Origin of the sequence: Roseomonas elaeocarpi (assembly GCF_042433915.1) — a bacterium.
Lineage (GTDB): Bacteria > Pseudomonadota > Alphaproteobacteria > Acetobacterales > Acetobacteraceae > Roseomonas > Roseomonas elaeocarpi.
Map to the genome: position 1 here is coordinate 225219 of NZ_JBHLUN010000007.1, position 49528 is coordinate 274746.

Annotated in this window: 55 protein-coding genes (1 of these 55 running past the window's edge); 29 read left to right on the forward strand and 26 right to left on the reverse strand. The window is 70.3% G+C overall.

From position 1 onward, the window contains the following. A protein-coding gene (locus tag ACFFGY_RS11135; protein ID WP_377044558.1) for an ABC transporter substrate-binding protein crosses the window boundary here: on the forward strand, nt 1-207 show its 3' end. It extends 810 nt beyond the left edge of the window; only the last 207 of its 1017 coding nucleotides appear in the window; its start codon lies off the left edge, out of view; its stop codon occupies nt 205-207. 84 nt (nt 208-291) lie between these two features. Here ACFFGY_RS11135 and secA read toward each other — a convergent pair whose 3' ends face one another. Next, complete coding sequence (gene secA, locus ACFFGY_RS11140; RefSeq protein WP_377044559.1) at nt 292-3042, reverse strand: preprotein translocase subunit SecA; 2751 nt, start codon at nt 3040-3042, stop codon at nt 292-294. Nucleotides 3043-3307: 265 nt separating this feature from the next. Here secA and ACFFGY_RS11145 point away from each other — a divergent pair, with 265 nt between their 5' ends. The 4 genes from ACFFGY_RS11145 (at nt 3308) to argJ (ending at nt 7481) form a co-directional block, all read left to right on the forward strand. Then, nucleotides 3308-3490 carry a DUF3311 domain-containing protein gene (locus ACFFGY_RS11145; RefSeq protein ID WP_377044560.1) on the forward strand — a complete coding sequence of 61 codons (183 nt, stop codon included), beginning with the start codon at nt 3308-3310 and terminating at the stop codon, nt 3488-3490. A gap of 5 nt (nt 3491-3495) precedes the next feature. Continuing rightward, nucleotides 3496-4977 (forward strand): monocarboxylate uptake permease MctP, encoded by a 1482-nt coding sequence (gene mctP / locus ACFFGY_RS11150; protein ID WP_377044621.1) that lies wholly within the window; start codon nt 3496-3498, stop codon nt 4975-4977. Nucleotides 4978-5290: 313 nt separating this feature from the next. Further along, entirely contained in the window at nt 5291-6238 is a 948-nt protein-coding gene (locus ACFFGY_RS11155) for a peptidylprolyl isomerase (protein ID WP_377044561.1), read from the forward strand. A 7-nt stretch (nt 6239-6245) separates the two neighbouring features. After that, the gene (argJ, locus tag ACFFGY_RS11160; RefSeq protein WP_377044562.1) at nt 6246-7481 is read left to right on the forward strand and encodes a bifunctional glutamate N-acetyltransferase/amino-acid acetyltransferase ArgJ; all 1236 of its coding nucleotides are present in this window, start codon (nt 6246-6248) and stop codon (nt 7479-7481) included. A gap of 183 nt (nt 7482-7664) precedes the next feature. Here argJ and ACFFGY_RS11165 read toward each other — a convergent pair whose 3' ends face one another. Then, nucleotides 7665-8177, reverse strand: coding sequence for a flavin reductase family protein (locus ACFFGY_RS11165; RefSeq protein ID WP_377044563.1), 513 nt, complete (start codon nt 8175-8177; stop codon nt 7665-7667). 576 nt (nt 8178-8753) lie between these two features. Between ACFFGY_RS11165 and ACFFGY_RS11170 the strand changes: the two genes are divergently transcribed. Beyond that, on the forward strand, nt 8754-9635 hold the full coding sequence (locus ACFFGY_RS11170; RefSeq protein ID WP_377044564.1) for a BKACE family enzyme: 882 nt from the start codon (nt 8754-8756) through the stop codon (nt 9633-9635). Nucleotides 9636-9645: 10 nt separating this feature from the next. Continuing rightward, on the forward strand, nt 9646-10494 hold the full coding sequence (locus ACFFGY_RS11175; protein WP_377044565.1) for a carbon-nitrogen hydrolase family protein: 849 nt from the start codon (nt 9646-9648) through the stop codon (nt 10492-10494). Between the two features lie 178 nt (nt 10495-10672). Here ACFFGY_RS11175 and ACFFGY_RS11180 read toward each other — a convergent pair whose 3' ends face one another. The 4 genes from ACFFGY_RS11180 to ACFFGY_RS11195 all read right to left on the reverse strand — a co-directional run bounded on the left by ACFFGY_RS11180 (nt 10673) and on the right by ACFFGY_RS11195 (nt 14750). After that, nucleotides 10673-11551: an MBL fold metallo-hydrolase gene (locus tag ACFFGY_RS11180; protein ID WP_377044566.1), complete on the reverse strand. Its 879-nt coding sequence runs from the start codon at nt 11549-11551 to the stop codon at nt 10673-10675. A 77-nt stretch (nt 11552-11628) separates the two neighbouring features. Beyond that, nucleotides 11629-12663 carry an ABC transporter substrate-binding protein gene (locus ACFFGY_RS11185; RefSeq protein ID WP_377044567.1) on the reverse strand — a complete coding sequence of 345 codons (1035 nt, stop codon included), beginning with the start codon at nt 12661-12663 and terminating at the stop codon, nt 11629-11631. 29 nt (nt 12664-12692) lie between these two features. Then, a complete protein-coding gene (locus ACFFGY_RS11190) occupies nt 12693-13826 on the reverse strand; it encodes an LLM class flavin-dependent oxidoreductase (RefSeq protein WP_377044568.1) in 1134 nt (377 codons plus the stop codon). A gap of 129 nt (nt 13827-13955) precedes the next feature. Next, nucleotides 13956-14750, reverse strand: coding sequence for an alpha/beta fold hydrolase (locus ACFFGY_RS11195; RefSeq protein WP_377044569.1), 795 nt, complete (start codon nt 14748-14750; stop codon nt 13956-13958). Between the two features lie 87 nt (nt 14751-14837). Between ACFFGY_RS11195 and ACFFGY_RS11200 the strand changes: the two genes are divergently transcribed. Beyond that, nucleotides 14838-15761 carry a LysR family transcriptional regulator gene (locus tag ACFFGY_RS11200; protein ID WP_377044570.1) on the forward strand — a complete coding sequence of 308 codons (924 nt, stop codon included), beginning with the start codon at nt 14838-14840 and terminating at the stop codon, nt 15759-15761. 128 nt (nt 15762-15889) lie between these two features. On the opposite strand, the gene ACFFGY_RS11205 is transcribed toward ACFFGY_RS11200, so the two are convergent. Continuing rightward, nucleotides 15890-16192: a hypothetical protein gene (locus ACFFGY_RS11205; protein WP_377044571.1), complete on the reverse strand. Its 303-nt coding sequence runs from the start codon at nt 16190-16192 to the stop codon at nt 15890-15892. Between the two features lie 429 nt (nt 16193-16621). On the opposite strand from ACFFGY_RS11205, the gene ACFFGY_RS11210 reads away from it, so the two are divergent. The 4 genes from ACFFGY_RS11210 to ACFFGY_RS11225 all read left to right on the forward strand — a co-directional run bounded on the left by ACFFGY_RS11210 (nt 16622) and on the right by ACFFGY_RS11225 (nt 19568). Continuing rightward, nucleotides 16622-17323, forward strand: a complete 702-nt coding sequence (locus ACFFGY_RS11210; RefSeq protein ID WP_377044572.1) for a Crp/Fnr family transcriptional regulator — start codon at nt 16622-16624, stop codon at nt 17321-17323. Further along, nucleotides 17320-18315, forward strand: a complete 996-nt coding sequence (locus tag ACFFGY_RS11215; protein WP_377044573.1) for an HWE histidine kinase domain-containing protein — start codon at nt 17320-17322, stop codon at nt 18313-18315. Before ACFFGY_RS11210 ends, ACFFGY_RS11215 begins: the two co-directional genes overlap by 4 nt. A 214-nt stretch (nt 18316-18529) precedes the next feature. Then, complete coding sequence (locus tag ACFFGY_RS11220; protein WP_377044574.1) at nt 18530-18916, forward strand: response regulator; 387 nt, start codon at nt 18530-18532, stop codon at nt 18914-18916. Between the two features lie 151 nt (nt 18917-19067). After that, the gene (locus ACFFGY_RS11225; RefSeq protein WP_377044575.1) at nt 19068-19568 is read left to right on the forward strand and encodes a DUF892 family protein; all 501 of its coding nucleotides are present in this window, start codon (nt 19068-19070) and stop codon (nt 19566-19568) included. A 40-nt stretch (nt 19569-19608) separates the two neighbouring features. On the opposite strand, the gene ACFFGY_RS11230 is transcribed toward ACFFGY_RS11225, so the two are convergent. After that, nucleotides 19609-19941 (reverse strand): DUF6894 family protein, encoded by a 333-nt coding sequence (locus ACFFGY_RS11230; RefSeq protein WP_377044576.1) that lies wholly within the window; start codon nt 19939-19941, stop codon nt 19609-19611. A 308-nt stretch (nt 19942-20249) separates the two neighbouring features. Further along, nucleotides 20250-20867: a DUF4260 domain-containing protein gene (locus ACFFGY_RS11235; protein ID WP_377044577.1), complete on the reverse strand. Its 618-nt coding sequence runs from the start codon at nt 20865-20867 to the stop codon at nt 20250-20252. A 182-nt stretch (nt 20868-21049) separates the two neighbouring features. On the opposite strand from ACFFGY_RS11235, the gene ACFFGY_RS11240 reads away from it, so the two are divergent. Further along, a complete protein-coding gene (locus tag ACFFGY_RS11240; RefSeq protein ID WP_377044578.1) occupies nt 21050-22468 on the forward strand; it encodes a bifunctional phosphopantothenoylcysteine decarboxylase/phosphopantothenate synthase in 1419 nt (472 codons plus the stop codon). Between the two features lie 5 nt (nt 22469-22473). Further along, nucleotides 22474-22917 carry a dUTP diphosphatase gene (gene dut, locus ACFFGY_RS11245; protein WP_377044622.1) on the forward strand — a complete coding sequence of 148 codons (444 nt, stop codon included), beginning with the start codon at nt 22474-22476 and terminating at the stop codon, nt 22915-22917. 28 nt (nt 22918-22945) lie between these two features. On the opposite strand, the gene ACFFGY_RS11250 is transcribed toward dut, so the two are convergent. Next, nucleotides 22946-24151, reverse strand: coding sequence for an MFS transporter (locus tag ACFFGY_RS11250; protein WP_377044579.1), 1206 nt, complete (start codon nt 24149-24151; stop codon nt 22946-22948). A gap of 248 nt (nt 24152-24399) precedes the next feature. On the opposite strand from ACFFGY_RS11250, the gene ACFFGY_RS11255 reads away from it, so the two are divergent. The 6 genes from ACFFGY_RS11255 (at nt 24400) to ACFFGY_RS11280 (ending at nt 27894) form a co-directional block, all read left to right on the forward strand. Further along, nucleotides 24400-25227: a HesA/MoeB/ThiF family protein gene (locus ACFFGY_RS11255; RefSeq protein ID WP_377044580.1), complete on the forward strand. Its 828-nt coding sequence runs from the start codon at nt 24400-24402 to the stop codon at nt 25225-25227. Further along, nucleotides 25224-25634, forward strand: coding sequence for a hypothetical protein (locus tag ACFFGY_RS11260; RefSeq protein WP_377044581.1), 411 nt, complete (start codon nt 25224-25226; stop codon nt 25632-25634). The genes ACFFGY_RS11255 and ACFFGY_RS11260 overlap by 4 nt, the downstream gene beginning before the upstream one ends. An 82-nt stretch (nt 25635-25716) precedes the next feature. Next, the gene (locus ACFFGY_RS11265; RefSeq protein ID WP_377044582.1) at nt 25717-26580 is read left to right on the forward strand and encodes an SH3 domain-containing protein; all 864 of its coding nucleotides are present in this window, start codon (nt 25717-25719) and stop codon (nt 26578-26580) included. A 113-nt stretch (nt 26581-26693) separates the two neighbouring features. After that, on the forward strand, nt 26694-26990 hold the full coding sequence (locus tag ACFFGY_RS11270; protein WP_377044583.1) for a nitrile hydratase: 297 nt from the start codon (nt 26694-26696) through the stop codon (nt 26988-26990). After that, nucleotides 26987-27301 (forward strand): SH3-like domain-containing protein, encoded by a 315-nt coding sequence (locus tag ACFFGY_RS11275; protein WP_377044584.1) that lies wholly within the window; start codon nt 26987-26989, stop codon nt 27299-27301. The genes ACFFGY_RS11270 and ACFFGY_RS11275 overlap by 4 nt, the downstream gene beginning before the upstream one ends. After that, nucleotides 27301-27894 carry a nitrile hydratase subunit alpha gene (locus ACFFGY_RS11280; RefSeq protein WP_377044585.1) on the forward strand — a complete coding sequence of 198 codons (594 nt, stop codon included), beginning with the start codon at nt 27301-27303 and terminating at the stop codon, nt 27892-27894. Before ACFFGY_RS11275 ends, ACFFGY_RS11280 begins: the two co-directional genes overlap by 1 nt. Nucleotides 27895-27926: 32 nt before the next feature. Here ACFFGY_RS11280 and ACFFGY_RS11285 read toward each other — a convergent pair whose 3' ends face one another. Beyond that, complete coding sequence (locus ACFFGY_RS11285; protein WP_377044586.1) at nt 27927-28889, reverse strand: cation diffusion facilitator family transporter; 963 nt, start codon at nt 28887-28889, stop codon at nt 27927-27929. 303 nt (nt 28890-29192) lie between these two features. On the opposite strand from ACFFGY_RS11285, the gene ACFFGY_RS11290 reads away from it, so the two are divergent. From ACFFGY_RS11290 to ACFFGY_RS11325, 8 genes are all read left to right on the forward strand, one after another. Continuing rightward, a complete protein-coding gene (locus ACFFGY_RS11290; RefSeq protein WP_377044587.1) occupies nt 29193-31184 on the forward strand; it encodes a hypothetical protein in 1992 nt (663 codons plus the stop codon). Between the two features lie 115 nt (nt 31185-31299). Further along, on the forward strand, nt 31300-32274 hold the full coding sequence (locus ACFFGY_RS11295) for a DUF2272 domain-containing protein (RefSeq protein WP_377044588.1): 975 nt from the start codon (nt 31300-31302) through the stop codon (nt 32272-32274). After that, the gene (locus ACFFGY_RS11300) at nt 32271-33389 is read left to right on the forward strand and encodes an NADH:flavin oxidoreductase/NADH oxidase (RefSeq protein WP_377044589.1); all 1119 of its coding nucleotides are present in this window, start codon (nt 32271-32273) and stop codon (nt 33387-33389) included. The genes ACFFGY_RS11295 and ACFFGY_RS11300 overlap by 4 nt, the downstream gene beginning before the upstream one ends. Before the next feature lie 104 nt (nt 33390-33493). Then, nucleotides 33494-34663 carry a BaiN/RdsA family NAD(P)/FAD-dependent oxidoreductase gene (locus ACFFGY_RS11305; RefSeq protein ID WP_377044590.1) on the forward strand — a complete coding sequence of 390 codons (1170 nt, stop codon included), beginning with the start codon at nt 33494-33496 and terminating at the stop codon, nt 34661-34663. A 76-nt stretch (nt 34664-34739) separates the two neighbouring features. Then, nucleotides 34740-35207 (forward strand): MarR family winged helix-turn-helix transcriptional regulator, encoded by a 468-nt coding sequence (locus ACFFGY_RS11310; RefSeq protein ID WP_377044591.1) that lies wholly within the window; start codon nt 34740-34742, stop codon nt 35205-35207. Beyond that, a complete protein-coding gene (locus ACFFGY_RS11315; protein WP_377044592.1) occupies nt 35204-37300 on the forward strand; it encodes an FUSC family protein in 2097 nt (698 codons plus the stop codon). Before ACFFGY_RS11310 ends, ACFFGY_RS11315 begins: the two co-directional genes overlap by 4 nt. Next, a complete protein-coding gene (locus ACFFGY_RS11320) occupies nt 37300-37494 on the forward strand; it encodes a DUF1656 domain-containing protein (RefSeq protein ID WP_377044593.1) in 195 nt (64 codons plus the stop codon). Before ACFFGY_RS11315 ends, ACFFGY_RS11320 begins: the two co-directional genes overlap by 1 nt. A 7-nt stretch (nt 37495-37501) precedes the next feature. Beyond that, on the forward strand, nt 37502-38422 hold the full coding sequence (locus ACFFGY_RS11325; protein ID WP_377044594.1) for an efflux RND transporter periplasmic adaptor subunit: 921 nt from the start codon (nt 37502-37504) through the stop codon (nt 38420-38422). 202 nt (nt 38423-38624) lie between these two features. Here the strand turns inward: ACFFGY_RS11325 and ACFFGY_RS11330 are convergent, their stop codons facing one another. The 5 genes from ACFFGY_RS11330 to ACFFGY_RS11350 all read right to left on the reverse strand — a co-directional run bounded on the left by ACFFGY_RS11330 (nt 38625) and on the right by ACFFGY_RS11350 (nt 44410). Beyond that, a complete protein-coding gene (locus ACFFGY_RS11330) occupies nt 38625-40025 on the reverse strand; it encodes an NAD(P)H-dependent flavin oxidoreductase (RefSeq protein WP_377044595.1) in 1401 nt (466 codons plus the stop codon). 99 nt (nt 40026-40124) lie between these two features. Further along, the gene (pnp, locus tag ACFFGY_RS11335) at nt 40125-42353 is read right to left on the reverse strand and encodes a polyribonucleotide nucleotidyltransferase (protein ID WP_377044596.1); all 2229 of its coding nucleotides are present in this window, start codon (nt 42351-42353) and stop codon (nt 40125-40127) included. A 419-nt stretch (nt 42354-42772) separates the two neighbouring features. After that, complete coding sequence (locus ACFFGY_RS11340) at nt 42773-42925, reverse strand: entericidin EcnA/B family protein (RefSeq protein ID WP_377044597.1); 153 nt, start codon at nt 42923-42925, stop codon at nt 42773-42775. A 179-nt stretch (nt 42926-43104) separates the two neighbouring features. Next, the gene (locus tag ACFFGY_RS11345) at nt 43105-43695 is read right to left on the reverse strand and encodes a YbhB/YbcL family Raf kinase inhibitor-like protein (RefSeq protein WP_377044598.1); all 591 of its coding nucleotides are present in this window, start codon (nt 43693-43695) and stop codon (nt 43105-43107) included. Between the two features lie 178 nt (nt 43696-43873). Further along, on the reverse strand, nt 43874-44410 hold the full coding sequence (locus ACFFGY_RS11350; RefSeq protein WP_377044599.1) for a SixA phosphatase family protein: 537 nt from the start codon (nt 44408-44410) through the stop codon (nt 43874-43876). Between the two features lie 148 nt (nt 44411-44558). Between ACFFGY_RS11350 and ACFFGY_RS11355 the strand changes: the two genes are divergently transcribed. Further along, nucleotides 44559-45788 (forward strand): tyrosine-type recombinase/integrase, encoded by a 1230-nt coding sequence (locus ACFFGY_RS11355; RefSeq protein WP_377044600.1) that lies wholly within the window; start codon nt 44559-44561, stop codon nt 45786-45788. Here the strand turns inward: ACFFGY_RS11355 and ACFFGY_RS11360 are convergent. From ACFFGY_RS11360 to ACFFGY_RS11405, 10 genes are read right to left on the reverse strand one after another with little or no spacing between them, the layout of a single operon-like run. Then, nucleotides 45769-46038 (reverse strand): helix-turn-helix transcriptional regulator, encoded by a 270-nt coding sequence (locus ACFFGY_RS11360; protein WP_377044601.1) that lies wholly within the window; start codon nt 46036-46038, stop codon nt 45769-45771. The genes ACFFGY_RS11355 and ACFFGY_RS11360 overlap by 20 nt on opposite strands. Further along, nucleotides 46031-46408: a DUF4326 domain-containing protein gene (locus ACFFGY_RS11365; protein WP_377044602.1), complete on the reverse strand. Its 378-nt coding sequence runs from the start codon at nt 46406-46408 to the stop codon at nt 46031-46033. Before ACFFGY_RS11365 ends, ACFFGY_RS11360 begins: the two co-directional genes overlap by 8 nt. Continuing rightward, the gene (locus tag ACFFGY_RS11370) at nt 46405-46569 is read right to left on the reverse strand and encodes a hypothetical protein (RefSeq protein WP_377044603.1); all 165 of its coding nucleotides are present in this window, start codon (nt 46567-46569) and stop codon (nt 46405-46407) included. The genes ACFFGY_RS11365 and ACFFGY_RS11370 overlap by 4 nt, the downstream gene beginning before the upstream one ends. Further along, nucleotides 46562-47113: a DNA N-6-adenine-methyltransferase gene (locus ACFFGY_RS11375; protein WP_377044604.1), complete on the reverse strand. Its 552-nt coding sequence runs from the start codon at nt 47111-47113 to the stop codon at nt 46562-46564. The genes ACFFGY_RS11370 and ACFFGY_RS11375 overlap by 8 nt, the downstream gene beginning before the upstream one ends. A 31-nt stretch (nt 47114-47144) precedes the next feature. Next, nucleotides 47145-47930, reverse strand: a complete 786-nt coding sequence (locus ACFFGY_RS11380) for a hypothetical protein (RefSeq protein WP_377044605.1) — start codon at nt 47928-47930, stop codon at nt 47145-47147. Next, nucleotides 47920-48333 carry a hypothetical protein gene (locus tag ACFFGY_RS11385; protein WP_377044606.1) on the reverse strand — a complete coding sequence of 138 codons (414 nt, stop codon included), beginning with the start codon at nt 48331-48333 and terminating at the stop codon, nt 47920-47922. Before ACFFGY_RS11385 ends, ACFFGY_RS11380 begins: the two co-directional genes overlap by 11 nt. Further along, on the reverse strand, nt 48330-48524 hold the full coding sequence (locus ACFFGY_RS11390) for a hypothetical protein (protein ID WP_377044607.1): 195 nt from the start codon (nt 48522-48524) through the stop codon (nt 48330-48332). The genes ACFFGY_RS11385 and ACFFGY_RS11390 overlap by 4 nt, the downstream gene beginning before the upstream one ends. Then, nucleotides 48521-48874 carry a hypothetical protein gene (locus ACFFGY_RS11395; protein WP_377044608.1) on the reverse strand — a complete coding sequence of 118 codons (354 nt, stop codon included), beginning with the start codon at nt 48872-48874 and terminating at the stop codon, nt 48521-48523. Before ACFFGY_RS11395 ends, ACFFGY_RS11390 begins: the two co-directional genes overlap by 4 nt. Then, on the reverse strand, nt 48871-49146 hold the full coding sequence (locus tag ACFFGY_RS11400) for a hypothetical protein (protein ID WP_377044609.1): 276 nt from the start codon (nt 49144-49146) through the stop codon (nt 48871-48873). Before ACFFGY_RS11400 ends, ACFFGY_RS11395 begins: the two co-directional genes overlap by 4 nt. Further along, entirely contained in the window at nt 49139-49423 is a 285-nt protein-coding gene (locus tag ACFFGY_RS11405) for a hypothetical protein (RefSeq protein ID WP_377044610.1), read from the reverse strand. The genes ACFFGY_RS11400 and ACFFGY_RS11405 overlap by 8 nt, the downstream gene beginning before the upstream one ends. Nucleotides 49424-49528: the final 105 nt, after the last annotated feature.

Consider the following 49528-nt stretch of genomic DNA (forward strand, 5'->3'; position numbering starts at 1 on the left):
CCCTCGGCGGGCGATGCCGGTGGCCTGGCGATCTGGGGTTTCGTGCAGCGCTACCGCCCCTTCACGCCCGAGCTGGTGCTGAGCGAGGAGCGGCTGGACTACATGCAGCGGCTGAACATGACGCTGAAGACCCAGACCAGGCTACTGCCTTTCGCAGCGGTGGCCGACATGTCGCTGGCGCGGGAGGCGGTGGCAATGCTGGGGTGAGGCGGTGCCTTCCGGACGGAAGGCGCCGTCGGGCCGCCCCTTACCGACCGGCTCCGGCCTAGGCCGGAGCCGCTCAGGCTGCGCTCAGCCCTCGCGGCCGTGGCAGTGCTTGTACTTCTTGCCCGAGCCGCAGGGGCAGGGGGCGTTGCGCGGGGTGCGGCCCCAGGTGGAGGGATCCTCCGCCGAAACGCCCGGCGACAGCGGCGCGGCCGCCACGGCGGAAGCAGCGCTGCCGTAGGCCGCCACCGCGAAGGGGTCCTGCGGCACGCCGCCGTCGGTGGCCAGGGCTTCCGGCGCCTGCGGGTGGCGCATGTCGGTGACCTGGATCGGCTCGGGGCTCGGCAGCGGCTGTTCCGGCGTCAGGCTGACATGCATCAGCCAGCGGGTGGTGTCCTCGCGCAGGTCGAAGAGCATCCCGTTGAACAGGTTGAAGGCTTCCGACTTGTACTCGTTCAGCGGGTCACGCTGGCCATAGGCGCGCAGGCCGATGCCCTGGCGCAGGTGGTCGAGCGACAGCAGGTGGTCCTTCCACACCTTGTCGAAGACCATCAGGAGGATCGACTTCTCGATCTCGCGCATCCGCTCGGGGCCGATATTGGCGACCCGCGCGGCATAGGCGTGGTCGGCCGCTTCCTGCATCCGCTCGCGGATCTGGGTTTCGTCGATACCTTCCTCGGCACCCCATTCCGCGACCGGCAGATCCAGGCCCAGCACCAGCGTCGCGCGCTCCTGCAGCCCGGCCAGGTCCCACTGCTCGCTGTAGGAGTTCTCGGGGATGGCACGGGCGACCATGTCGTCGATCACCTCGCGGCGCATCTCCGCCACCGCCTCGGCCACGTCGGCGGCCTGCATGAAGAACCGGCGCTGTCCGTAGACCTCCTTGCGCTGGTCGTTCATCACGTCGTCGTACTTGAGCAGGTTCTTGCGGGTGTCGAAGTTGCGCGCCTCGACCTTCCGCTGGGCCTTTTCCAGCGCCTTGTTGATCCACGGATGGACGATGGCCTCGCCCTCCTTGAGGCCGAGCTTGCCCAGCATCCCGCCCATGCGGTCCGAGCCGAAGATGCGCATCAGATCGTCTTCGAGGCTCAGGAAGAAGCGCGAGGCACCCGGGTCGCCCTGGCGGCCGGCGCGGCCGCGCAACTGGTTGTCGATGCGCCGCGACTCGTGGCGCTCGGTGCCGATGACCGCGAGGCCCCCGGCTTCCTTCACCCGCGCCGCGGCGGCCTCGACCTCACGACGCATCTCGGCCATGCGGGCCTCGAACTCCGGCCCCTCGGGCTCGCCGGCGAAGGAGGCGCGGGCCAGGGCCTCGGCATTGCCGCCCAGTTTGATGTCGGTGCCGCGGCCGGCCATGTTGGTGGCGATCGTCACCGCACCCGGGCGGCCAGCCTGCGAGATGATCGCCGCCTCCTGCTCGTGGTAGCGGGCGTTGAGCACCTGGTGCGGCACGTTCTTCCGGTTGAGCAGCTCGCTCAGCAGCTCCGACTTCTCGATCGAGGTCGTGCCCACGAGGCAGGGCTGGCCGCGCTCGCGGCACTCGGCGATCAGGTTGGCCACCGCCTCGTACTTCTCGGCGGCCGAGCGGTACACCTCGTCGTCGGCGTCCTTGCGGGCGACGGGCAGGTTGGTGGGGATCTCCACCACCTCGAGCTTGTAGATCTCGGCGAACTCGTCCGCCTCGGTGGAGGCGGTGCCGGTCATGCCGGACAGCTTGGGGAAGATGCGGAAGTAGTTCTGGAAGGTGATCGAGGCCAGCGTCTGGTTCTCGGGCTGGACCTCGACGTGCTCCTTGGCTTCCAGCGCCTGATGGAGACCGTCCGAGTAGCGGCGGCCCTCCATGGCGCGGCCGGTGAACTCGTCGATGATCACGATCTTGCCCTGGCGGACCATGTAGTCGACGTCGCGGGCGAACAGGACATGGGCGCGCAGCGACTGGTTGACGTGGTGCACCAGCGTCACGTTGGAGCTGTCGTAGAGATCACCCTCCACCAGCAACCCAGCCGCGGCCAGCATCTCGGCCACGCGCTCGGTGCCGAGCTCGGTCAGCACCGCCGAGCGCTGCTTCTCGTCCTTGTCGAAGGTGTCCTTATCGCGCACCAGCTCCCGCACCACGGTGTCCACCTGGCCGTAAAGCTCCGAGCTCTCGTCCGAGGGGCCGGAGATGATCAAGGGTGTGCGCGCCTCGTCGATCAGGATGCTGTCGACCTCGTCCACGATGGCGAAGTTGAAGTCGCGCTGGACCATGTCCTCCAGCCGGTACTTCATGTTGTCGCGGAGGTAGTCGAAGCCGAACTCGTTGTTGGTGCCGTAGGTGATGTCGCAGTGATAGGCGTCGCGGCGCTCGTTGTCGTTCAGCCCGTAGACGATCACGCCGGTGGTCAGGCCCAGGAAGCCGTAAAGGTGCGACATCTCGGCGGAGTCGCGGCTGGCCAGGTAGTCGTTCACGGTCACCACGTGCACGCCCTTGCCGCCCAGCGCGTTGAGGTACACCGCCAGCGTCGCCACCAGCGTCTTGCCCTCGCCGGTCTTCATCTCGGCGATGCGCCCGTCATGGAGCACCATGCCGCCGATCAGCTGCACGTCGAAGTGGCGCATGCCCAGGACGCGCTTGGAGGCCTCGCGGCACACCGCGAAGGCTTCGGGCAGGAGGTCGTCCAGGGTTTCGCCCTTGGCGAGGCGTTCCCGGAACTCGGCCGTCTTGCCGCGCAGCGCCTTGTCCGACAGCGCCGCCATCTGCGGCTCCAGCGCCGCGATGGCCGGGACGCGCGCCTGGTAGCGCTTCACGGCGCGGTCGTTGGAAGTTCCGATCAGGGCGCGGGCAAGGCGTGCGAACATAGGTTTTCCGGGTCTCTCCGAGGCGGCCGGGGCGGGCAACGGGTCCCTGGCAGCGGCGCCGGGCCGGGGGCAAGGGCATCCCGGAGCGCCGGCGGACAGATAGGGGGCGGGAGGGGCGTGGTCAACGAAATGACCCGCCGGTCCCGCGGCTCACTCGCCGACGCCGCGGGGGCCGGGTGCCTCCGTGTTACCGGAGATTGCCAAAGCCGCGGGTGAGGCGTCAGCATCCAGGCCCTGCGGGCTCAACAGAATCGGGGCGAACGCCATGTGGCTGCTGTTGCTGCTACCCTTTATCGGGTTGCTCTGGGTGCCGTTCTACAATGTCCAGGCTCCTTCCTTTCTCGGCTTCCCCTTCTTCTACTGGTACCAGCTGCTCTGGGTGCCGATCACCTCGATCCTGCTCTGGATTGCCTACCGCATGGTAAAGGCGCGGGAGGACCGGCGGTGAGCGGGATGAACCTCGACTGGACGGCGCTGGGCGTCTTCGCCGCCTTCTTCGTGCTGGTGACGGTGATGGGCTTCGTGGCCGCCCGCTGGCGGCGCCCCGAGACCCTGGCTCACCTGGACGAGTGGGGGCTGGGTGGCCGCAAGTTCGGCACCTGGATCACCTGGTTCCTGGTGGGTGGCGACTTCTACACCGCCTATACCGTGATCGCGGTGCCGGCCGTGGTCTATGCGGTGGGCGCCTACGGCTTCTTCGCGCTGCCCTACACCATCATCGTCTACCCGATCGTTTTCGCGATCATGCCCCGGCTCTGGAGCGTGGCGGCGGCCGGCGGCCACGTCACCGCGGCGGATGTTGTGCATGCCCGCTACAACTCCCGCTCGCTGGAACTGGCGGTGGCGATCACCGGCGTGCTGGCGACCATGCCCTACATCGCGCTGCAGCTGGTGGGCATGGAGGTTGTGCTGGCGGCGCTGGGCCTGACCGGCCATGTCCCGCTGGCGATCGCCTTCGTGATCCTGGCGCTCTACACCTATTCGTCGGGGCTGCGGGCGCCGGCGCTGATCGCCTTCGTCAAGGACATCATGATCTACATCGTGGTGCTCGTGGCGGTGGCCATCATCCCGCTCAAGCTCGGCGGCTACGCCAACGTCTTCGCCTCGGCCGAGCGGGTCTTCGCGGCCAAGGGCAGCGGCGGGCTGACCCTGGCGCCCGCGCAGTACCTGCCCTACGCCACGCTGGCGTTGGGCTCGGCGCTGGCCGCCTTCATGTACCCGCACACGCTGACCGGCATCTTCGCGAGCTCCTCCGGCAACACCATCCGCAAGAACGCGATCCTCTTGCCGGCCTATACCATCCTGCTCGGGCTGATCGCGCTGATGGGCTACATGGCGCATGCGGCGGGCATCACGGTGTCCAGCCCCACAGCGGTGGTGCCGGCGCTGTTCCAGGCGCTGTTCTCCTCCTGGTTCGCGGGCTTCGCCTTTGCCGCCATCGCGATCGGCGCGCTGGTGCCGGCGGCGGTGATGAGCATCGGCGCCGCCAACCTCTTCACCCGCAATTTCTGGAAGGCCTACGTCAATCCGGCCGTGACGCCTGCGGGCGAGGCGCAGGTGGCCAAGGTGACCTCGCTGCTGGTGAAGTTCGGCGCCCTGGCCTGCATCCTGTTCCTGCCGACGCAGTTCGCGCTGGACCTGCAGCTGCTGGGCGGGTTGTGGATCCTGCAGACCTTCCCGGCGGTGGTGTTCGGCCTGTTCACCAGCTGGTTCCGTGGCACCCCGCTGTTCCTGGGCTGGATCGTGGGCTTCTTCGGCGGTTCCTACCTGGCCTGGAGCAACGGTTTGAAGCCGCTGCACACGCTGGTGATCGGCGGCGATAGCTACACCGTTTATGTCGGGCTGCTGGCGGTGGTGGTGAACGTCGTGGTGGCCGTGGTGGCCAACCTGATCGTCCGGGCTGTGTCGCCGGCCACCTCGCCGCGCACCGCCTGAACGGAGAAGGGGAGGGCCGGTGCCCTCCCTGCCGGCCCCTTCCGCAGCGCCGGACGGTCTTCTTCCCGCCCCAGGTTTCTCCCCACCCCGTGGCAGAGGTCCCCGGGGCTGCGGCAGGCCTGACAAGATTCCGGACGTCCTCGCATGGCTGTCCGGAACCGGGTGCGGCGCCACCGCGCGGCGCCCCGCCGTCCGGGACGCGTAACCCCGCGTAAGGCCCGGTGTTGTTCCGTCGCTCCGGGCCACCTGCTCTTGTGGCCGCCCGGCGGGCGCGGCATTTTCAGCGACCTCTCGCCTTAGGCCCCGAAGCACCATGCGACTGCACCATCTTGCCCTGCCGCTCTGTCTGCTGGGCCTTCCCGTCGCGGCCCAGACCCCGCCGGCCCCGGCACCCGCGACGACCGCTGCCCCGGCGGCCGCACCGGCACCCGCCGCGCCCCAGGACGCGAACCCCGTTGTGGCGCGCGTCAACGGCGAGGAAATCCGCCTGAACGACGTGCGCGAGGCCGCGCAGGACCTGCCGGCCGAGGTCCGCAACGCGCCGCCGGCCATGCTCTACCCGCTGATCGTGGACCAGCTGGTGGCGCAGAAGGCGGTGGTGATCGCCGCCCGCGCCCAGGGCCTCGACAAGGACCCCGAGGTCCGGCACCGGATGCAGAACGCCGAGGACGGGGAGCTGCAGCAGGCGCTGCTGCGCCGCGACGTGGCCGCCGCCACCACCGACGAGGCGCTGCGCAAGCGCTTCGAGGCGGAGCAGAAGAACGCGACCGCCGAGGAGGAGGTGCACGCCCGCCACATCCTAGTCGCCACCGAGGAAGAGGCCAAGCAGGTGCTGGCCGAGGTGCGCAAGCCCGGCGCCGACTTCGCCGCCATCGCCAAGGCGCGCTCGACCGACCCCAGCGGCAAGACCAACGGCGGCGACCTGGGCTTCTTCAAGAAGGGCGACATGGTGCCCGAATTCGCCGAGGCCGCCTTCAAGCTGAAGCCCGGCGAGATCAGCCCGGAGCCGGTGCATTCCGCCTTCGGCTGGCATATCATCAAGCTCGAGGAGCGCCGCACCGCCCAGCCGGCCACCTTCGAGGAGCGCAAGCCCGCCCTGCGTCAGGCTGCTTTCGAGGAGGCGGTGAACGCCGCGGTGGAGAAGTACCGCGCCGCCGCCAAGGTCGAACGTTTCAACATGGACGGCACGCCGGTCCGCGCGGCCTCGCCCCTCGACACCGCCACGCCGCCGCCCGCCGCGGCGCCGGCCGGCCGGCGGTAAGCGCGCCATGGCCAAGACCATCCCCACCTCTCCCCTCGCGGTCGAGATGCCGGCGCTTCCGGCCGTGGCCGGCGTGAAGCTCGGCACCGCCGCCGCCGGCATCCGCTACCAGGGTCGCGACGACCTGATGATGATGGAGTTCGTCGCGGGAACCACCGTGGCGGGCGTCTTCACGCAGTCCAAGTGCCCCGGCGCGCCGGTGGACTGGTGCCGCCGGGCGCTGCGCGGCGGCACCGCCCGCGCGGTCGTGGTGAATGCCGGCAACGCCAACGTCTTCACCGGCAAGGCCGGCGAGGAAGCGGCGCGCCTGTCGGCCGAGGCCGCGGCGCAGCTGAGTGGCTGCGACGCGGGCGAGGTCTTCCTCGCCTCCACCGGCGTGATCGGTGAGGTTCTGCCGCACGCGAAGCTGACCGCGGCCCTGCCGGCGCTACATGGCACGCTGGCGCCCGACAACTGGGCGGCGGCCGCGCGCGGCATCATGACCACCGACACCTTTCCCAAGGCCGCCACCCGCACCGCCCGCATCGGCGAGGGCACGGTGACGATCGTGGGCATCGCCAAGGGCTCGGGCATGGTGGCGCCGGACATGGCGACGATGCTGAGCTTCGTGGCCACCGACGCCAAGCTGCCGCAGGCGGTGCTGCAGTCCTGCCTGAAGCGCGCGGTGGATGGGTCCTTCAACTGCACCACGGTGGATAGCGACACCTCGACCTCGGACACGGTGCTGCTCTTCGCCACGGGCCAGGCGGAGCACGCGCGCGTGTCGCGCCTGTCGGGCGGCGTGCTGACGGAGTTCCAGGCGGCGCTGGACGAGCTGCTGCACGACCTGGCGCTGCAGGTGGTGCGTGACGGCGAGGGCGCGCAGAAGCTGATCAAGGTGGAGGTCACCGGCGCGGTGACGGATGCCTCGGCCAAGCGCGTGGCCATGGCGGTCGCCAACTCGCCACTGGTGAAGACCGCGATCGCGGGCGAGGACGCCAACTGGGGCCGCATCGTCATGGCGGTCGGCAAGGCCGGCGAGCCCGCGGACCGCGACCGGCTGTCGGTGGCCGTCGGCGGCACCTGGATGGCGCGCGACGGCGGGCTGGTGCCGGGCTACGACGAGGCGCCGGTGGTGGCGCATATGAAGGGCCGCGAGATCGACATCGCGGTGGACCTGGACCTCGGCCGCGGCTCCGCCACGGTGTGGACCTGCGACCTGACGCACGGCTACATCGACATCAACGGGTCGTACCGGAGCTAGACCGGCAACGGGCGGCGGCTCGCCGCCCCGGAAGGGTTCGTTGAGCGCCATTCCGCCCGGTCTCCGGCCGGGCGGAATGGCGGCGCGGGTGCGGGCGGGACACTCCTGTGCCGACACGACGTGGCTGCGGGCGCATCGTGTTCCGCGCCCCAGCCCTCCGCGTCCCGTGCCTTGGTCGCCCCGTCAGGCCGGGACGGCGCGCGGCTGGTAGGTGCCGAAGCGGCCCGCCCGGAACACCAGCGGCTCGATCGCCTTGTCGTGGACCGAGCTCACGACCTGCCCCAGGAAGATCTCGTGGTCGCCCGCGTCGTGCACGGCATGGAGGTCGCACACGATATGCGCGGCGCTGCCATGGATCAGCGGCACGCCGCGCGCGTCCCAGTCCACCTCCACGCCGCCGAAGCGGTTGTCGGAAGGGCGCGCGAAGCGCATCGCCAGATCCTCCTGCGCTTCGGCCAGGAGGTTGATCGCGAAGCTGCGGTGGGCGCGGATCGCCTCGCCGGTCAGGCCGCCCTTCTTCAGGCATACCAGCAACAGGCTAGGATCGAGCGAGACCGAGGTCAGCGAGTTGGCCGTCATGCCGACTGGCCCGGCCGTGGAGCACGACGTGACGATGGTCACGCCGGTGGTGAAGCAGCCCATCGCGGCGCGGAAGCTCTGCGACAGCGACGGTGCGGTCTCGGACGCTTGCGACATGGAACGGTTCCTCGGCTCCTTCTGCCGGGGAGTTAGAGTTTCGCCGCGCCGGGCAACAGTCTTCGCGGCAGAAAGTGATTGTTGCGCTGTTGTCCGAGATGACCGGGCCGGCTGCCCCGTCATCGGCCAGGCTGTTCCGGGATCGCGGCGGCTGGTCCGCCCCATCGCGCCGGGTCTGCCGGAGCACCGGCGACGCCGTGAGGGCTGTGCCACCGGGCCAGGGTCGGGACGCCATTATTGCCTGACGGGAAAAAAGCTCTTCCCCGCGTCCTCGGTAATGCCGCGCACCGCCGCTGCTAAGTTTCCCACCGCTCAAGCACGCCCCAGGCAGGCCCCATGCAGGACCGCTCCGCATCCGCCCCGCAAGGCCGGGGCCGTTTTCACCGCCGCGGCATCGCAGTGCCGCACAGCACCGGCCGTCCGCTTCGCGCCCGCACGCCGACGGTGGCGCGGGCCGGCGTTTCGCCCGGCCGCTGAGAAGGGCTGCCCCGGCGGCGAAGGCCGAGGATGGCCCAGGCAAACCGGTGTTCCGACCGATCTCCGGCCCCGGGGCACCTCAGAACAGGAGGAAACACCATGGCCCGCAAGATCATCCTCACCTGCGCCGTCACGGGCGGCGACGACGTCGCCGACCGCTTCAAGGCCATTCCCGTTACCCCGGCGCAGATCGCCCAGGCCGCAATCGACAGCTGCAAGGCCGGCGCCGCGATCGCCCATATCCACGTCCGCGACCCCGAGACCGGCAAGCCCAGCATGGGGCTGCACCTGTACCGGGAGGTCGTGGAGCGGATCCGCGACAGCGGCTCGCCGGTGATCGTCAACCTCACCACCGGTCCCGGTGCCCGCTACATTCCGGCGGATGAGGGCGTGAACCAGCCGGCACCGGGTTCCAACCTTCGCGGACCGGCCGAGCGCGTGCGCCACATCACGGAGCTGCGGCCCGAGCTCTGCTCGCTCGACATGGGCTCGCTCAACTTCGGCAAGGGTGCGCTGATCAACATCCCCGCCCACGTCCAGGCCATCGGCGCCGCCATCCGCGAGGCCGGCGTGAAGCCGGAGCTCGAGGTCTTCGACACCGGCCACGTGGCGCTGGCCCTGCGCATGATCGAGAAGGGACTGCTCGACCCGCAGCCGCTGTTCCAGGCCGTGCTCGGCGTTCCCTGGGGTGCCCCGGCCACCACCGAAACCATGGCGCTGTTCAAGGCGCTGATCCCGCACGGCTCCGCCTGGGCCAGCTTCGGCATCGGCCGCCACGAGTTCCCCATGGTGGCGCAGGCCGTGCTGCTCGGCGCCCACGCCCGCGTCGGGCTGGAAGACAACCTTTACCTGGAGCGCGGCGTGCCGGCCGAGAACAACACCGTGCTGGTGGAGCGCGCCGTCCACATCATCCGCACCCTGGGCGAGGAGGTGGCCACGCCCGACGAGGCGCGCGCCATCCTGGGCCTGCCGCCGCGCTGAGCGTCCCTGCATGACCGAGAGCCGCATTCTCCGCACCGCCTGCGTCCAGCTCAACAGCCGCGACGACATGGCGGCCAACCTCGCGCAGGCCGCCCGCTGGGTGCGCGAGGCCGCGGAACGGGGCGCGGAGCTGATCTCGCTGCCCGAATACTGCGCCCTGATGGACGGGCGCGGCCGCGTCATGCGCGCCGGCGCCTTTCGCGAGGAGGCGCACCCCGCGCTGGCCGCCTTTCGGGACCTGGCGCGCGAGGTCGGGCGCACGCTGCATGTCGGCTCCCTCACCGTGACCGCCGAGGACGGGAGGCCCGCGAACCGCGGCTTCATCCTGCTGCCCGACGGCACGGTGGCGGCGCGCTACGACAAGATCAACATGTTCGACCTGGTCCTGCCGGATGGGCGGGAGGCCTTCGAGTCCCGCAGCTTCGCCGCCGGGCGGCACCCCGTGGTGGCCGAAACGCCGCTCGCCCGCTTCGGCATGACCATCTGCTACGACCTGCGCTTCCCGCAGCTCTTCGCCACGCTGGCGGGCATGGGGGCGGAGGTGATGCTGATCCCGGCCGCCATCCTGCCCGCCACGGGCGGCGAGCACTGGCACACCATCCTGCGCACGCGCGCGATCGACACCGGCAGCTTCGTGGTGGGCGCTGCGCTGTGCGGGCAGCACGGCGGCGACCGGCGCAGCCTCGGCCATTCCCTGATCGTCGATCCCTGGGGGCGGATCCTGGCCGAGGGCGGCGAGGAGCCGGGGCTGGTGATGGCGGATCTCGACCTGGGGATGGTGGCGCGGATGCGGGCCGCGAATCCCTGGCTGCGGGGAAATGCGACGTCCGGGAGCGTGTCCGCAGCGGCGGCGGGTTAGCGCAACATCGTTGGCGCATACATCTCCTGGCCCGCTCCCCGGATGCGTTGCTGATCCCGCTGCCTTGCAGGGAGGGAAGCGACCACCGTGGTTGCAAGGCGATGGGGTGATGGCTTGCCCCCAGGCTCAGGATCGGGGCTCAGGATCGGGGCTCAGGATCGGACCGGGCGCCTGCCGCTCAGACCCCTTCGATCGGAACCCGGCGGAAGCCGTCCCCTTCCGCCTCCAGGTAGGAGAGGCCGGGGAAGGGGTGATGGAAGGCCTGCACCGCCACGCGCTCCGCCGCAAGGCGACGGTACCACTCCAGCCGGCTCCGCACCGCCTGCGGTCCGTCCTGGTCGAAGCCCGCGAACCAGTCCGGATGCGGCAGGAACAACGCGGCGTGGTTGGTCAGGTCGCCCTGGACGAAGACCCGTTGCCCGCCGGACACCAGATCAAAGGAGGTATGGCCGATCGAGTGCCCGGGCGTGCCGACGGCGCGCAGACCTGGGATCACCTCATCCCCCCAGCGGAAGGGGTGCGGGGCAGGGAGAGCGGCGAAGATCGCGCGGTTGCTGTCGAACAGGTTCCGCATGCGGCCCGACGGCGCCGCGGTGCGCTCCTCGTCGCTCATCCAGAAGTGCCATTCCGGTTCGGGCACGTGGACGGACGCGCGGGGAAACACCGGCGCGCCGTGCGACACCAGCCCGCCCACATGGTCGCCGTGGAAGTGCGAGATGACCACCGTGTCCACGTCCTCGTGGCTGACGCCCAGCGCAGCCAGGTTGGCGAGCAGCCGCCCCCGCGTCGAGCCCGGCGCCGACCCGGCATCGGGGCCGACGCCGGTGTCGATCAGCGCCAGCCGCCCGTCGCCTTCGATCAGGATCGGGGCGTAGCTGGTGGTCAGCGTATCGGTCGGCCAGCCTGCCCGGGCCAGCGCGGCTTGAACCGCCTCGGTCGGAGCATTGCGGACGAAGTCGGGTGCCAGCGGCGCGGTGTTGTGGCCGTCGGACACCACGGTGACGCGGTAACGGCCCACGGTATAGGCGTGGGCGCCGTTGCTGGGGTCCGGGGTCACGCGATCCTCCTGGGGCGAAGTGATGTTTGCCGATGCGGCGCGACGCGTCCGCCGGCAGCCTGCCGGCGGGGTCCGCTTCAGGCCAGCAGGGCCACCGCCTCGCGCGCCAGACTACGGTCGGTGATCTCGTCCAGCGGCATGGTGCGCCGCTGCACACCGAGCGAAACATTCAGCTCCTGCATGTAGCGCAGCTTGGGCTCGGCCAAGGCGAGGTCGGTGGCGAAGACGCCGTTCTCACGAAAGAAGCGCCACTGCCAGCGGGCGTTGCGCTCGTCGGCATTGTTGCCGGTGACCACGCGCTGCGCGTCCACGAAGTCCTGCTCGGAATCCGGCCCCGCGACAAAGCGGAACAGCTTCGCGTAGGCGGCCAGCGTCCGCTTCAGAACCTCGCGCTTGGTCTGCAGCGCGGTCTCCGACGCGTAGGCGCCCTGGAAGATGAAGTCCGGCAGCTCCTTCCACAGGTCGCCCTCCGCCAGGACATGGACCCCGTACTTGTCCTGCTGGTCGTAGACGTCGATCTCGGCGATGCCGGCATCGACGACGCCCGCCGCCACGGCGCGGAACACGTCCGGCGCGCCGCCGATGTTGACGAAGCGGACCTTGCGCTCGTCGACGCCGTATTTCCGCAGGATGGCCGCCCACATGACGTGCAGCAGCGCCCCGGTGGAGCCCGATCCAAGCGTCTTGCCTTCCAGGTCGCGCACCGAGCGGATCGCGGGGTTGCGCGCGTAGATCGCGTGTTCCAGCCCCATCATGGAGCCGCTGAGCAGGCGGATCTTCGCGCCCTTGTCGATGGCGGTGAGCACGGTGGCGACGCCGGAAAAGATGCAGATGTCGCTTTCGCCGCTGATCAGCGAGCCGATCAGCTTCGACGCGTCGGCCACGTAAACGGCGTTGGGCTTCAGGCCCATTTCCCCCAGGTGGCCGCGCCGGCGCATCAACTCCTCCATCGTCGAGGTCGCCGTGCCGCGGGTGTTGACGATGTTGACCACGGCGCCCGCCGACGGGGCCTGCGCCCCGGCGCGTCCGCCGCGCCCCAGGATCGCCGCGGCGGTGCCGAGGCCCGCGGCGCGGAGCAGGGGCCTGCGCCCGATCGCCATTTGATGCGACATTCTTGTTTCCTCCCGAACACGCAGCGCCTTCAGTTGGCCGCGACCTCCCTCGGCCGCGACGACTGGCCTTGCGCGATGGCGGCGTTGACCCTGGGCATCACCTCGGTTGCCATCAGCTCCATCGACCGCTTGGCCAGCGCGGGTTCCACCCAGTCCATGCCGGCATAAACGATCTCGCCGAAATCGCCGGTGATCTCGCGCAGCGCCAGGATCTGATCGACCACGCTGTTCACCGTGCCGCAGATCACCAGGCTGCGCAGCACGTATTCGAGGGTGATCTCGCTGTCCGGCTGGTCCCGGTCCTGCTTGAACACGCCCAGCCGGTTGATGCGCGCGAACTTTGTCATGATCTGGCGGTAGTAGAAGCGATAGGGGCTGTTCGCGTCCTCGATGCCGTAGCGCTGCGCCGTCGCCTCGTCATCCGCGACGAAGACGGTGCGCGCCAGCCGCCAGTCGGCGACCTCCGCCACCTCGCCCACGGATTGCTTGCCCTCGGCGTAGTTCGCCCAGTGCGTCCTGGCCCACTTGCCCTGCAGGAAGTTGGCCGAGAGCGGGTGGAAGTCGCGCTGCCCCATCAGCACCACGCCCTTGGAGTAGGGGGCGACGACGGTGCCGACGACCTCGGGCCGTGGCCGCTGGTACGGCTTGCCGAGGTAGCCCAGCCCGATCTCCAGCGCCTCCGTCTTCTCGGTGGACACCTTGAAGCGGTTGCCCGGCAGATCAATGCGATAGGGCGGGTTCTGCTTCCAGATCTCCAGGATCACGTCGATCGCTTCGGCAAACAGCTTGCCGCGGTCCTCGTCCAGCGTGCCCAGAACCTCGGCGTCGCAGCGCAGGCTGCCGGGGCTGATGCCGAAGATGAAGCGCCCCTTGGCCAACTGGTCGAACATCGCGGCGTGCGAGGCGATCAGCGTCGGGTGCATCTGCGACAGGTTCGACGTGCCCGTCGCCAGGCGGATCTGCTTCGTGGCGTGGATCAGCGTGGCCAGGAACAGCAGGCTGTTGTTGATGTTTTCCAGCTTGTCGGTGAGGTGCTCCCCGATAAAGGCATCGTGGAAGCCGAGCTTGTCGCACAGGATGATCGCCTCGCGATCCTCGTCCAGGGTTTCGGCCCAGGGCCGGTGCATCGGGTGCATCGGCATGGCGAAGTAGCCGAGTCTCATCTGCTTGTTCCCTTTCACTGACCTGTGCGCCGGTCTTTTTCCCCGCCGGTCTGTCCCGGGGCGCCTCGTTCCAGGCTGCTGTGTTCGAACCAGATCTCGCCGCCCGCCGCGTGGCGGGCCGCCCGCGCCTCAGCCGTTGTCCATTTCCCGCGTCACGATGGCGGTGAAGGCGTCCGGGTCGTCGATCATCGGGAAGTGCCCGCAATCCGTGATGACGTGCGTGCTGGCGGTGGTGAGCACGTCCCGGAACCGGTCGAGCTTGCCAACCGTCGGGCTGCGATCGCCGAAGATCAGCACCGGGTTCGGAGCGAGGCGCGGCAGGTCCGCGGCGAGGTCGTACTCACGCAGCGCCCACATCACGCTGAGGCAGGTCTTGGTGCCGGCCTTGGAGCGGTCGATGTTCCAGCGCGTGAGCAGTTCCGGCGTCAGCGCGCGCAGGCGCGGACGGACGCGTTCCTCCGACTGCGTGATCGGGGCGTAGCCGGCCTCGGTGCGTGGCCAGATCTGCTGCCATTCCTCGGGTGAGCGGAACGGGCATTCCGCGATGAACAGCCGCTGCACCCGCGCCGCGTGACGCGCGCCGAGCGAGGCGCAGATCGCGCCGCCGATCGAGGCGCCCAGGATGCTGGCCCGGTCGATCCCCAGTGCGTCCATGAACTCCACCACCGCGTCGGCGTAGTCCGCGACGCCGATGTGACGCACCAGCGGATCGGAATCGCCCTGGCCCGGCATATCCCAGGCGATGACGCGGAAGCGCTCGGCGAGTGGCTCGATGACGTGCTCGTACTCGTAGGCCGAGCCGCCGTTGCTGTGCAGCAGGATCAACACCGGCCCCTCGCCGGCGGCGAGGGCGTGGATCCGCCCGAAGCTGGTCGGCACGAAGATGTCCTGCATCGCGGCCTGCATCCCTCCCTTGGCTTGCATCGGAGGTTAGCGCCGTGCTTGCCCGGCAAAACCGCAATAATTAGAAGGTCATCTGTGAGCGGAGTTCCGCAATAGGAGGCAGTGTTCATGGCCGTGTCGAACCGGTTCGGCGCCTTCCACACCTTTGTCACCGTGTGCGAGCAGGGCAGCTTCACCGCCGCGGCGCACAAGCTCGGTGCCTCCGCCTCCACCGTCACCAAGACCATCGCGCGGCTGGAGGACGAGCTGGGCGTCCGCCTGTTCAACCGGACCACCCGCCGTGTGGCGCTGACCGAGCAGGGGCAGGCACTGTTCGAGCGTGCCCAGGGAATCCTGCGCGACGTGGCCGACGTGGAGAACCTCATGGCCCGCGCGACGGAAGCGGCGCAGGGCACCGTGCGGATCGTGGTGCCCAACCTGTTCGGCCGGCAGACCCTGGTGCCTGCCTTGCCGGACTTCCTGGAACGCTATCCGCAGCTGCACCTGCAGGTGCATTTCAGCGACCGTCCGGTGGACCTGATCGAGGCCGGCTTCGACCTGGCCGTGCGCACCGGGGAGCTGGAGGACTCCGGAGCGATGCGCCGGCAGCTGACGCGAGGGCCGATGATCACCGCGGCCGCACCGTCTTACCTGGCGCGGCGCGGCACGCCGCGCGTGCCGGAGGACCTGCTGTCGCACAACTGCATCCACGGCCGCTTCGGCCCGGACTGGAGCTTCCGCACCCCGCAGGGTGGGCGGCAGCGGTTGCGGGTCAGCGGCAACCTCGCGCTCTACAACGGCGACTGCCTGCGCGAGGCGGCGGTGCAGGGTATCGGGATCGTGCATTCCTCCTGGTGGGCGGTGCACCACGAGCTGGAGCGTGGCACGCTGGTGCCCATCCTGCAGGCCTTCGAGGTGGAAGGGCCGCCCGTCGCGGTGATCCACCCCGCCGGGCGGCACCTGCCGGTGCGGGTGCGGGCCGTGATCGACTGGCTGGTGGAGATTACGGCCCCGGCTTCGCCGCCCGCGGCCACGACGCGGCAGGGGGCGTAGAACGACGCCGGGCGATCATCGCGTGCCGCATCGTGACGAATGGGGGCGGCGCGGAGCGTGCCGGGCCTGCACGGGATCCTGTCCGGAGCGGGGATGATCGGCGGGCGCCCCGTCGCCGCGCGGTGCCTTTAGTTCCTGCTGAGCAGCCGCAGGGCGTGGGGTCTTCGGATGTTGTGGAACACCACTTCCTCCGCCACGAACTTCTGGACGTACTCGAGCGAGATTTCGGGGGGTACGCGTTCTTCCAGGAACATCTCCAGCAGGTCGCTGACTTCCGGGCTGGAATCCGTGTTGGCCGCGTCCTGGAACGCACCGGAGCGGTAGACGGCACTCAGCCTGTCCCGTGACGCATCGTCGAGCCGTTGAAAGCGCAGTGCCCTGATCTGCGCGCGATAATATTCAATGCGGGCTCGTGGCACGCTGACCTCCATTGCTGCGCCTTCGCCCAGATTGGGAGCCCCGGAGGATCGTTTCTGCAACCTAGGTTAAGGTTGCGCCACTCCGATGAATCAGCATCGTTGTCGCGCCGCGCAGGGTCCTTATCCGCGGCCGGAGGCTCAGAACGTTCAGTTCTCACTTTGCGAAAAGCCGGGCCGCAGCGGTTTCGCCGCAGCACGGGCATCCCTCCACGGCGCGGCCCGCCATCCCGGCACCGGGGCGGAGCGGGCGCGGGAGCCAGCTCGTTTTCCGCGCGGGCCGACAACCTAGATCGGCCGGGCCGTGCCCTCAGGGGAGGCGAGTCTAGCGCAGGTTATCCCGGTGTTCATTATCCGGCGTTACACGTGCCATATGCCGAGATTTCGACCTCAGAGAAGCCTGTGTCCAATCCCTTAACACGGAAGTTGGAGCAGTTCGTTCACATGTCGGCGGAGGACCGGCTAGCGCTGGATCAGCTGACGACGCTGCGCCTGCGTCGCTGCGGTGCGCGCGAGGACGTCATCTCCGAAGGTGAGGTGCCGCGCGACGTCAACCTGATCCTGTCAGGCTGGGCATGCCGGTACAAGCAGCTGGAGGACGGGCGGCGGCAGATCCTCGCCTTCTTCCTGCCCGGGGACATCTGCGACCTGAACGTCTACATCCTGCGCGAGATGGACCACTCCGTCGCCGCCCTCACGCCCTTGGTGGTCGGCGAGCTGCCGCGCGACGCCCTGGAGGAGGTGATGCAGCGGCATCCGCGCATCGCCAAGGCCCTGTGGTGGGAAACGCTGGTCAACGCCGCCACCCAGCGCGAATGGACCGTCAGCCTCGGTAAGCGCAGCGCCTTCGAGCGGATGTCCCACCTGTTCTGCGAGCTGTTCTTCCGTCTCCGCGCCATCGGCTTCACGTCGGAAAGCCAGTGCGAGCTCCCCCTGACCCAGGCGGAACTCGCGGACGCGACCGGCCTGTCGGCCGTGCACGTCAACCGGACGTTGCAGGAGCTCCGGGGAGCGGGTCTCATTCAGCTGAAGGATCGCGTCCTGAGGATCCCGGACCTACGAGCGCTCAAGGAGGCGGCATTGTTCAACCCGAACTACCTGCACCTCGACCATGAGGGACGTGGGCTGGACGCCAACCGGTCGTGACCACATCCCCTGCACCGACCTCGCACGTCGTTCTTCCGCCGGTCGCCTGGGCCGCCGCGGAAGGTGGTGCCTTGCTCCGGGTGGAAGCGGCCTGGTCCACCCTGACCGGTCAGTCCGCCGAGGAAAGCCGCGGCTTCGGCTGGCTGGAGGCCGTGCATCCCGAGGACCGCCGGAAAACCACGGAGGCCTGGACTTCCGGGGGCACAAACATCGTCAGCGTGGATCACCGCATCCTGTCCGAGGCCGATGGCCGCTACCACCATTACCGGAGCTGCGCGGTCAGGAAGGCGGGTGCGACGGGCGAATGGTCCGGCGCCTCCATCCCGGTAGAGGATCTGCTGAACCGCCTGGAACAGCAGCGTGGTGCGCTGGAAGCGCTGCGGCACCGGGCGCGCAACACGCTGGGCATCATCCGCTCCATCATCCGCCGCACGATCCGCGCGGGTGGCAGCGCGGAAGACTACGCCGCGGAAATCGATGCGCGCCTCGGCGCCCTCACGCGCGTCCACGCGGCCCTGATCCGCGATCCCCTGGCCGGGCTCGACCTGGCGCAGATGCTGGCCGACGAGCTGAGCGCCTGGACCCTGAAGGAGGAAGGCCAGGTCACCATCCAAGGCTGCCCCGTGCGCCTTCGCGGAAAGATGGCCGAAAGCCTCGGCCTCATGATCCACGAGCTGCTGGCCGACATGGTGAAGCGCGGTGGCTTCTCCGCGCCGCGCAGCCACCTGCGCGTGGCCTGGAACGTCGCCGAGGCGGGGGAGAGTGCGCGGCTCGTGATCAACTGGGAAGAAACGGCTTCCTCGCCGGTGCCGGCCGCGTCGGAACGAATGGACTTCGCCCGCGAGATGCTGGAGCGGACCTTGCCCTACGAACTCGGGGCGAAAACGGGGCGCCAGGCCCTGCCCGACGGGCAACGGATCGTCATCGAGCTGCCGCAGGGGGCGGACGTCATCGTGGATCAGGCAGGGCAGCCGCAGTCCCGGCAGCCATGAGCACGGCGAGGCTTGGGGTGCGCCGGCGAGGCCGCCACGCCGGACCGACCAACCGGACTGACGCGCCGGGGCAGCTTGCCGGGCAGGCATGAGCCGCTGAACGGCGGCCCTGCCGCGTTGACTCCGGTTTCGGGGCGATCCGCACGGGATGTTCGCCGAAAAATAGTGTTTTATCGCCTTCAGGCGTCGCACCATCCGGAAGGGGAGGAACAACATGAGCGGCACGGCCGAGCTGGCAGTTCTCCACGACCGCCGCATCCTCGTCGTGGAAGATGAGTACATGCTGGCCGACGAGGTGGCCGAAATCCTGGGCAATGCCGGCGTCGAGGTCCTGGGACCGGCGGCAAACATCGAGAGCGCGCTTCACCTCGTCGCGGAACATGACTGGATCGATGGCGCGTTGCTGGACGTGAACCTGCAGGGCGAGATGGTTTGGCCCTTGATCGACGCGCTGATGGTCCGGAACGTGCCGGTGGTCCTGGTGACCGGCTACGATGCCGACGTCATCCCCCGGCCCTATGCCGATCTGCCGCGGCACGAGAAGCCGGCAACGGCGCGTGACTTCGTCCAGACCCTCGCGCGCATGATGACCCCGTCCTGATGAATGGTCGGGGCAGCACACTCTTCGTTGAAATGTCATCTCGGCGGCAGGGCAAACGAAGGGCGGAACTAACCTGGGTGAATCAACCCCGGGAGCAGGCCGGGCGTTGATCCGCGGGGACATTATGTCACCCGTCGGAGGGCAACAGCACATGACCGAACTGCGCGAAATGATCGTTGATCAGCTGAAGGATGCGTTCAGCGCCGAGAAGCAGGCGATCCAGGCGATGCGGAAGGCGATGCGCCAGGCGTCCGAGCCGCAGCTGAAGCAGGGCCTGGAAGCGCACATCGCTCAGAGCGAGGAGCAGCGCGATCGGGTGGAGCAGGCGCTCGAGAAGCTGGGCGCGCGACCGGGCCGCAAGGTCTGCGAGGCCATGCGCGGCCTCGTCGAGGAAGCGCAGCACGAGATGGAGGAACAGGAAAAGGGTCCGATCATGGACCTCGTGATCGTCGCCGCGCAGCAGCGGATGGAGCACTACGAGATCGCGGCCTACGGCACGATGGTTGAGCTCTGCAAGGCGACGGGTCAGACGGAGATCGCCGACCTGCTGGCGAAGACCCTGGCGGAGGAAAAGGCGCAGGACGAGCAGCTGACCGAGTTGACGCGCAGCGCAATCCTGCCGGTTGCGCTGGAGAACGAGGCGGCCGCCTGAGCAGGCACGATCCTGACGTGGGACTGTTCGCGGCCCCGCGTCAGGCTGGCTCCGTTGTTTCCAGACCTGAAGCGTTGCGGACGCGATCGGACGGAGCCGTGGACCTGTCGAACCATGTGGCGTTGAAGTTCAGCGTGGCGGAGTAGAGTGGCATCCCGCACTCGTTCTTCACCAGGATCACCGAAGTGCGCTTCTCATCCTCCGTCGGATCCACCTGCCGCGCGAGATGCGGCAGGGCCTTCACGGCTTCCCTGATGGCGGCCTTCGGATCCGGTGCCTCGACCGTCGTGACGGAAAGGCGGCACGCATCAGGCCGCGCCTCGTCATCGCGTCGTCCGACGCTGTGCAAAGTTTCAAACACGTATCGAGGCATGACGACGCTGAACTCCTGCTGAGGTCGGCATCCGGGAAACGGGAAGGGTCTGACCTGCGGGGTCATGCTGATAGGAAGGGGCCAGGCCGGCCGCACTTACAAACGGTGGAGAAGGGAAGCTGCCGTCACCTCTTTTGACGTCTGTGCGGGTCAATCGCCTTGTCCCGGTTCTTCCTGTTCCTGCACCTCACCCACATCCGCCGCCTGCTTCGCGCGTAGCACGGGCTACTGAACGAAGCGGAACTGCTCCGGGATCTATTCGCGGATTGGATCGCGGCGCGGGTGGAGTAAATCCGCCCGCAACCTTGTCAGCCCTGCCGCGTCCAGTCCGCGCCGATCCGCCCCAGATGCGTGTCGTGGAAGCCGCTGGCGTATTTCAGCCCGTAGCCCAGCGCCTGGTCCACGCCGATATGCAGAAGCCAGGCCAGCGCGAAGGAGCCCATCAGCGGATCGCGCGCGCTGACCGCCAGCATCCCCAGTAGCAGCGGCCCCGGCAAGGCGTGCACGGCGTTGTACAGGATCGAGCCCGCCCGCCGGCCCAGCGCGTAGCCGGCCATGCTCAGGTCCGGTGCCACCGCCGCCAGAACGAAGCTCCACCAGGCGCCGCCCAGCCAGATCTGCCCGGCCAGCGCCGCCACCGCCAGAGCCAGCCCTTCGGCGCGCAGCACCAGCTTCACCGTGCCCGTCGCGGCACCCCGCGGTGCGGCCTCGGCCCGGGCGCGCTCGGCGGCGGGGCGCTCGCTGCGGCGGCGCGGGATAGCCTCGGGCAGTTCGGCGGCGCGGCGCTTCGGGGCTTCCGCAACACGGGGCGCCTCCGCCGTGCGGGTCGTTTCCGCCGTGCGGGGCGGGGCGCCGGGACGCTTGCGGGGCGCGGCCGGCCGGTCCTCGGACAAGGGCGCGCGATTGCCGCGCGGAGGCTTGCTCAACGCGGCGACCCGCGCCGGAGGAGGCGGGTGGGGAGAGGGCGGCGCGGCGGCATCAACAATTCCCGGGCTGGTTGAATTGGTGCTTTCCCCATACGCCCCGCCGGCGGGGGCGGCCAACCGGGCGGGACGATGTGCGGGCCGCTGCTGGCCGAGCCGTGGCGCTGCGGCTACACCTCTGACCCATGCTCAATGGCAAGCGCATCCTCCTGATCGTGTCGGGCTCCGTGGCCGCCTTCAAGGCGCTGGAGCTGTCGCGGCTGCTGACCAAGCGGGGCGCCGTGGTGACGGGCCTGCTGACGGCCGGCGGGGCGCGCTTCGTCACGCCGCACGCGCTGCAGGCCATCACCAACCGTCCGCTGGCCAGCGACCTGTGGTCGCTGGACGAGGAGGCGGAGGGACGGGGCCATATCGGCCTCGCGCGCAACACCGACCTCGTGGTGGTGGCGCCGGCCTCGGCCGACCGGATCGCGCGCATGGCGGCGGGCTTCGCCGACGACCTCGCCGGCGCCACGATCCTGGCCACCGAGGCGCCGGTGATCGTGGCGCCGGCGATGAACTGGGCCATGTGGGCGCACCCGGCCACGGTGACCAACACCGCCATCCTGGAAAACCGCGGCGTCCGCTTCGTGGGACCCGCCGAGGGCGCGATGGCCGAGCCGGAAAGCGGCCCCGGCCGGCTGGCGGAGCCGGCGGAGATCCTCGTGGCGATCGAGTCGATGCTGGAGGAAGTCGCCGCGGCACCGGAGGACGATGCACTGGAGCTGGCGCTCGACGCCGCCATCGCCGCCGCGACGGGCGAGGCGCCGGTGCCGCGTTCCACTGGTGTCACCGGCTCCGGACAGGGTGGTTCCGCCGCGACGAGCGCCGCCGCATCCCTGACCTCCGCGCCGGCGACGCCCGGCGGTTCTTCCGCTGCGGTGCAGGGGCAGTCCGGTAAGGCGCCGCTGCTGGGGCGTCACGTCCTGGTCACCAGCGGCCCTACGCAGGAAGCCATCGACCCGGTGCGCTTCATCGCCAACCGCTCCAGCGGACGGCAGGGCCATGCCATCGCCGCGGCACTCGCCGCGCTGGGCGCGCGGGTCACGCTGGTGTCGGGACCTGTGGCGATCGCGGACCCGGCGGGCGTCGAGGTGCGGCACGTGGAAACCGCGCTGGAAATGCTGGCGGCCTGCGAGGCCGCCCTGCCGGCCGAGGTGGCCATCTGCGCCGCCGCCGTGGCGGACTGGCGCCCGGCCGATGCGGCAGCGGTCAAGCTCAAGAAGCAGGAGGGGGCGCCGCCGCCGACGCTGACCCTGGTGCCCAATCCGGACATCCTGCACACCCTGTCGCACCATGCCCGGCGGCCTCGTCTCGTGGTGGGGTTCGCTGCGGAAACCAACGACGTGATCGAGAACGCCCGCCGCAAGCTGGCAAGGAAGGGGTGCGACTGGGTGATGGCGAACGACGTGTCGGGCGACGTGATGGGGGGCGCCGAGAATACCGTCCACCTGGTCAGCGCCGCCGGGGTCGAGGACTGGCCGCGCCTGCTCAAGGAAGCGGTGGCGGAGCGGCTGGCGCATCGCGTGGCGGAAGCACTGGGCGCGGCGGAGGCGCTGCGGTGACCGCGCTGCCGATCCAGGTCCGTCGCCTGCCTCATGCCGAGGGCCTGCCGCTGCCGGAATACGCCACCGCCGGCGCCGCCGGCATGGACCTCCTGGCCGCGGTGGCGGCGGCGGTGGTGATCCCGCCCGGTGGCCGCGCCCTGATCCCGACCGGCCTCTGCGTCGCCTTGCCGGAAGGGCACGAGCTTCAGGTGCGGCCACGCTCCGGCCTCGCGTTGCGCCACGGCATCACCATGCCCAACACGCCCGGCACGGTGGACGAGGATTACCGCGGCGAGCTGCAGGTCATCCTGATGAACGCGGGCGACGCGCCCTTCACCGTGGAGCGTGGGATGCGCATCGCCCAGGCGGTGCTGGCGCCGGTGACGCGCGGCGTGTGGCAGGAGGTCGAGGCGCTGCCGGACACTCATCGCGGCACCGGCGGCTTCGGTTCCACCGGCACGCGCTGATGCCTCGTCGCCGGGGCGTTCCGTTTCCTCAGGCCGCAGCCGTCCGGCGGGCCGTGAACTCCGTGGCGTAGAACACCAGCGCCACCGCCGACACCGCCATGCCGAACCAGGCAACGCCGCTCCACCCGCCATGGGTTTGCAGCACGCTGGCCATGGTGGAGCCCAGCGCCCCGCCCAGGAAGAACAGCGCCATGTAGAGGCCGTTGAGGCGCGAGCGGATCTCGGGCCGCAGCGTGTAGATCGCCCGCTGCCCTTGGATCTGCGTGATCTGCACGCCGCTGTCGAGTACGATCGCGGCCACCACCAGCGCCGCGAGGGACTCGCGTCCCAGCCAGGCAATCGCGAAGGCCGCCAGGACCAGCCCGATCGCGATGCCGGTGCTGGGCCGCGTCAGCCCGCGGTCGGCCAGTCGCCCCGCCAGCGGCGCCACCAGCGCGCCGGCCGCGCCCGCCAGCGCGAACAGGGCGATGGCGCTCTGTGACAGCGCGAAGCTGGGGCCTGCCAGGTGCAGCGGCACGGCGGTCCAGAACAGGGAGAAGCCGCAGAACTGCGCCGTCTGGTAGGCCGCGCGGCGGCGCAGGACCGGCGTGTCGCGCAGCACCGGCCAGAGCGAGCGCAGCAGCGCGCCGTAGCCGGACTGCGGGTGCGGATGGCGCTGCGGCAGCCAGCGCCACAGGATCAGCGTCAGCCCCGCCATCAGCGCGGCGGACAGGGCGAACACCGCGCGCCAGCCGAAATGGTCGGCGATGAGGCTCGCCGCCGGACGGGCCAGCAGGATACCGAGCAGCAGCCCGCTCATCACCGTGCCCACCACCTGGCCGCGCCGCGCTGTCGGCGTCATATGGGCGGCCAGCGGCACCAGCATCTGCACCGCCACCGAGGAGATGCCGATCAGCAGGGCCGCCAGCAGGAACACGGCCGAGGAATTCGCCAGCGCCGCACCCAGCAGCGCCACCACCGAGCCTGTCAGCGTCAGCGCCACGAGCCGCCGGTTCTCGAGAAGGTCGCCCAACGGCACCAGCAGGATCAGCCCCGCGCAGTAGCCCAACTGCGTCAGCGTCACCACCAGCCCCGCCGCCGCCGGACCGAGCCCGATCGCGGGCGCGATCAGCCCGATCAGCGGCTGCGCGTAGTAGATGTTGGCCACCGCCAGCCCGCAGGAGAAGGCGAGCAGCAGGATCAGGCCGCGTGACGGGCCCTGGCCCAGGGCAAGCTCCTCATCGGTCCCGTTCATGCCGCAGCTCCTTTTCTCGCGTGGCGGCCTCCGCGGCCGCCGGGCTCCGCTGTTCGCCGGGGACGGGAGGAGGGTCAAGCCGAGAGGCTGCGATGCTGCCCCGCAACGATTGCCGGCCGCGGGAAGTCGAGCCGGTGGCCGCGGCCGCGACGCTGCCCCCGCGACGCTGACCTGGGCTTCCCCGGGCGCGCGCTCCCGGCGGCCGACTCCCCCTGCGATCGGGCGCCGGGCGTGCCATATCCCCGTTCATGTCGCTCGATTTCACCGAAGCGGAACTGCACCGCTATTCCCGACACATCCTGCTGCGCGAGATCGGCGCCGAGGGGCAGGCCAAGTTGCGCGCGGCGCGCGTCCTGGTGGTGGGGGCCGGCGGGCTGGGCGCGCCGCTGTCGCTCTACCTCGCGGCCGCCGGTGTGGGCACGATCGGCCTGGTGGACCACGATGTGCTGGAGCTGAGCAACCTCCAGCGGCAGGTGGTGCACGACACCGCCCGCATCGGCCGCAACAAGGCCGACAGCGCCGCGGAAACCCTGCGCGCCCTGAACCCGGAGGTCCGGGTCGAGATCCACGCCCGCCGCATGGATGCCGAGGCCGCGGCGGAACTGATCCCGCGCTACGATCTCGTTTGCGACGGCACCGACAATTTCGAAACGCGCTTCCTGCTGGGCGATGCCTGCCACCTGCTCGGACGGCCGCTGGTCTCGGCCGCGGTGCTGCGCTTCGAGGGGCAGCTCTCGACCTACAAGTCGTACCTGGGCGCGCCGCATCCCTGCCACCGCTGCCTGCATCCCGAGCCGCCGCCGCCGGGACTCGTGCCCAGCTGCTCCGAAGCCGGCGTGATGGGCGCGGTGACCGGCGTCATGGGCACGCTGCAGGCGACCGAAGTGATCAAGGAGATCACCGGCGCCGGCACCGGCATGTCGGGGCGTCTGCTGATCTGGGACGCGCTGGACGCCCGCTTCCGCGACATTCGGCTGCGCCGCGACCCGGCCTGTGCCTTGTGCGGCCCAGAGGCCACGATCCGCGACCTGTCGATCCACCGTGAGGTGCGTCCCCTGGTCTGCGAGGCGCCGTGAGCACGCCCCTCGCGATCCTGCTCATCGACGGCTCGTACGAGCGGGCGCACTACGCGCTGGTGGTGGCCACCGCCGCCGCGGCGATCGGGCGGGAGGTCACGCTGTTCGCCACCAATGGCGGCTGCCGCCTGCTGCTGCACCCCACGCCGCTGCTGCGCGACGGGCGCGAGGCACTCCTGCGGGAGCGCGGCGTGGCCACGGTCGCCGACCTGCTGGAGGCAGCGGAAGCCCTGCCGATTCGCTGGATGGCCTGCGAGGCGGGGCTGCGGGCGGAAGGGCTGGAGGGCGCGGCCCTGTGGCCAGGCACCGAAGTGGCCGGGGTGGTGAGCTTCCTGGAAGCCGCCGGGAGCGGTGGCGCAGGCGACCCGGCAGCGGGCAGGGGGGCGGGACAGATCGTCACCCTGTGACCGCTTGACCGCCGGGGGCTGGCTCGGCAAGGGAAGCGGGGCCAGCGCCTACGTTCAGCAGTCACTTCGGGGCAGAATGCGGATGCGACCTTTCTTCTTCTTCCCGGCGCTCCTGGTCCTTCTGCCCGTGACTGCATGGGGGCAGGCTTCGTCCTCCGGCACACTGCAGCTGCCTGCCTCGCGCGGCACCCTCGCTCAGCCGCCCGCGGCCAGCACAACGAAGCCGGCCAACACGCCCCCACGCACCAACGCCACGCCGCCCGCGCGCGGCAACGCCGCCACCGCTGGCAAGCCCGGCGGCAGCGTTGCCGCTCCGGCGAGCAAGGGAGCACGGCCCCAGGGTGCGCAGGCGCCTTCGGTTTCCGGCAGCGCAACGCCGCGCCGGGCCGGCGGGCGGGCTGCCGCGGCCGCCACGGCCGCCGGTGCCGCCGCGGTGGGCGCCGCGGCCGTGGCCCCGGCCGCACCGCCCGCGCCGGCGCCGGCGGCACCGCCCGAGCCGCAGGAAACGGTGGGCTCCGTCACCGGCCTGCCGCTGCCGCGCTTCGCGCCGCTGCGTTCCGACGAGGTGAACCTGCGCGCCGGTCCCGGCACCCGCTTTCCCATCGAGTGGACCTATCAGCGGCGCGACCTGCCGGTGGAGATCATCCGAGAGTTCGACCAGTGGCGCCGCATCCGCATGCAGGACGGCACGGAAGGCTGGGTGCACCAGTCCAACCTGGCGCCGGGTCGGCGCTCCTTCACCGTGGGCAACGCGATCCACACCATTCGCCGCCGCCCCGAGGATGGTGCCAATGCCGTGGCGCGGATCGAGCCCGGCGTGGTCGGCCGCGTCCGCGCCTGCGCCGCCGGAAGCAGCTGGTGCGAGGTCCAGGTTGGTGAGTATCGTGGCTACCTGAAGCGCTCCGAGATGTTCGGCGTGACCGGCGACGAGGTGATCGGCAATTGACCGAGGCTGACCGGAAGAGCGAGCCAGTCACTCCTGCCGCCCCGTCGCCTGCCGCGGCAGCTGCGACGTCCCTTCCGGCCGCTTCCGCGCAGGGCCACGAGGCCGCCGGGGCGTTGCCGGCGCGTGACCCCCGCGCCTCGCCCCACGACCTCGGCGGCCATCCCCGCTTTCGCTGCACCCCGGTGGAGCCCGATGACAACGCCCCGCCGGACGCCTTCGGCCGGCGCGTGGATGCACTGCGCCAGCTCCTCGCCACGCGCGGCCTGCTGACCGTGGACGAGTTGCGCCGGAGCATCGAGGCCATCCCCGAGGCGGAGTACCACGCCCTCAGCTATTACGAGCGCTGGCTGCGGGCCATGGCGGCGCTGATGCAGGAGAAAGACGTGGTACTGGCGGAGGAACTCCGTTGACCGCCGCGCCCGCCGGTGACGCGGTTGGCGCGAGCCTTCACGCCGGGCAGGCAGTCCGCGTTCGCGATCGCTGGCCGGAGGCGGAAGGTCCGGCGCATGTGCGGACCCCGCATTACCTGCGCGGCCGACAGGGCAGGGTGGAGAGCTTCCTGGGCCGCTTCGCCGACCCGGGCGAGTTGGCCTTCGGCCGTCCGGCACCTCGCCGTGCCCTTTACCACGTGTCCTTCGCGCAGCCGCCGCTCTTCGAGGGTGGCGCCGCCGGCGATAGCGTGGTGGTGGAGATCTTCGAACACTGGCTGGAGCCCCTGTGATGGCCGCACCGCCGAGCCCTGCCTCCGTTGCCCTGCTGGACCGCTTCCTGGCGGCGCTGGACCGGCGGGGGCTGGTGTCGGCCGCGCAGCTGGCGGAACAGCAGGAGCGGACCGACACGGCCTCGCCCGCGATCGGCGCGGCCATGGTGGCCCGCGCCTGGACCGATCCCGCCTTCCGCGCGCTGATGCTGCGCGACGGCAGCGCCGCGGCGGAGGCCATGGGCGTCAGCATGGCCGGGATGCCGCCGCTCGGCGTGCTGGAGGATACGGCGACGCAGCGCCACCTCGTGGTCTGTACCCTGTGCTCCTGCTATCCCCGTGCCGTGCTGGGCTACCCGCCCGGCTGGTTCAAGTCCGCCGCCTTCCGGGCCCGGGCCGTGAGCGATCCGCGTGGCGTGCTGCGGGACTGGGGAACGGAACTGCCGCCGGGCACCGCGCTGCGGGTGGTGGACAGCACCGCCGATTATCGCTGGATGGTGCTGCCGCTTCGTCCCGCCGGCACCGAGGGTTGGGATGCGGCGCGGCTCGCCGCGCTGGTGACGCCCGAAAGCATGATGGGCGTGCGCCCCGCCGCGGTGCCGGCCAGCGCCTGAAGCAACCGCTCTGACCCGCCGCGCCCGGGTGTTCAGGCGGGCTGCGGCACGCCGGCCGTGCCGGCGCCCGGCGCGGGCGCGACCCGGCCGAGGCGGCGTGGCCGGAGGAAGACGCGGGTGATCTCGGGATGCTCGGTCTCGATCATCCGGGTCAGCTCCGCCGCCGCCTGCTCGACCTCGTTGCCCGACAGGTCTTCGCGGAAGTCGATGGTCAGCGCCACCAAAACCTCCTGCGGACCCAGCTGCAGGCTCAGTACCTCATCCACCGCGAGGACGCGGGGATCGCCCGTCACCACGGCGCGCACGTTCTCGACGGTGCGGCGCGATGCAGATTCGCCGGTCAGCAAGCTCAGCGTTTCGCGCGCCAGGAAGGCGGCCGTGACCACCAGCAGCAGCCCGATCGCCACGGAGCTGGCGCCGTCCATCCAGGGCAGTTCCAGCCATTGCCCGGCGGCTGTGCCCAGCAGCGCGATCAGCAAGCCCGTCAGCGCGGCGGAGTCTTCCAGCAGCACCGCGAAGACGGTGGGGTCCTTGCTGGCGCGTATGGCCTGCACCAGCGGCTGCCCACGATGGGTCTGCCGGAACTCCCGCAGCGCCACCGTGAAGGAGTAGCCCTCGAACAGCATCGAGGCGCCGAGCACGGCGTAGTTCACCCAGAGGCTGGCGATGGGCTCCGGCGCGAGGATCTTCTCGATGCCCTCGTAGATCGAGAAGGCGCCGCCCAACGCGAAGATCATCAGCGCCACCACGAAGCTCCAGAAGTACAGCTCCATGCCGTGGCCGAAGGGATGCGTCCGGTCGGGCCCCCGGCTGGCGCGTTTCAGGCCGAACAGCAGTAGCCCCTGGTTGCCGGTGTCCACCGCGGAATGGATCGCCTCGCTCAGCATCGCCGAGGAACCGGTGAACAGCGCCGCCGCCAGTTTGGTCACGGCGATGGCCAGGTTTCCCGCCAGCGCGGCGTAGATCACCTTCATCGAGCCGCCGCCATGTGCCATCGAATCGTCCCCGCGCCGCTGTGGCATCCGTTCCCGGCCCCGGATGCCTCGGACCGGGGGATGAACCGGCGCACCGCGGAGTGGTTGCGGAGAAGCCGGGGAAGGGTGGTTGCGGAGCGACCTGCTAGGAAGGGCCGCTGAGCGACCTGCCAGGATGGCTGCGGAGCAGTCCGCGAGGGGGGGCGGAAGCAATCCGGGAAGGATGGTGGCGGAGCAACTCGCGTAAGCGCGGTCGCGGAACGAGCCGGCAAAGCGTGTTTGCGGTGCAACAAAGGGCGAGCGGCTGCGCCAAAGGAAGATCCTTTGCCGGAAAGGCTGGCGCGCGGCGAGGCGTCGATTATCTTCGGCGCCGCCATGACAAGCCTCCTCCACCAGAACGAGCGTGACCGGCTGCTCCAGTTCCTCCGGCAGCGCATGGTGCGCGACCTGGCGGTGGACGGGTTGCCCAGGCCCGCGCTGACCCGACACGACGCCCGGCAGAGCAGTTGGGCCGACGACAACGCCCGCGCGGCCGAGATCCTGGTGCAGCCGGCGAACTGGACTGCCGACCCCCTGCTCGGTCAGGGCGTGCTGCGGACGCTGATGGCGCTGGGCCCGCGCGAGCGCCTGCACCGCCGCTGGTCCTCGCCGCGCCTCGAGATCCGCAGCGAGGATCCCCACCGGTTCGACGTCCGCACGGCGGGCGGGCGCTTCACCGGCGACCTTTCGCGGGGCGTGGTGATCGAATCCGTCCGCGGGGGCGAGGGCCACGACGCGGAAGCCGTCCGCCATACCGGCAACCTCGTGGAGTTCCGCATCGGCACCCGCCGCCACCTGATCGACGTCGAGGACACCGTCAGCGACTGCGGCATCCGCCGGGCCGGAGCCGAGGTGGTGCTGTTCCACGAGAGCCGCCTCAGCGCGCCGGTGGGCTTTCTCGGGCGTGGGCCGGAGCGCGAGGTCGCCACGATCCGCTACGAATACACGCTCTCGGCGGAAACGCCGGTGGTGCGGCTGGCGGTGACGCTGCGCGCCGCGGCCGGCGTGAAGCTGAACCGCGTCCGCATCACCACCGCCTGGGACGAGCTGAGCGAGAGCACCATGGCCCGTACCCTGCTGGTGGAAGGGCAGGGCGGGATCACCCGCCGCGACGCCGTGAGCCCGGACGGTAAGGCCAGCCGCGTTCATGAGGGACGCTTCGACCACCTGGCACTGCTGGGCCACGGTGGGGAGCCGGAGCTCGACCATCTCCTGCACCTGCGGCCCCGCCGGCCCGAGCTGGCGCGCAGCGTCACGCTGCAGCCCGGCAGCGACGGGCGCGCTCACTGGGTGCTCATCCGCTACGGCCAGGACGCGCTGGACGGGGGCGCCGCCTTCGCGGTGATGGAGGACCGGCTGCTGCTGTCCGGCAGCGCCGCGCTGCCGGCCGCGCAGGACAAGGCCCTGGCGCTGATGCAGGCCGCGCTGGTGGACCGCGACGTGGCCGACGGCCTCGACCCGGCCAGCGCCGAGGACACGGGCGCCGCCCTGAACGCCGTGGCCACGGCGCTGCTGTTCAACGCCGCCGGGCGCTACGGCGCCGCCGCCCTGCCGCGCGACCGGGTGGAGGCGCTGCGCGGCTGGTATGACCGGCAGCTCGACGCCGCGCTGGCCGAGGAGGCTGGCACCCGATCGCTAAGCTTCGCCGCCCTGTCGCTCGACGCCATGTCGCGCGCCACCGGGGAAGGGCGTTATGCCAAGCGCCTGCGCGACGCGCTGCGGATGCTGCTGGGTCGCCAGGCCGCGGAAGGCGCCTTTGCCGAGCCCGGTGGCCGCGCCGTGACGCTGGACGGACATGCCGCCGCGATCCTGGCCCTGGCGCGCGCGGCGCTGCGGGGCGTGGACCTGCCGGACCTGGCGGGCGCCACCGCGCGCGCGATCGAGGCGCTGCGCCTGGCCGCCGATCCCGCCTTGCCGGCGGCCGAAACCGTGGCGGTCCGCTTCCAGGGTGCGGACGGGCAGCGGCGCGGCGACACCGGTTTGCGGACCGACAAGCTGGCACTGGTGCTGCGCGCCCTGACGGCGATCCGCCTCGCGGTGGCGGAAGGGGTGCTGGAGCTGCCGGCCGACACGCGCGAGCGCGCCGACCTGATGACCGCGCGCGCCATGGTGCGGCTGCGCGACACCCTGCGCGACCGTGGCGGCGCCGGGATGGAGGCCCTGGCCTCGCCGTTGTCCGACATGGCCGAGGTCGCCTCGCAGAGCGCCACCATCCTGGCCGCCACCGCACCGGATGAGGCGGTGGCCTCGCTGCACGCCCTGGGCGCCGCCGCCTGAGGCAGGGCGGCAGGGAGCGCTATGGTGTCGCATCATGCTGCGGCGCCGTTCACAGCTCCGGTACGGCGCCAGTGGGTGCCTGGACGCTGCCGCCGGCCGGGATTAACCCCGCCGCGTGCCAGTTCGATCCCCCCGCGTCCCATCCTGTTCCGCCGAGTCCCGCCACTTCCCGCCACCAGCCGCCCCTCCGTCCGGGGTCCGCGACGCGCTCCGGACAGCGCGTCCGCTCGCGCGCTGGTGCCGCGCCGCAGCGCTGATCCTGCCGCTCGCGGTCGCGGCCTGTGCCGGTGGCCCGCCGGCCGCCACCACGGCAACGCGGGCCTACCGTGAAGCGCCGCTGCCTTACCCGCCCTCGGCCAAGCAGCGGATCGTCCGCTTCGCCGAGGAGGAGTGGCAGGAATGGGGCGGCATCACGGTGCTGAGCGGCGAGAAGCGCCCGCCCAGCCACGCGCCCGGGCCGGAATCCAGCCTCTCCAACTTCCCGCGCGTGCTCGCCTACTGGCGCGCGGTCGACGGCGACAGCGCGATCATCGACCGCAACCGCGACCGCTACGCCGCGGCCCTGGCCGGTGCCGCCACCACGCCCTGGAGCGAGCCCGCCTGGTCGGCCGCCTTTATTTCCTGGGTGATGCGCTCGGCCGGCGTAGGTTATCGCGAATTTCCTGGAAACGCGGCGCACGCCTTCTACTTGGACGCGCTGCTGACGGACGCGCAGGACTTCCCCGCCACGGCGCCCTTCGTGCCGCACGACCCGGCTTCCTACGTGCCGGTGCCGGGCGACCTCGTCTGCGGTGACCGGTCCCGCCGGCCGCTGCTCAGCTGGCAGCAGCGCATGGGCGAGATCGGGCAGTTCCGGCCGACCCACTGCGACATCGTGGTGCGCGCCAGCGCCACCGAAGTGGACGTGGTAGGCGGCAACGTGGCCGATGCTGTGACCATGACGCGGCTGCTGGCCGATGGCACCGGCCGCCTCCTGCCGCGCCCGCCCGGTGAGCCCACCACCTTCGCCGTGATGGAGGACCGGCTGGGCTCACTGCCGCCCTTCGCCACCACCGCCGCACCCCTGAGCCTCGGAGTTCCCGGATCATGAGTGAGACCCCGCTGCTGTTCCAGCCGCTGCAAGAGCGCGGCGTCACCTTCCGCAACCGCATCGGCGTGGCGCCGATGTGTCAGTATTCCTGCGCCCCGGACGGCCGGGCCACGGACTGGCACCTGCAGCACCTGGCCTCGCGCGCGATCGGCGGTGCGGGCCTGGTGCTGACCGAGGCCGCGGCGGTGGTGCCGGAAGGCCGCATCACGCCGGCCGACCTGGGCATCTGGGAAGAAGCGCAGCTCGCCGGCCACGCCCGCCTCGCCGCCGCGATCGCGGCGGTGGGCTCGGTGCCGGGCATCCAGCTGGCCCATGCCGGGCGCAAGGCCAGCCGCAACCCGCCCTGGCAGCACGGCCCGGCCACGGAACACGGCTGGGAGGTCGTCGGCCCCTCCGCCGAGCCCTTCAAGGGCTTCGCGGTGCCGCACGCGATGAGCGAGCGCGAGGTTGCCGGCACGGTGGACGCCTTCGTCACCGCGGCGAAGCGCGCGGTCGAGGTCGGCTACCGGGTGATCGAGCTGCACGCGGCGCACGGCTACCTGTTCCACCAGTTCCTGTCGCCGCTGAGCAACCTGCGCAACGATCGCTGGGGCGGCGACTTCGAGGGCCGTACCCGCCTCGCCCGCGAAACCGCCGAGGCGGTGCGCGCCGCGATCCCGGCCGAGGTCGCGCTCTGGGTGCGCGTCAGCCACACCGACTGGACGCCGGGCGGCTGGACCACCGAGGAAACCGTGGAACTCGCCCGCCGCCTGAAGGCCGTCGGCGTGGACGCGATGGATGTGTCCTCGGGCGGCAACGTGGCCGACGCGCAGATCCCGGTCGGACCGGGCTATCAGGTTCCGGGCGCCGAGGCGGTGAAGCGCGGCACCGGGATCCACACCGCGGCGGTCGGCATGATCACCGAGGCGAAGCAGGCCGAGGCAATCCTCGCGGAAGGCCGCGCCGACATCATCCTGCTGGCGCGCTCGCTGCTGAAGGACCCCTACTGGCCGGTTCGCGCCGCCGAGGCGCTGGGGGCGACCGACGCGCTCGCCATTCCGCCGCAGTACGAGCGCGGCTGGGGCAAGTACCCGATGCGCGACGCCACGGCGGTGCCGCAGCCACCGCTGGTCTAGCGTCGGGCAAGGAGCACCCCGGGCAAGGAAAAGCCGGGCGCCGCCCTGACCAGCGTGCGCCGGCCTTCTCGCGGCGGGCCGGCGTCGCTACCTGTGCGCCCACGATGAACAGCTTCGACGTGGTGATCCTGGGCGCGGGCGCGGCCGGGCTGATGTGCGCCATGGCCGCCGGCCAGCGGGGACGGCGCGTGCTCGTGCTCGACCACGCGAACCAGGCCGGCTCCAAGATCCTGATCTCCGGCGGCGGGCGCTGCAACTTCACCAACCGCGACACGGTGCCGGAGCGCTTCTTTTCAGAGAACCCGCACTTCGCGAAATCGGCGCTGCGGCGCTACACGCCGGCCGACTTCCTCGGCCTCATCGAGAAGCACCGCATCGCCTGGCACGAGAAGACGCTGGGCCAGCTCTTCTGCGACGGCTCGGCGCGCGCCGTGGTGGCGATGCTGCTGGCGGAGTGCGAGGCGGCCGGCGTGGTGATCCGCCTGAACCATCGCATCCTCGACGTGTCGCGGGCCGAGCGCTTCCGGGTAGATACCGACCGCGGTAGCTTCGAGGCGCCGGCGGTGGTGCTGGCCACCGGCGGGTTGTCGATCCCCAAGATGGGGGCCACCGACCTGTCGCTGCGCCTCGCCAAGCGCTTCGGCCTCGCGCTCACGCCCACGCGGCCGGCGCTGGTGCCGCTGACCTTCGCGGGTGAGGACCTCGCGATGATGCAGCCGCTCAGCGGCGTGGCGCTGGATAGCTTGGCCCGCTGCGGCCGCGGCAGCTTCCGCGAGGCGATGCTGTTCACCCATCGCGGACTGTCGGGACCGGCGATCCTCCAGGTGTCCTCGCTGTGGCGCGAAGGCGAGGCGATCACGCTGGACCTCCTGCCCGACACCGACGCGCTCGCCTTCCTGCTCGAGCGCAAGCGCACCCGGCCCCGGGCGGAGCTTCGCACCGTGCTGGCGGAGCTCGTGCCGCAGCGGCTCGCCCTCGCCCTCGCCGCAGGGGCCACCCGGCCGATGGCCGAGCTGCCGGACCGGGAGCTGCGGCGCCTGGCGGAGCTGCTGAAGAACCGTCGCCTCCTGCCCAGCGGCACGGAAGGCTATGCGAAGGCCGAGGTCACGCTGGGCGGCATCAGCACCACCGCCCTGTCCTCGCAGACCATGGAAGCGACGGCGGTGCCCGGCCTCTTCGCGATCGGCGAGGCGGTTGACGTGACCGGCTGGCTCGGCGGCTACAACTTCCAATGGGCCTGGGCCAGCGGCTGGGCGGCGGGGCAAGCCCTGTGAACCCAGCGGCCGGGAATGGCTGCATCGGCGATAAGTAGATACCTACCTACTAGCGGACTCCCTATCTACCTCTCCCATGAGCGCCGCCCCCGCCACCGATTTCGGACGGATCCTGTTCCGCATCAGCCAGCTCTGGCGACGCGAGGTCGATGGCGGCATGCGCCGCGTCGGGCTGAACGACGCCACCTGGCGCCCGCTGCTCTACCTTGGGCGACTGGGGGAGGGGGTGCGGCAGACCGATCTCGCCGCTGCGCTGCACATCGAGGGACCTTCGCTGGTCCGCCTCCTGGACACGCTTGAGCGCGCAGGGCTCGTGGAGCGGCATCCCGATGCGGAGGACCGGCGTTCCAAGAATCTGCGCATGACGCCGGAAGGCGAGCAGGTCTACGGGCGCGTCGAGGAGGCCTACGGGGCGGTGACCGAGCGTATCCTGACCCGCGTCCCGCCCGACCAGCTCGCCCTCTGCGTTGAGGTCCTGGGGCGCGTGGAACAGGCCCTGCTGGACGGCCCCGCCCCGGCAGACAGCCAAGAAGAGTTGGCATGAGCGGCGCCGCACCCGCGCAGGACGCGACCGTCACTGTTCCAAGCAAAGCCGAGACCGGCTGGCGCTGGTTGTGGCGTGCCATGCCGCGCATCTCCCCGGCCTGGGCCCAGGTGCTGCGGACGCTGGCCGCCTTCACCATCGCCCTCTACTCGGCCTACGCGCTGGAGCTGGACAGCCCTTCTTCGGCCGGGCTGACCGTGCTGATCGTGGCGAACTCCTCGCGCGGCGCGGTGCTGTCCAAGAGCGTGTACCGCCTGCTCGGCACGCTGGTCGGCGCCGTCGTGTCCATCGTGCTGATCGCGCTGTTCAACCAGGCGCCCTGGTTGTTCATCATCGCCTTCGCGGTGTGGCTCGGCTTCTGCACCTTTCTCGCTTCGCTGCTGCGCTACTTCCGCTCCTACGGCGCGGTGCTCGCCGGCTACACCATCGCGCTGATCGGCGTCGGTGCCGTGGCAAATCCTGAAAACGTCTTCACCCTGGCCGCGGCGCGCGTCGCGGTGATCAGCCTGGGCGTGCTGTCCACGGCGCTGGTGTTCCTGGTGACCGATCGCGGCAACAACCGTTCCGCCATCACTGCGCAGCTCAGCCGGGCGATCGCCGGCAGCGCAACCTTTATCCGCGACCTGCTGCGCGGCGGTGGCTTCGCCGAGACGCGGGCCCTGGGGAGCTCGGTCATCGCGCAGGTCGAGGCGATGGATCAGGTGGTGGAATTCACCGCCGTGGAAAACACCGGCATCAGCCGCCACGCCGACGGCCTCCGCCTGGCCAATGCCGCGATCTTCACCGTGCTGGCCTCGGGCCGGCGGACGGCGGAACTGCTGCTGCGGCCCACCCTGGCCGGGCGCGCGGACGTGAGCACGGCGCGCGGGCTGATCGAGAGCCTGACGGAGCGGCTGGCGACGCTGCAGAACGCGTCCGTCGAGCTGCGGAAGCTGCAGGCCGATACCCATGCCGCAGCCGACGAGGTGTCGCGCCTGATGGCCACCTGCGACGACCTGGAAGCGATGGCTTGCCTGCTGCGTGCCCGCGCCCTGCTGAACCAGTTCGTCTATATCCTCGACAGTCTCGTGGCCCTGCACGACGACAAGCCCCGGGCGCCGCAGCTGCGCCTCAAGGCCTACGTCAATCCGGTCACCGCGCTGCGCAACGGGGCCCGCGCCGGTATCGCACTGTTTCTCGGTGGGGCCTTCTGGATCATCAGCGGCTGGTCCTCCGGTGGCGCCATGCTGACCCTGCTGGGGCCGATCTGTGCATTGCTCGGCACGATGGACAGCGCCGCCAAGGCGAGCGTCGGTTTCTTTCAGGGCCTCTTGGTGGCCGTGCTGCTGGGAACCGCCATCACCTACTGCGTGCTGCCGCTGACTGCCGGCTTTCCGCTGCTGCTGACGACGCTGGCGCCGTTCCTGGCCTTGGGCATCCTGGCTTCGCAGCGGCCACGCTGGGCGGGGCAGGGAACCGCTTTCCTGATCTTCTTCGTGGCCACCATCAGTCCCGGCAATCCGATGACCTATGACCTAGAGGCCTCGCTGAACAGCCTGCTGGCCAATATCGTGGGCGGCGCCTGCGGCGTCCTCACCTTCTACGTCCTGTTGCCGGCCAACCCGCCGGCGGAAGCACGGGTGCTGCAACGCTCGCTGCGCAACAGCGTGGTGCGGGTGACCCGTGGCTCCCTGCCACCCTGGCTGCGTTGGGAAAACTTGCAGCACCAGAAGCTTGTCCGCTTGTCGCGCCGCCTCGCGGCGATCGCGCCGGAACGGTCGGCGGCCGCCTTCACCGACGGTGGCGGCGCCCTTCTCGTGGGCCGCGCGCTGATCCGCGTCCGGCAGGCGATCGCAGAAAAGGTCCTGCCTCCGGCGGAGCAGCGCGTGGCGCAGGATGCCGTGAAAAGTTTTGCGCGGGTGATTGAGGATCCCGTGGCCGTTGCGGCCCAGGCGCACCAGGCGGCGTGCCAGCTCGCCGCGCCGGCGGAGGTCGGACAGCCGGCCTTCCAGGTCGCTGCTCTGTTGTACGAGGCGGCCGAGCTGACGGAGCGTCACGCCGACTTCTTCGCGCGACGCGGCGCCTGGGCCGCCGCCACGCCGGGGACCCACTGATGTTCCACGAGATCAGCATCGCCGACGTTTACGTCGCCCCGATCGTTCTGGAAGGCGTGCTCGCGGCGCTGCTCTTCCTGCTGTTGCGCTTCATCCTGGGGCGGACCGGTGTGTTGCACCGCCTCTGGCATCCCGCCCTGTTCGAGGTCGCGCTCTTCGTTTCGCTCCTCTCCCTGCTCGTGCTCCTACGATAGGACCCCCATGCGTTTCGTCGGTTCCACCCTTCGCGTCCTGGTCACGCTGGCCATGGTGGCCGTGGCCGCCGTGCTCGTGCTGATGCTCTGGCGCTCCTACATGCTGGCGCCCTGGACGCGCGACGGCCGCGTTCAGGCCCAGGTCGTCAACGTCGCTTCCGAGGTGCCGGGCACGGTGGTCGAGGTGAAGGTGCGCGACAATCAGTTCGTGAAGCAGGGCGACGTGCTGTTCCAGGTGGACAGGGCGCGCTTTCAGCTCGCGGTCGCGCAGGCGCAGGCCTCGATCGCCAGTGCGCAGAACCAGCTCGACCTCGCGCGGTCCGAGGCGCGTCGCCAGCGCGACCTCCGCGTCTATGCTTCCGAGGAAGCGCGTGAGAAGGCCGACAGCAGCGCGGCGGTCGCGGAGGCGACGCTGGACGGGGCGCGGGTCGCGCTGAATACGGCGCAGCTGAACCTTGCGCGCTCCACGATCGTCTCGCCGGTCAACGGCTTCATTACCCACCTGCGGCTGCAGCCCGGCAACTACGTCAATGCCGGCGTGGCACAGATCGCGATCATCGACAGCGACAGCTTCTGGATCGACGGCTACTTCGAAGAAACCAAGCTGCACACCATCCAGCCCGGACAAACCGCCCGCATCCGCCTGATGGGTTACGACGCGCCGCTGGACGGTGTCGTGGGCAGCATCGGCCGCGGCGTCAGCGACGCGAACGACGCCACAAACAGCCGCGGCCTGCCGACGGTGAACCCGATCTTCACCTGGGTCCGGCTGGCGCAGCGCATCCCCGTGCGCATCGACATCAAGCACGTGCCCGAAGGCATCACGCTGGTGGCTGGCATGACCGCCTCTGTCGCGGTGGGCGAGGAAGCGGAGGCCGGGCCGGGGCTCGGGCGGCAGTTCACCAATTGGGTGCGCGACCACCTTTGAAAGGTGGAATTCAAAGGCTGGGGGTGCCGAGGACGGCGCTGCCCAGGGACAGGAGGAGCGGGGCGGGAAGAACGCTCCGCACCGGATCCTGCCTCCTTCCGGCTGGGGTAGGTAATGCCGTCCGGAAGGAAGCCGGTCCAAAAGAAGAGGGGCCGCATCCTTCCGGACGCGGCCCCTTTTTCGCGGCGAGATCGCGGGCGACTCAGCGCCCGGTGAGGATGCGCGCCACCAGTTCCTTGACGCTCGGGATGTAGCCGTTCGAGTAGAACGGGTCGTCCCGGAAGCGTCCGGCATTGTGCCCGGCAAACATCAGGTTCTGCTCCGGGTCGCCGCCGTGGCCGATATCCTGCAGCGTCTTCTGGATGCAGAAGCTTCGCGGGTCAGCCTTCTTGCCGTTGGTGTAGTCGGCCGAGTGCTGTGACCAGTTCGAGAAGCGGCACTGGCTCAGGCAGCCCATGCAGGCCACCTGGTCGGCCAGGATCTCACGCGACTCGTCCGGCGTCACGAAGACCAGCGTGTCGTCGGGCGTGCGTAGCGCCTCGGTGTAGCCCTGCCGCTCCCACTGCTCGACATGGGCGAGGTCACCGGGAACCAGGAAGACCGGCCGCTTGCGCGGGCCGACGCCGTAGCGGGCGGAGTGCTCGCCGATCGGCTCGGCCGTGTAGGCCACCTGACGCTCGGAACGGCCTTCCAGCATGCGCAGGAAGTCGTTGCGCACGGCCGAGGAGTAGAAGCCGGTGGGCGAGAAGTTCTGCAGGGACACATCGCCGGGGTTCAGCCCCAGCAGGCGCTGCTTCCAGGCATCCGGGATCGGGCTCTCGCGCGTCACCAGCGGACGGGTGCCGAACTGGAAGGCGATGGGGCCGAGCTCCGGATTGTCGATCCAGTCCTCCCATTCCTCCAGCCACCAGACGCCGCCGGCCATGATGATCGGCACATCGCCTAGGCCCACCGCGCGCATGGTGTTGCGCAGGTTCAGCACGCGCGGGAAGGGGCTTTCCGGCTTGCGCGGGTCCTCGCTGTTGCTCAGCCCGTTGTGGCCGCCGGCGAGCCAGGGGTCCTCGTAGACCACGCCGCCCAGCCATTCCTGCGCCTTGTGGTAGGCCCGCTTCCATAGGGCGTTGAAGGCGCGGCCCGAGGACACGATCGGGTAGTAGTGGACGCCGTACTCGCGGGCAATCTCGCTCAGCTTGTAGGGCATGCCGGCGCCGCAGGTGACGCCGTGGATCAGGCCCTTGGCCCCTTCCAGCACGCCGCGCAGCACGCGCTCGGCGCCGCCCATCTCCCAGAGCACGTTGATGTGGACGCGGCCCTGGCCGTTCGACTGCTCGTGCGCAATGCGGGCCTGGGCGATGCCGCCATCGATGCCGTAGCGCACCAGCTCCTCGTGCCGCTCACGCCGGGTCGCGGCGTGGTAGACCTGGGGGATGACGCGGCCCTCGGCGTCGTAGCTGTCGGCATTGACGCCGGAGAAGGTGCCGACGCCGCCATTGGCAGCCCAGTTGCCGCAGGACATGCCGTTGGACGCGGCAACGCCCTTTCCGCCCTCGACGAGGGGAAGCACGTCGACGCCTCCCATGCGGATCGCATTAATGGCCTTCACGGCGGGCAGTCCTGCTCCAGGGCTAAGCTCGGGAATATGGGGTGGCCGGCACCCCTTCACGAGGGGGTGCCGGCCAGTTTTCTCACAGAAGCGTGAGGGTTAGTCGCGGAAGTCGCCGCGGTCGCGGCGCGGGCCGCGATCGCCACGGTCCCGGCGGGGACGGTCGCCGCGGCCTTCGCCGCCTTCCTCACCCTCGGGGCGGGGACGGCGGGCGCCGACCTGCTCGGTGATGTCCGCACCGCTGGCCTGGTCGACCACGCGCATGGAGAGCTTCACCTTGCCGCGGTCGTCGAAGCCGATGACCTTGACCTTCACCTTGTCGCCTACGTTGACGACGTCGGTGGTCTTGTTCACGCGGTCCGCCGCCAGCTCCGAGATGTGGACGAGGCCGTCCTTGGAGCCGAGGAAGTTCACGAAGGCGCCGAAATCGGCGGTCTTCACCACGGTGCCGGTGTAGATCGCGCCGATCTCGGCCTGGGCGGTGATGCCCTTGATCCGGTCGATCGCGGCCTGCGTCGCCTCGGGCGAGGAAGAGGCGATCTTGATCGTGCCGTCGTCGTCGATGTCGATCTTGGTGCCGGTCTGCTCGACGATCTCGCGGATCACCTTGCCGCCGGTGCCGATCACTTCGCGGATCTTGTCCTTGGGCACGGTGATGATCGTGACCTTGGGCGCGTTGGCCGACACGTCGCTGCGGGCGCCGCTCAGGCCCTTCGACATCTCGCCCAGGATGTGGATGCGGCCGTCCTTGGCCTGCTCCAGCGCGGTCTTCATGATGTCGAAGGTGATGGACGTGATCTTGATGTCCATCTGCAGCGCGGTGATGCCCTGCTCGGTGCCCGCCACCTTGAAGTCCATGTCGCCGAGGTGGTCCTCGTCGCCCAGGATGTCGCTCAGCACCGCGAAGCCGCGGTCTTCCTTGATCAGGCCCATGGCGATGCCGGCGCAGGGACGCTTCAGCGGCACGCCCGCATCCATCAGCGACAGCGAGGTGCCGCAAACGGTGGCCATCGAGGAGGAGCCGTTGGACTCGGTGATCTCCGACACCACGCGCATGGTGTAGGGGAACTTCTCCTTCTCCGGCAGCAGCGGGTGGATCGCGCGCCAGGCGAGCTTGCCGTGGCCGATCTCACGGCGGCCGGGCGAGCCCATGCGGCCCGTCTCGTTCACCGAGTAGGGCGGGAAGTTGTAGTGCAGCAGGAAGTTCTCGCGGTACTCGCCCGTGAGGCTGTCGATGATCTGCTCGTCCTGGCCGGTGCCCAGCGTCGCCACGGCGAAGGCCTGGGTCTCACCGCGGGTGAACAGGGCCGAACCGTGGGCGCGCGGCAGCACGCCGACCTCGGCCACGATCGGGCGCACGGTCTTGGTGTCGCGGCCGTCGATGCGCATGCCGGTGTCGAGGATGGCGTTGCGGACCACGTCCGCTTCCAGCTCCTTCATGAGGCCCTTGGCGGCGCCGGTGTCGAGGCCTTCGGCCTCCAGCGCGGCCAGGACCTCCTTCTTGACGTCGCCCACCTTGCCCTGGCGGACGAGCTTCTGGGTCTCCTTGTAGGCCTCGGCCATCTTGTCGCGGCCCAGCGCCGAGATGCGGCTCTTGAGCGTGGTCTCGGCCTCGGAGGCTTCCGGCAGGGCCCAGGGCTCCTTGGCGGCGTGCTCGGCCAGCTCGATGATGCCGGCGATCACGGCCTGGAAGCCCTTGTGGCCGAACTCCACGGCGCCGAGCATGACCTCCTCGGTCAGCTCCTCGGCCTCGGATTCCACCATCAGCACGCCCTCGGCGGTGCCGGCGACCACGAGGTCGAGCTGCGAGCGCTTACGCTCCTCCAGCGTCGGGTTCAGCACGTACTCGCCGTTGATGTAGCCGACGCGGGCGCCGGCCACCGGGCCGAAGAAGGGGATGCCCGACAGCGTCAGCGCGGCGGAGCAGCCCACCAGCGCCACCATGTCGGGGTCGTTCTCCATGTCGTGCGACAGCACCGTCGCGATGACCTGGACCTCGTTGCGGAAGCCTTCGGGGAAGAGCGGGCGGATCGGACGGTCGATCAGGCGCGAGATCAGCGTCTCGCTCTCGGAAGGACGGCCCTCGCGCTTAAAGAAGCCGCCGGGGATCTTGCCCGCGGCGAAGGCCTTTTCCTGGTAGTTCACGGTCAGCGGGAAGAAGTCCTGGCCCGGCTTCACCGAACGCGCGCCCACCGCGGTGCACAGCACGATGGTGTCGCCCAGGCGGGCCATCACGGCCCCGTCGGCCTGACGCGCAACCTTGCCGGTTTCCAGGGTCAGGGTCTTACCGCCCCAGTTGATTTCCTTGCGGAAGTAGTTCTCGAACATGCAAGCGTCCTGTCGGCCCCGGCTGCGGTCGCCTGGAACAGGCTCGGCAGGGCGGGGCAGGTGAGTCCGACACGGAAGCGGCGTGAGGAAAACCGGTGACCCGATACCGATCGGGGGCCGGGCGTCTCGGGCGGCATGGAGAGCCGCTTAGTCGGGGCGGCGGGGTACCATGTGGCCGGAAACGCCTGGCGCGGCTCGTTCCTGCAGCACCGCCGCGTGCGCGGAAGTGAGGCGCGGCCGAAAAACTGGCGCACCCTGCGGGCCGCTATATGGCCTGCGGGTCATGAAAACACCAGCGCCAATCCACAGGCTCCACTTCGGCCTCTCAGCTGGGCATCCGGCAGGGGCCGTCGTCAGGACGTCGTGCCCGCCCCGCCTGCCGTGACGGAACGGGCACCGGCGGGGCGACGCGGCCCCGCTCAGGGCTTCGCGCGCTCGGCGCTGCCGGCCACGGTGCTGCCGACCACCGAAACATCCTGGCCGGCGCCGGCGATGGTGTTGCAGGCACCCAGCAGCCCGGCGGAGCCGAGCAGCGTGCCGATGGTCAGGGCGAGGGCGAAGATCCGACGCATGGTGTTGTTCCTTCTCGCGGTTCTGCCGGCTTCCACGGGGAAGCCTCCGGGCAATGCCTCAGCGAAACATGCCGTGGCTTGTTCCAGCAACATTCATGCTGCGTGGTAGGTTTCGACACCGGAAGCGTCGCGTGCGGAAAAAATCACTCCAGCCGGACCTGCCGTCGGAGCGCCGCTGCTCAGGGGCGGGCGTAGGTGCCGATCAGCATCCCCTTGGCCAGCACATGGCCGCGCAGCGCGTCGCGAAGCGCGCCTCGCCCGGGTGCTCCGTCGAAGTCCGGCACCGTGTCGAGCGCGAAGATCTGGAAGCAGTAGCGGTGGGCGCCGTGGCCCGAGGGCGGATCAGGCGGCAACCACCCTGCCTTGAGGAAGGAGTTGCGGCCCATCCCTGCGGTGTCGACCGGATCACCGTCCGGTCCCCCGGCCGGGCCCGGAAGGTCATCCTCGTCCAACGCGTCGTCGCGCGGCGGCAGACCCGTGACGATGGCGTGCACCAGCGGCTGCGGCGTCGGGCTGTCGGCATCTTCCACCAGCAGCACCAGCGCCTGGGTTTCCGCGGGAACGCCGGACCACCGCAGGGGTGGGGACATGCGCTCGCCATCCTCGGTGAAGCGCGCCGGAAGCGGCTCCCCTGACTGGAAAGCCGGGCTGCTCAGCTGCAGGGTGTCGGGCACCTCGACCACCTCGGCGCTGTTGAAGGTGATGGCGTCGAGCCCGGCGCGCAGGCCCTGCAAGGCACGCCCGAGCCCTGAAGGAAGCTTTTCCAGCACCACCGGATCTCCATCGCTGATCGCCAGGAGGGAGCGTCACAGGGCGGGATGGGTTGCAGCTGGCCCGGACACCCTGCCAGGTGCGGCCACTTCCGTGGTGGCCTCCTGCCTACGTCGCGTCCGGAAAGCGGGTGGGTGTCGCCGGCCGGGGACAGGGCCAGGAGCGGCCGGAGCTCTATCAGTCCACGCTGTCGGCCAGTTCCGGTAGGTCGCGCGGCGCCAGGAAGCGGCGCATCGAGGCGCCGCCCGGGCCGGCCGCGTCCCAGCTCGTGGCGAGCGAGAACTCCGTCAGGGTGCCGGTGGGGTAACCTTCGTTCAGCCGGAGGGCGGGTCCTTCCGAGGCCGCGAGCGCGGCCTTGCCCGCCAAGCGAACGGCGAGCTCGTGCAGGCCGGGATTATGGGCCACCACCATCAGGCTGGCGACCTCCTCCGGCACCATCGCCACGGCGTCCAGCAGCGCGTCGGGCGAGGCCAGGTACAACGTGTCCAGCACCTCTACCTTCGCTCCGTCGAGGCGCAGGAGATCGAGCGTTTGCAGGGTGCGCCGGGCGGAGGACACCAGCACCATGGCGGGCCGCAGCCCGGCGGCTGCCATCGCCTGCCCCATGGCCGCCGCGGCCCTGCGGCCACGCGGGTTCAGGCCGCGGGCGTGGTCCGACAGGGCCGGATCGTCCCAGGAGGACTTGGCGTGGCGCAGCAGCAGCAACTGTTTCACGACGCGCCCCTATCGTCCCGGATCATCGCTACCACGCTGGAAACCCCTTGAAGTTCATGGCACTACACTTCCCAGACCGTCCCAGTCTCACCCGGCCTTGTCGGCGTCTGACCGGGTATGGGACCGGGTACCGGGTACGGAGGCACTGGTGCTGACAGACAAGGAGATCCGCGGCGCGGCAGCCCAGGACAAGGCCTACCGCATCCGGGACGATAAGGGGCTGTGGCTCCAGATCAATCCCAACGGGAGCAAGCTCTGGCGCTACCGCTACGAGTTCGCCGGCCGGGAGAAGATGCTGGCGCTCGGCCGGTACCCGGCCATGTCGCTGGCGGCGGCCCGGAAGGGGCGCGAGGCCGCCCGTGCGCTGCTCGATGAGGGCAAGGACCCCGCAACAGAGAAGGCCCTGACCCGCGCCGGGAACGTGGCTTCCAGCCTGAGCACCTTCGAAGCGGTGGCGCGCGACTGGTTGAAGGTACGGGGCGTGTCCTGGGTGCCGCGTCATACCCGCGCCATCGAGCTGAGCCTGGAACTCCACGTCTTCCCCACGCTGGGCAAGCTGCCGATCGCCGGCATCACTTCTCCGATGGTGCTGGCGCTGCTGCGCCGGGTGGAGGCCCAGGGGACGCCGGACCTGGCCAAGCGCCTCCGCCAGCGCCTGTCCATGGTCTTCGTCCACGCCATCGCCACGGGCCAGGGGGAGAGCGACCCGGCGGCCGTGGTCGTACCCGCGCTGGTGCCGCGATCCATCGGCAAGCAGCCGGCGATCACCGACCTGGCGCAGGCCAGGGCGATGCTCCGCAAGGTGGAGGAGACCTCCTCCGAGCCTTGGGTTCGGACGCTGAACCGGTTTCAGGCGCTGACCGCGGTGCGGCCGGGTGAGGCGCGGGGCGCGGCCTGGGCGGAGATCGAGGGGCTCGACACGGACAAGCCGCTGTGGCGCATCCCGCCCGAGCGCATGAAGAAGCGTCGAGAGCACCTGGTGCCGCTGGCGCCTCAAGCGGCCGAGCTGCTGCGGCTCATGCACCAGCTGACCGGCAGCAGCCCCTTCGTGTTCCCCCACCGCCATAGCTCGAAGCGACCTGGCGGCACCACCGCGCTGGCGGTGCTGCTGAACCGGGCCGGCTTCGCGGGCAAGCACGTCCCCCATGGCTGGCGGGCCACCTTCTCCACGGTGATGAACGAGCGGTTCCCCGAGGATCATGCCGCCATCGAGATCATGCTGGCGCACGTCAGTCGCAACGCGGTGGCGGCCGCCTACAATAGAGCGCTGAGGCTCGAGCGGCGCCGCGAACTGGCGACGACCTGGGCCGGGCTGCTGCTGGAAGGTGCCCTGCCGGCAGCGGCGCTGTTCGACCCGGTCAGCCAGCCCGCCGCCTGACCGAAGGTGCCACCCGGCCGGAACTCTCCAGAGACGGTGGCGGGATCGTCACCACCCCGGTGGCGTGCCCATCCTTCCATGCCTGGATCTGGGAGGTGGTCCAGCGCACGCAGCCTCCACCCAACTGGCGTGGCGCCGGGAAGGTACCCGCCGAGATCCGCCGGTAGATGGTGGAGCGGCCGAGCCCGACCTCACGCTCCACCTCGGCAAGGCGGAGGTAGGGGTCGCTGATCAGGGTGCCGTCAGGCATCGGGCGCCTCCCGGTTCGCGAGATCTAGCAGCGCGTCAGCGTGGCAGGGCCCTTCCTTGCACCAGCACGCCAAATTCTTGCCGCGGAGGGAACTCAGCGGCGGCTGCATCCGGTGCTCCTGCCAGAAAGGCAGGTCACGTCGGTAGGCCGCGACAGCATCGGCTGCGTCCATGTACCGGAGCCTGCCGTCGCCGTTGTCGCACAGGGAGATGCCGACACGGTGCGGATTGCCCCACGCAGTGCCGCGACTGACCTTCACCGTGTTCGGCGGCATCCTCCAGCCCTTCTTGCGGGACAGCTGGATCCGCACCGGCTCCCGCACCAGGCTCGCGCTGCGCTCGGCGGCGGCGGCGGTGGATTTGGCGGTCATGGCGCCTTCCTCAATGCGTTGCGGCTGGTGATCGCCCAGAAGCCGTCCTCGAAGACGACCCGGCAGGAGTTGAGGGTGCCGCGCGCTGTGACGCGGCAGGTCTGGCCGTAGCGCTCGGGCAGGCGGGCTTTCCAGCGCCAGACGTAAAGCTGCTCACCCATTCCCCCGCTCCTCCTGCTCCTGCGCGGCGCGGGCGCGGGTGTTCAGCGGCATGGTGAAGAACTGCCCAGACACTCCGCATCCAGCGAGAACCCGAGCGTTCTCCCAGCCGTAGGCGACCAGCACGGAGGGTGCTCCGCAGTTCGCATCAGCGCGGCGCCCGTCCGGATGGTGGAAGTGAATGCGCCCTTCCAGGAACAGGACCCCGGTTGCGGTGGGCGAGCGCCAGACCGTCTCCCAGAACCAAGCCGTTTCGGTGCGCGCCATCACCAGCGCGATGCCATCGCCATGCTCCGACATGCGCCGCATCCAGGCCTGCGCCTCGCGGCTATAGGGAGGGTTCAGCCAGACGCGGCCGGCCCACGGCTGCTTCAAGCCGTCCTCGGCTGGCGTGATGTGCCGCGACGCCGTGGACCACGGCATGACTGGCGGGCAGCACGGGTCGAGATCGAAGGCACCCAGCTTCTGCAGCAGGTCCGGCGGGGTCAGCCATGTGTCCGAGATCATGGCCGCAGACTGGTGACCACCGATCGCACGGCGCGCCACCAGCCCCGCCCGCCGAGAGGTCGTTGCTCGCTCACTCATGGCGCCCCTCCGCGCTGGCAGCCTCGGTGCGGGCGGCGAGGGCTTTGCTACCGACCTCTGTCAGGCGCCAGATCGGACTGCCTTTCTCCATGCCCTCCCATGCTCCGGCATTCAGTTCTTCCGCCTCGCCTTCGGTGGCTGCGCCGTACTCAACGAACCCGGCCGCCTCCATGCGTTCCAGGAAGTCATTCGACTTGAAGTCACCGGCGCAAAAGTCCTGCCAGTGCCGATGAAGGTCTTCGGCAGCCTCCCCCACCGTGTCCGCAGCGGGCCGCGCGAGGGTGGCGGCACTCCTCAGGCGTTCGATGGTGCGATAGAGGGCTGCCACCTCATGTTCGCGGCCTTCCTCGACGCGGCGCAGATACGTCCGCAGCTTCTCGCGTGCCTCCTCGGACTGCTCTAGACGACGCCTCAGTTCTTCCACCTCCCCCGCCGCCACCGGCTGATGCGGGGGCTGCGCGGCGAGGGCGTATTCGTCGTACAGTGGGAGCCAGCCCGCGCCGCTCTGCGGTGACGGAGCGCTTTCCCGATAGAACCAACGATACTTGCCGCGACGGCGCCACATGACCGGCTCCGTCACTCGCCCCGCGCTCGCGGCCGGCTGCGGGGTGGGGGACGGGGTGGCGAGGGCTGCGCGGGCAATCTCCTGACGTTGAAGCGCGACAACAAACCACGAAGGCGGCTGGGCTTCCCCAGGGAAAAGTTCATGCACCGGAGCAGCAATCCGCTCCAGCGCCGCCTCCAGCAGCGCCTCGCGCGTCGCGGGTTCACCGGGCATCGGGGGTCTCCGGGGTGCGGGTGGCAGCGTCGAACGCGCGCTGGCAAGTGTCGGTCCAGGGCTCGCCGCACTGAATGACGGAACAGAAGAACAGCAGGCACTGACGCGCCCTGTCCCGCTCTGCCTCCGCGACCCGCAGGCGATCCAGCAGCGCGAGATAGCCGACGAGCATCCAGCCTCGCTCGGTGGGTTCGACGCTGCCGAAGCTGGCGCTGAAGCCCTGTGCTTTGCCCCAGCGTACCAAGCCGGCCGGCTCTAGTTCGCCTGTCGGGCCTTCCGTGCGATGGCACACCATCAGTGCCGTAGGACGTTCGAGGTCCAGCCGCGTCTGCGCGATGGCCTTCAGTTCCTCCAGCGCTTCCCGGCTGACCTTCGCGGCCAGCCCCTCCACATCCACGCTCATACCGCCGCTCCCTCGCTCTGGGCGTCCTCGCGGGAGGCGAGGGTGCTCTTCCCTCCAGCCGCGGGGCAGCGCAGTGCCGCCACCTCGCGCAGGTACTCGCTGGCCGCCGCGATCTCGGACGCAGTGGCGGTCGCGGTGATCGTCACCAGCACGTTCGCGGTGGCGAAGGAGGACTTCTGGACGGGGGTCATGCGCCCCTCCGCTCGATCAGCTCGCCCAGCAGGCGGTCGACCGTCTGCCACACGGGCTCGTCGCCCTGACGCTCTCGGTGCACCAGGTCGTGCGCCTCCTTCGTCACGTTCAGCGTGCCGCGCGTCGCCTCCGGCCGCGGTGTGCGCATCGCCAGCATGGCTCGCTCGATCACCTCGACCGGCACGACGAGCGTGGCGGCGATGTCGGCCGGCTCCTGCCCCTGCTTCCGCATGCGGCGCACAGCGGCCACGAACTCGTCCGAGAGGCCGATGTCGGGGCGTAGCGCCTGGGTGCGGCGGGACATGTCGCCGGCGTGGTGGCCTGGCGGTGTTCCGGCGAAGCCGCTCATGCCGCGCCCTCCAGTTCGGCGATGCGACGGTCGATGCTGCGCTCGACCTGCCTCACCGCCTCGGGGTGCCGCTTGAACACGCTGGCGAGTTCTGACCCATTCAAGGCGCGCAGATGTCGCACCTCTGCGACATCTTTGCAGAGGCGCAGCGCCTTGGCCCAAGCGGCAGCCCAGACCTGCACGTCGGTGCCGGAAGTGAGCACCGCACGCAGCTCGTGGACTGTGCCGTCGCGGGTGATGAGGGGCAGCGCTTCGGTGGCGGCCTCAAGCATCGGCCTTCTCCTCGCGCGCCCGCGCCAGGGCCGCGCGACCACGCTCCGTCAGCACGTAGGTGTTGAAGGCGACGCCTGGGGCGAGCAGTCCCTTGGCGATGCAGCGGTCCACCTGCAGCGGCCAGTCGAAGCCGGGCTCCTTCGCGGAGCGGTTCTGCGGCACGTCGCTGTAGGCGCCGGCGCGGCGCACGCAGCCGGCGGTCTCTGCCTTGTCGAGAACCCGGAAGTGCGACTTGAACAGCTTCGGGATTGGGGCGGGCGCGGTGGCGGTCGCCATCGTCACACCCTCATCGGCATCAGGCAGGCCAGGCCGCCCGGGAACTCGATCCGCATCGGGGCATGACCGTCCTGCACCCGCATCGTGAAGCCCTTCGGAGCGGCT

Excerpts from the sequence above, each read along its gene's own strand:
- ACFFGY_RS11340 (WP_377044597.1), bottom strand. The coding sequence starts at position 42,925 with ATGCGTCGGATCTTCGCCCTCGCCCTGACCATCGGCACGCTGCTCGGC.
- ACFFGY_RS11370 (WP_377044603.1), bottom strand. The coding sequence starts at position 46,569 with ATGGGTGAGCAGCTTTACGTCTGGCGCTGGAAAGCCCGCCTGCCCGAG.
- ACFFGY_RS11360 (WP_377044601.1), bottom strand. The coding sequence starts at position 46,038 with ATGCCTGACGGCACCCTGATCAGCGACCCCTACCTCCGCCTTGCCGAG.
- argJ (WP_377044562.1), top strand. The coding sequence starts at position 6,246 with ATGGCCAAGACCATCCCCACCTCTCCCCTCGCGGTCGAGATGCCGGCG.
- ACFFGY_RS11315 (WP_377044592.1), top strand. The coding sequence starts at position 35,204 with ATGAGCGGCGCCGCACCCGCGCAGGACGCGACCGTCACTGTTCCAAGC.
- ACFFGY_RS11285 (WP_377044586.1), bottom strand. The coding sequence starts at position 28,889 with ATGGCACATGGCGGCGGCTCGATGAAGGTGATCTACGCCGCGCTGGCG.
- ACFFGY_RS11190 (WP_377044568.1), bottom strand. The coding sequence starts at position 13,826 with ATGAGACTCGGCTACTTCGCCATGCCGATGCACCCGATGCACCGGCCC.
- ACFFGY_RS11365 (WP_377044602.1), bottom strand. The coding sequence starts at position 46,408 with ATGACCGCCAAATCCACCGCCGCCGCCGCCGAGCGCAGCGCGAGCCTG.
- ACFFGY_RS11240 (WP_377044578.1), top strand. The coding sequence starts at position 21,050 with ATGCTCAATGGCAAGCGCATCCTCCTGATCGTGTCGGGCTCCGTGGCC.
- ACFFGY_RS11255 (WP_377044580.1), top strand. The coding sequence starts at position 24,400 with ATGTCGCTCGATTTCACCGAAGCGGAACTGCACCGCTATTCCCGACAC.
- ACFFGY_RS11250 (WP_377044579.1), bottom strand. The coding sequence starts at position 24,151 with ATGAACGGGACCGATGAGGAGCTTGCCCTGGGCCAGGGCCCGTCACGC.
- ACFFGY_RS11320 (WP_377044593.1), top strand. The coding sequence starts at position 37,300 with ATGTTCCACGAGATCAGCATCGCCGACGTTTACGTCGCCCCGATCGTT.
- ACFFGY_RS11220 (WP_377044574.1), top strand. The coding sequence starts at position 18,530 with ATGAGCGGCACGGCCGAGCTGGCAGTTCTCCACGACCGCCGCATCCTC.
- ACFFGY_RS11310 (WP_377044591.1), top strand. The coding sequence starts at position 34,740 with ATGAGCGCCGCCCCCGCCACCGATTTCGGACGGATCCTGTTCCGCATC.
- ACFFGY_RS11170 (WP_377044564.1), top strand. The coding sequence starts at position 8,754 with ATGGCCCGCAAGATCATCCTCACCTGCGCCGTCACGGGCGGCGACGAC.
- ACFFGY_RS11230 (WP_377044576.1), bottom strand. The coding sequence starts at position 19,941 with ATGCCTCGATACGTGTTTGAAACTTTGCACAGCGTCGGACGACGCGAT.
- pnp (WP_377044596.1), bottom strand. The coding sequence starts at position 42,353 with ATGTTCGAGAACTACTTCCGCAAGGAAATCAACTGGGGCGGTAAGACC.
- ACFFGY_RS11210 (WP_377044572.1), top strand. The coding sequence starts at position 16,622 with ATGTCGGCGGAGGACCGGCTAGCGCTGGATCAGCTGACGACGCTGCGC.
- ACFFGY_RS11175 (WP_377044565.1), top strand. The coding sequence starts at position 9,646 with ATGACCGAGAGCCGCATTCTCCGCACCGCCTGCGTCCAGCTCAACAGC.
- ACFFGY_RS11165 (WP_377044563.1), bottom strand. The coding sequence starts at position 8,177 with ATGTCGCAAGCGTCCGAGACCGCACCGTCGCTGTCGCAGAGCTTCCGC.
- ACFFGY_RS11265 (WP_377044582.1), top strand. The coding sequence starts at position 25,717 with ATGCGACCTTTCTTCTTCTTCCCGGCGCTCCTGGTCCTTCTGCCCGTG.
- ACFFGY_RS11395 (WP_377044608.1), bottom strand. The coding sequence starts at position 48,874 with ATGAGCGGCTTCGCCGGAACACCGCCAGGCCACCACGCCGGCGACATG.
- ACFFGY_RS11205 (WP_377044571.1), bottom strand. The coding sequence starts at position 16,192 with ATGGAGGTCAGCGTGCCACGAGCCCGCATTGAATATTATCGCGCGCAG.
- ACFFGY_RS11155 (WP_377044561.1), top strand. The coding sequence starts at position 5,291 with ATGCGACTGCACCATCTTGCCCTGCCGCTCTGTCTGCTGGGCCTTCCC.
- ACFFGY_RS11305 (WP_377044590.1), top strand. The coding sequence starts at position 33,494 with ATGAACAGCTTCGACGTGGTGATCCTGGGCGCGGGCGCGGCCGGGCTG.
- ACFFGY_RS11385 (WP_377044606.1), bottom strand. The coding sequence starts at position 48,333 with ATGAGCGTGGATGTGGAGGGGCTGGCCGCGAAGGTCAGCCGGGAAGCG.
- ACFFGY_RS11195 (WP_377044569.1), bottom strand. The coding sequence starts at position 14,750 with ATGCAAGCCAAGGGAGGGATGCAGGCCGCGATGCAGGACATCTTCGTG.
- ACFFGY_RS11280 (WP_377044585.1), top strand. The coding sequence starts at position 27,301 with ATGGCCGCACCGCCGAGCCCTGCCTCCGTTGCCCTGCTGGACCGCTTC.
- ACFFGY_RS11390 (WP_377044607.1), bottom strand. The coding sequence starts at position 48,524 with ATGACCCCCGTCCAGAAGTCCTCCTTCGCCACCGCGAACGTGCTGGTG.
- ACFFGY_RS11225 (WP_377044575.1), top strand. The coding sequence starts at position 19,068 with ATGACCGAACTGCGCGAAATGATCGTTGATCAGCTGAAGGATGCGTTC.
- ACFFGY_RS11325 (WP_377044594.1), top strand. The coding sequence starts at position 37,502 with ATGCGTTTCGTCGGTTCCACCCTTCGCGTCCTGGTCACGCTGGCCATG.
- ACFFGY_RS11380 (WP_377044605.1), bottom strand. The coding sequence starts at position 47,930 with ATGCCCGGTGAACCCGCGACGCGCGAGGCGCTGCTGGAGGCGGCGCTG.
- ACFFGY_RS11185 (WP_377044567.1), bottom strand. The coding sequence starts at position 12,663 with ATGTCGCATCAAATGGCGATCGGGCGCAGGCCCCTGCTCCGCGCCGCG.
- ACFFGY_RS11300 (WP_377044589.1), top strand. The coding sequence starts at position 32,271 with ATGAGTGAGACCCCGCTGCTGTTCCAGCCGCTGCAAGAGCGCGGCGTC.
- secA (WP_377044559.1), bottom strand. The coding sequence starts at position 3,042 with ATGTTCGCACGCCTTGCCCGCGCCCTGATCGGAACTTCCAACGACCGC.
- mctP (WP_377044621.1), top strand. The coding sequence starts at position 3,496 with ATGAACCTCGACTGGACGGCGCTGGGCGTCTTCGCCGCCTTCTTCGTG.
- ACFFGY_RS11405 (WP_377044610.1), bottom strand. The coding sequence starts at position 49,423 with ATGGCGACCGCCACCGCGCCCGCCCCAATCCCGAAGCTGTTCAAGTCG.
- ACFFGY_RS11145 (WP_377044560.1), top strand. The coding sequence starts at position 3,308 with ATGTGGCTGCTGTTGCTGCTACCCTTTATCGGGTTGCTCTGGGTGCCG.
- ACFFGY_RS11400 (WP_377044609.1), bottom strand. The coding sequence starts at position 49,146 with ATGCTTGAGGCCGCCACCGAAGCGCTGCCCCTCATCACCCGCGACGGC.
- ACFFGY_RS11200 (WP_377044570.1), top strand. The coding sequence starts at position 14,838 with ATGGCCGTGTCGAACCGGTTCGGCGCCTTCCACACCTTTGTCACCGTG.